The 57671-nt window shown below is 49.2% G+C and carries 37 protein-coding genes (2 of these 37 cut by a window edge); 21 read left to right on the forward strand and 16 right to left on the reverse strand.

Going from position 1 to position 57671, the window contains the following annotated elements; genetic code table 11:
* On the forward strand, positions 1–6538 hold the 3' portion of the coding sequence (locus ACX93W_RS18015) for a cadherin-like beta sandwich domain-containing protein (RefSeq protein ID WP_459393763.1). 1619 nt of this gene lie to the left of the window's left edge; only the last 6538 of its 8157 coding nucleotides appear in the window; the start codon falls outside the window, past its left edge; it ends in the stop codon at positions 6536–6538.
* A gap of 242 nt (positions 6539–6780) precedes the next feature.
* Here the strand turns inward: ACX93W_RS18015 and ACX93W_RS18020 are convergent, their stop codons facing one another.
* Positions 6781–7545, reverse strand: coding sequence for a helix-turn-helix transcriptional regulator (locus tag ACX93W_RS18020; RefSeq protein ID WP_459393764.1), 765 nt, complete (start codon positions 7543–7545; stop codon positions 6781–6783).
* Between the two features lie 141 nt (positions 7546–7686).
* On the opposite strand from ACX93W_RS18020, the gene ACX93W_RS18025 reads away from it, so the two are divergent.
* Positions 7687–9996, forward strand: a complete 2310-nt coding sequence (locus ACX93W_RS18025) for a beta-L-arabinofuranosidase domain-containing protein (RefSeq protein WP_459393765.1) — start codon at positions 7687–7689, stop codon at positions 9994–9996.
* Positions 9997–10216: 220 nt separating this feature from the next.
* Positions 10217–11122, forward strand: a complete 906-nt coding sequence (locus ACX93W_RS18030) for an AraC family transcriptional regulator (protein ID WP_459393766.1) — start codon at positions 10217–10219, stop codon at positions 11120–11122.
* Positions 11123–12268: 1146 nt separating this feature from the next.
* Here the strand turns inward: ACX93W_RS18030 and ACX93W_RS18035 are convergent.
* On the reverse strand, positions 12269–13021 hold the full coding sequence (locus ACX93W_RS18035; protein ID WP_459393767.1) for a helix-turn-helix domain-containing protein: 753 nt from the start codon (positions 13019–13021) through the stop codon (positions 12269–12271).
* A gap of 238 nt (positions 13022–13259) precedes the next feature.
* Between ACX93W_RS18035 and ACX93W_RS18040 the strand changes: the two genes are divergently transcribed.
* From ACX93W_RS18040 to ACX93W_RS18065, 6 genes are all read left to right on the forward strand, one after another.
* Positions 13260–14381: a BMP family ABC transporter substrate-binding protein gene (locus ACX93W_RS18040; RefSeq protein WP_459393768.1), complete on the forward strand. Its 1122-nt coding sequence runs from the start codon at positions 13260–13262 to the stop codon at positions 14379–14381.
* A gap of 120 nt (positions 14382–14501) precedes the next feature.
* The gene (locus ACX93W_RS18045) at positions 14502–16055 is read left to right on the forward strand and encodes an ABC transporter ATP-binding protein (RefSeq protein ID WP_459393769.1); all 1554 of its coding nucleotides are present in this window, start codon (positions 14502–14504) and stop codon (positions 16053–16055) included.
* Entirely contained in the window at positions 16052–17098 is a 1047-nt protein-coding gene (locus ACX93W_RS18050; protein WP_459393770.1) for an ABC transporter permease, read from the forward strand. Before ACX93W_RS18045 ends, ACX93W_RS18050 begins: the two co-directional genes overlap by 4 nt.
* Positions 17091–18023, forward strand: coding sequence for an ABC transporter permease (locus ACX93W_RS18055; protein WP_459393771.1), 933 nt, complete (start codon positions 17091–17093; stop codon positions 18021–18023). The genes ACX93W_RS18050 and ACX93W_RS18055 overlap by 8 nt, the downstream gene beginning before the upstream one ends.
* Positions 18024–18032: 9 nt before the next feature.
* Entirely contained in the window at positions 18033–18989 is a 957-nt protein-coding gene (locus tag ACX93W_RS18060; protein ID WP_459393772.1) for a nucleoside hydrolase, read from the forward strand.
* Positions 18990–18991: 2 nt separating this feature from the next.
* On the forward strand, positions 18992–20383 hold the full coding sequence (locus tag ACX93W_RS18065) for an ADP-ribosylglycohydrolase family protein (RefSeq protein ID WP_459393773.1): 1392 nt from the start codon (positions 18992–18994) through the stop codon (positions 20381–20383).
* A gap of 647 nt (positions 20384–21030) precedes the next feature.
* Here the strand turns inward: ACX93W_RS18065 and ACX93W_RS18070 are convergent.
* On the reverse strand, positions 21031–22182 hold the full coding sequence (locus ACX93W_RS18070; RefSeq protein ID WP_459393774.1) for an IS4 family transposase: 1152 nt from the start codon (positions 22180–22182) through the stop codon (positions 21031–21033).
* Positions 22183–22488: 306 nt separating this feature from the next.
* Here ACX93W_RS18070 and ACX93W_RS18075 point away from each other — a divergent pair, with 306 nt between their 5' ends.
* Together ACX93W_RS18075 and ACX93W_RS18080 are read left to right on the forward strand one after the other, a co-directional pair.
* Positions 22489–23655 carry an IS110 family RNA-guided transposase gene (locus ACX93W_RS18075; protein WP_459393775.1) on the forward strand — a complete coding sequence of 389 codons (1167 nt, stop codon included), beginning with the start codon at positions 22489–22491 and terminating at the stop codon, positions 23653–23655.
* 287 nt (positions 23656–23942) lie between these two features.
* On the forward strand, positions 23943–26444 hold the full coding sequence (locus tag ACX93W_RS18080; protein WP_459393776.1) for an SIR2 family protein: 2502 nt from the start codon (positions 23943–23945) through the stop codon (positions 26442–26444).
* Between the two features lie 256 nt (positions 26445–26700).
* Here ACX93W_RS18080 and ACX93W_RS18085 read toward each other — a convergent pair whose 3' ends face one another.
* On the reverse strand, positions 26701–27078 hold the full coding sequence (locus ACX93W_RS18085) for a MerR family transcriptional regulator (RefSeq protein WP_459393777.1): 378 nt from the start codon (positions 27076–27078) through the stop codon (positions 26701–26703).
* Positions 27079–27221: 143 nt separating this feature from the next.
* Between ACX93W_RS18085 and ACX93W_RS18090 the strand changes: the two genes are divergently transcribed.
* Positions 27222–28193, forward strand: coding sequence for an aldo/keto reductase family protein (locus ACX93W_RS18090; protein WP_459393778.1), 972 nt, complete (start codon positions 27222–27224; stop codon positions 28191–28193).
* Between the two features lie 75 nt (positions 28194–28268).
* Here the strand turns inward: ACX93W_RS18090 and ACX93W_RS18095 are convergent, their stop codons facing one another.
* The 5 genes from ACX93W_RS18095 to ACX93W_RS18115 form a co-directional block, all read right to left on the reverse strand.
* Positions 28269–28820 (reverse strand): glutathione peroxidase, encoded by a 552-nt coding sequence (locus ACX93W_RS18095; protein ID WP_459393779.1) that lies wholly within the window; start codon positions 28818–28820, stop codon positions 28269–28271.
* Positions 28821–28927: 107 nt separating this feature from the next.
* Positions 28928–30238 carry a GHKL domain-containing protein gene (locus ACX93W_RS18100; protein ID WP_459393780.1) on the reverse strand — a complete coding sequence of 437 codons (1311 nt, stop codon included), beginning with the start codon at positions 30236–30238 and terminating at the stop codon, positions 28928–28930.
* A gap of 226 nt (positions 30239–30464) precedes the next feature.
* The gene (locus tag ACX93W_RS18105; RefSeq protein WP_459393781.1) at positions 30465–31256 is read right to left on the reverse strand and encodes a DUF4097 family beta strand repeat-containing protein; all 792 of its coding nucleotides are present in this window, start codon (positions 31254–31256) and stop codon (positions 30465–30467) included.
* A 27-nt stretch (positions 31257–31283) separates the two neighbouring features.
* The gene (locus ACX93W_RS18110) at positions 31284–31964 is read right to left on the reverse strand and encodes a TetR/AcrR family transcriptional regulator (protein WP_459393782.1); all 681 of its coding nucleotides are present in this window, start codon (positions 31962–31964) and stop codon (positions 31284–31286) included.
* 218 nt (positions 31965–32182) lie between these two features.
* Entirely contained in the window at positions 32183–34852 is a 2670-nt protein-coding gene (locus ACX93W_RS18115; protein ID WP_459393783.1) for an SLC13 family permease, read from the reverse strand.
* A 205-nt stretch (positions 34853–35057) separates the two neighbouring features.
* On the opposite strand from ACX93W_RS18115, the gene ACX93W_RS18120 reads away from it, so the two are divergent.
* Positions 35058–37433: a GH36-type glycosyl hydrolase domain-containing protein gene (locus ACX93W_RS18120; protein ID WP_459393784.1), complete on the forward strand. Its 2376-nt coding sequence runs from the start codon at positions 35058–35060 to the stop codon at positions 37431–37433.
* Positions 37434–37699: 266 nt separating this feature from the next.
* Positions 37700–38572, forward strand: a complete 873-nt coding sequence (locus ACX93W_RS18125; protein ID WP_459393785.1) for a PucR family transcriptional regulator — start codon at positions 37700–37702, stop codon at positions 38570–38572.
* 34 nt (positions 38573–38606) lie between these two features.
* Here the strand turns inward: ACX93W_RS18125 and ACX93W_RS18130 are convergent, their stop codons facing one another.
* Positions 38607–40187 (reverse strand): histidine kinase N-terminal 7TM domain-containing diguanylate cyclase, encoded by a 1581-nt coding sequence (locus ACX93W_RS18130; RefSeq protein ID WP_459393786.1) that lies wholly within the window; start codon positions 40185–40187, stop codon positions 38607–38609.
* 222 nt (positions 40188–40409) lie between these two features.
* Between ACX93W_RS18130 and ACX93W_RS18135 the strand changes: the two genes are divergently transcribed.
* From ACX93W_RS18135 to ACX93W_RS18145, 3 genes are all read left to right on the forward strand, one after another.
* Positions 40410–42527 carry a methyl-accepting chemotaxis protein gene (locus ACX93W_RS18135; RefSeq protein ID WP_459393787.1) on the forward strand — a complete coding sequence of 706 codons (2118 nt, stop codon included), beginning with the start codon at positions 40410–40412 and terminating at the stop codon, positions 42525–42527.
* Between the two features lie 180 nt (positions 42528–42707).
* Entirely contained in the window at positions 42708–44588 is a 1881-nt protein-coding gene (gene htpG / locus ACX93W_RS18140) for a molecular chaperone HtpG (protein ID WP_459393788.1), read from the forward strand.
* Between the two features lie 605 nt (positions 44589–45193).
* Entirely contained in the window at positions 45194–45688 is a 495-nt protein-coding gene (locus tag ACX93W_RS18145) for a hypothetical protein (protein ID WP_459393789.1), read from the forward strand.
* 92 nt (positions 45689–45780) lie between these two features.
* Here ACX93W_RS18145 and ACX93W_RS18150 read toward each other — a convergent pair whose 3' ends face one another.
* The 3 genes from ACX93W_RS18150 to clpP all read right to left on the reverse strand — a co-directional run bounded on the left by ACX93W_RS18150 (position 45781) and on the right by clpP (position 48008).
* Entirely contained in the window at positions 45781–46275 is a 495-nt protein-coding gene (locus tag ACX93W_RS18150; RefSeq protein ID WP_459393790.1) for a hypothetical protein, read from the reverse strand.
* A gap of 90 nt (positions 46276–46365) precedes the next feature.
* Positions 46366–47403 (reverse strand): NAD-dependent epimerase/dehydratase family protein, encoded by a 1038-nt coding sequence (locus ACX93W_RS18155; protein WP_459393791.1) that lies wholly within the window; start codon positions 47401–47403, stop codon positions 46366–46368.
* A gap of 20 nt (positions 47404–47423) precedes the next feature.
* On the reverse strand, positions 47424–48008 hold the full coding sequence (gene clpP, locus ACX93W_RS18160; RefSeq protein ID WP_459393792.1) for an ATP-dependent Clp endopeptidase proteolytic subunit ClpP: 585 nt from the start codon (positions 48006–48008) through the stop codon (positions 47424–47426).
* Between the two features lie 341 nt (positions 48009–48349).
* On the opposite strand from clpP, the gene ACX93W_RS18165 reads away from it, so the two are divergent.
* Positions 48350–49144, forward strand: coding sequence for an RNA polymerase sigma factor (locus ACX93W_RS18165; RefSeq protein ID WP_459393793.1), 795 nt, complete (start codon positions 48350–48352; stop codon positions 49142–49144).
* Positions 49145–49179: 35 nt separating this feature from the next.
* The gene (locus ACX93W_RS18170) at positions 49180–49914 is read left to right on the forward strand and encodes an HAD family hydrolase (protein ID WP_459393794.1); all 735 of its coding nucleotides are present in this window, start codon (positions 49180–49182) and stop codon (positions 49912–49914) included.
* A 171-nt stretch (positions 49915–50085) separates the two neighbouring features.
* On the opposite strand, the gene ACX93W_RS18175 is transcribed toward ACX93W_RS18170, so the two are convergent.
* Positions 50086–53553 carry a DEAD/DEAH box helicase gene (locus ACX93W_RS18175; protein ID WP_459393795.1) on the reverse strand — a complete coding sequence of 1156 codons (3468 nt, stop codon included), beginning with the start codon at positions 53551–53553 and terminating at the stop codon, positions 50086–50088.
* 126 nt (positions 53554–53679) lie between these two features.
* Here ACX93W_RS18175 and ACX93W_RS18180 point away from each other — a divergent pair, with 126 nt between their 5' ends.
* The gene (locus tag ACX93W_RS18180; protein ID WP_459393796.1) at positions 53680–54714 is read left to right on the forward strand and encodes an LLM class flavin-dependent oxidoreductase; all 1035 of its coding nucleotides are present in this window, start codon (positions 53680–53682) and stop codon (positions 54712–54714) included.
* A 41-nt stretch (positions 54715–54755) separates the two neighbouring features.
* Here ACX93W_RS18180 and ACX93W_RS18185 read toward each other — a convergent pair whose 3' ends face one another.
* Positions 54756–55406 carry a M15 family metallopeptidase gene (locus ACX93W_RS18185; RefSeq protein ID WP_459393797.1) on the reverse strand — a complete coding sequence of 217 codons (651 nt, stop codon included), beginning with the start codon at positions 55404–55406 and terminating at the stop codon, positions 54756–54758.
* A gap of 138 nt (positions 55407–55544) precedes the next feature.
* On the opposite strand from ACX93W_RS18185, the gene ACX93W_RS18190 reads away from it, so the two are divergent.
* Complete coding sequence (locus ACX93W_RS18190; RefSeq protein ID WP_459393798.1) at positions 55545–56534, forward strand: ring-cleaving dioxygenase; 990 nt, start codon at positions 55545–55547, stop codon at positions 56532–56534.
* Between the two features lie 89 nt (positions 56535–56623).
* Here the strand turns inward: ACX93W_RS18190 and ACX93W_RS18195 are convergent, their stop codons facing one another.
* Positions 56624–57671, reverse strand: partial view of an Rpn family recombination-promoting nuclease/putative transposase gene (locus ACX93W_RS18195; protein ID WP_459393799.1) — the 3' portion only. The gene runs 8 nt beyond the window's last position; 1048 of the gene's 1056 nt are visible here — the last part of the coding sequence; the start codon falls outside the window, past its right edge — the gene reads right to left on this strand; the stop codon is at positions 56624–56626.

A 57671-nucleotide genomic window follows, 5' to 3' on the forward strand; every position in this document is an offset into this window, starting at 1 on the left:
CCTTTTGTTCAAAGGCAGCAGCCTTGTTGTGGACAAAAGCAGCGGAGACGGCAAAACCGTCATCAACGGCAACGGACGTCTGTACCTGAACGGGTCAGTGCAGGATGCAACGATGTCCTATACGCTGCTGGATGGACCATTTACGTTTAGCTCGGATCAATTCTCCTTGGCATTGACGGGAGGAGCGCCGGCGGATTATTTGAAACTGAATTTGCCTATTCAAGCAACCTCCATGAAACTTGCGCAAGGCGGACTTGTGCTGGCGGGGAATATGGAGCTAGGCTTTACGGCAGGCAGTCAGAAGGTTTCGGGCACGATTCCGATTGATTCGCTCAGTTATCGCAATAATCGTTTTGATCTGGTCGGAACCTATACGCTTAATAAAACCTTTAAGCTGGGGCCAATCGATGCCAGCAATACGAAGTTTGTTATCGACAGCCGTTACAATTATGTCAGCGTAAACGGCAAAGGTCTTCTTCCAGGCACAAATGTCAGCTTTGATTTGTACATGGATCTGAAGCAAGGGCGTCTTGACGCCATTGATTTTGGCGTGTACAACAAAGTCGATTTTGCCTCCACCGGCTTAAAAATCAATTATTTGTACGGCGATGCGGACAATTTGGCAGGAAAGACGCAAATTCCGCAGCGTTTAAGCGCATATGGCTCAGTAACCGATATTTTGGTTCCTCAGCTTAAGCATCCGCAAGCTACCCATAAATTCAACCTGCTTGGAACGGACCGGATTAATGTCGACCTGACACCGTACGGCTTCGATGCAAGCGGCATTGAATATTATTACTGGCTGGCGGTCAACCAAATGAATATGCAGGCAGTCGTCAACCCGTCGCTTGCCGCAATCAAGGGATTTTCCCAACAAGGCTTCCGGGTATCGGGCGACATCAATGCCTATCAAGTAATCAAGGGTACAATCGGAGCGGTTTCCTTTAACAAAAAGGATTACAGCGGCGTCGTTAAAGCGACCGTTTATGTGCCTAAAGGCATTCCGCGCATTGGCGGCGCAACCGTCCGCGATGTGGTGCTTAGCGTAAATGAAAAGCAAATAATCGGCATGCTTCAGCACAACGGCATTAAAGCAAGAGTATCGTATACCTTCAGCAATAATACGATTTTGTTCGAAGTAGAGGCAGAGCCGCCTAAAAAATCATGGTGGGAAAAGGGACTTGAATTTTTCAAAGGCATCAATGATTTCTTTGACAAAATCGAGCCGCTGGGCAGCCTCCTGGAAGAGATCTTCCTTTCTTATGGACTTAAGGAGCTTCCGATCAGCGTTGCTTCGGTTGATGGCGAACTTCGGATAACCGGCATCAAGTCATCCATGGCGTTGTCCGCAGTTGCGGCAAACGGAAAAATGCAGCGTATTTACGAAATGACCCCAATCGGTCTGGTGGCCCAACCGGAAATTGCTTCAAATTCCGATTCCACCGCCAAAATTGTTGACGGACAGCTAACAGCCGTTGACCGGTCGCTTGCCATTTCAGCGGAGCCAGCGGGTTCAAGCGGGCAAAGCATTTTCAGCTTTAAGACGGATACTGCGTTTGATGCATTGCTTGTTTTGTCGGGCGATCAACGGAACGCCGTCCTGAAATTCGCCTCGGCAGACAAGCCGAACGACGAAAAAACGGAATCTGTTAATGCCGTCTATCTGTCCGATGAAAATAAGACATTTATACGAGTGAAGCTTGGCGCAGGAAGCTGGAAGCTGGAAGCGCAAAGCGACAGCAAAATCTCCATTAACGAAATCCTGTTCGGCAATCCATCGCTTGAAGCCGGGCAACTGGCCCAAACTTGGGCAAGCGCGCCTGAACGGCCGGTCGCTGCCTTTGTTGTTAGGGAAAGCGGCTCCTACGCTTTGACGGTTGAAGCAGGAGAGGGCGATGCAATCATCTATAAGCCGGACGGACGCCCCTATTACCTGCAATCGGAGCCAAGCCAGCCGAACTGGAATGCCTTCCGTACGTTCGACGGCAGACAGCATGCTCTGTTAAGCGCGGCGGGTGCAGGTACCTGGCTGATTGTCGCTGAGGAAAGCCCGGCGATTGAGGTTGGCATCGTAGAACCAAAAACAAATATGAATGACCTCAAGCAATGGGTTCAGGGCAATACTTATCCAACGGTCTTTAACGTGGAACGGACTGTAAACGGACAGGCTATTGTCGAAATCTATGGCGCAGATGAGGATACTCTTCTGTATATGCCGAACGGACAGCCTTATGCGCTTCAGCCCGATGCCACAAAAGACGGGATGAATGTCATCTATGACCAATCGCAGAAGAAGATGACAGTTTGGCTGGACGGCCTTGAGAAAGCGGGACAATGGAAGGCGGCAGGGAACGGCTTTGTCAGCGTTGTGGTCAATCAATTGAATCGCAAGTTCAAATCGATCAAACCGCTGCTGGATGAAGGACGCTACTCTCAAGCTGTCTTCGTTACTGAAAATGGAGATTACATGTTGTCGATCAGCGGCGGAGATAGAGATACCGTCGTTCTGGATCCAAACGGCAAAGCATATACGCTTGATTTTACCGCTCCGGACGGCAATGCTTATTTGCAGCCTGCAGCAGACCGTTTGCCGGAACAAACGGCGGGCGGCGATCCTGTGAACGAAACGGAGATCGACACGCCAAACCCTGCGCATGACGGCAAGGATATGTTGTATGTTACGCTGCAGAATGCGACAGCGGGCAAATGGCTTGTTCAAAACAAAACAAGAGTGGGCCTGGAGATTCAAAAATTGATTCCGACTCCTTCTGTCAGCGCAACTGCGTCAGTGGATGCGGGAGCAAATAACCGGGTTCGTGTTGTATGGTCTACAGACAATGCAGCAGGAGATACGGCGGTAACGGTTATGTTGACCGACAGCAAGGATGCCTACATCGGTGATGTTGTGGCAGCTGAGCTTCCGGCTTCGGGCAATAAGGTTATTACTATTCCGGCCGGCGTTATTCCCGGCACTTACTATGTAACAGTAATGGCGACAAGTCAGAATGAAGTTCCTGTTTACGCAGTTGCCGAAGGCACGATAGAGGTTACGGCGCCTTACAATCTTGAAGCGCCGGTTAAACCAACGGTTCTGTCTACAGGCAATGAAGAAATTACTCTGCAGTTCCCTTCGGTATCCGGCCAGGTAGAGCGCTACCGGGTATGGATTGGCGAAGGAGCAAACGGCGAGGCGGTAACGCCATATGTGGACATCGAGCCGCAGCAGGGCAATGTTCAGGAAGTGACGATTTCAGGCCTTGCCGTTAACGCCGACTATGTAGCGGCTGTTTCGGCAATCGGTCAACAGGACGGGCGGCTTGTCATCAGCCCGCTGTCCGAAAGTGTTTCGCTGACATTGCCGGCTGCCAATCCGGCTGCGCTTGGGGTCTCCGCAGATGCGGGAGCGGAATCTGTTGCCAGCCGTCCGTTTACGGCTTACGATGGCAGTCATGAAACGCTATTGATTACAAGAGCAGGTCAAGTGAAGCTTGAAGTAACGTCCGATCAGGCAGCAACGCTTGATTTGATTGTTGATGGTCAACGTTTGGACAGCGTGCAAGCAGCTGCAAACAGCAGCCATATCTTTGATCTGAATGAGTTGTTGTCCGTAAACGAGCTTGATGAAAGAGAATACAAGCTGGCGATCGAGACGGTGAACGAGCGCGGCGACCGCGGCTTGGAAAGCCGCAGGCTGGTTATTGACCGGACGCTGCCGCTTCTGATTGCCTCCGGCGGAGACGACGCAAACGGCGCGCCGATCCCGCTTAACGGAACGGTTGACAGCACCGGCAAAATACGGATCATGGGACAAACGGAAATCGGAGCAAAGCTTGATATCAACGGCGTAATCTTACCGCTTGACGACCAAGGCCGCTTCGCTTATTACGCGCCGCTTGCTTGGGAAAGCAACCAGGATCTGAAGCAAGTTGTGATCCAGGCATCCGATGCTGCCGGCAATACAACGGCCTACAGCTTCCAGGTTATTAAGGATAGCAGCGGAAATCTGACAGCTTACCCGACAGACCTTGCTGCGCTGACTACAACCGGCGCGGTGCTGAATCAGTCTTATCAATTCGGTGTTGCGGCTTATCAGGCTGTGGCAAGCTCCGACAAAATAAGAATCCATGCTGTTCCGATGGTTGATTCTTCTGCTGTGACGATTGACGGGCAGCAGCTGACTGAGGGCGGATATGTAGAGGTTGCTGTGCCTAATTCCACTCGAAGTGTGCAAATCAGAGTTCAGTCCGCCGGAAATGAACCGGCAAATAGCTACAGTCTGGAAATCGTCAATGGCTCCAATGTGGCGCTGATCAGCGATTTGACGCTGAAAAATAAAGACGGTGAAACCATTGCCGCTCCAGCTTTTACAGGGGTGGAGGAAAGCTACGAAGTTTATGTGGGCAACGATACGGATGAAGTGACTCTGACGTTGTCTGCAGTGATGGCGGGTTCCGTCGTTACAGTTAACGGACAAAACGTGCAGAGCGGTCAAGCTTCATTGCCGATTGCTCTGCAAGCTGATAACAATTCCATTCCGGTTACAGTTGTTTCGCCGGACCAATCGGTAACAAAAACGTATGATGTGGTCGTTTGGCGCGAGCCAAGCGGAGATGCAGATCTGCGGCAATTGGGTATCACTACTCCGGGCGCGGTGCTGCAGTCTGGCTTCAGCTCCGACGTAACGGAATACAAGGTGTCTGTGCCTGAAGGAACTTCCGCATTCTCCTTGCAGCCAATCGCGGAGCAGGCCGATGCTGTCATTACTGTAAACGGACAAGCCGTTTCCGGCAGCCCGGTACAGCTCGGCATGAGCGGCGACAGCCTGCGGGTTGCCGTTGAGGTTAAAGCGCAAGACGATACGACGCGTCAATACACGCTGAATGTGCTGCGCCAAAAGGCCGCTCCAGCAGCTCCGCCATTGCTTTCCGAGCTGAAAGCGGATGTGTCTCTGGACCGCACGTTTGCTCCTTACATCTATAACTATGGTTTGACAAGCACTTGGGATAGCGGAATCTTAAACGTAACCGCAGTGTCCAGCGATCCTCAAGCCATTGTCACCGTTATGGACAAATCTCTCCAGGGCGGCGGCAAGTTTACGCCTGCACTTGAAGTCGGCGTAAATAAGGTTTTGATAACTGTTGAATCGGCGGATTTGACCGCTTCACAATCCTATTGGATCGAAGTAACGCGTGTGCAAAACAGTTCATCAAAAGGCGAAGTTCGTCAAACTACGATTACCGGCAATGCAGGCGAATGGAGCCATTCCATTCCGATTGTTCGTACTGTCGGAACGGGAGGCGTTTTGATCGACACGCTGAGCCTGGATGCTTCGACGGCAAGAACTATTTTGTCCAAAGCGGAACAAAACAAAGTCAAAACCGTTCGCATTCATGTGACTGATTTGCCGCAAGATCCAGCAGACGAGCGTATGGTAAACTTGAGCTCCGTCGCCTTGTCGCTGCTTGCGGAGGCTGGTCTATCGCTGCAAATTACAACGCCTGAAACGGTTATCGATTTGCAAAACGCGACACTGAAGGAGCTCGGCGCGAGAGTTCAGGATGCTTACTTCCGCGTTGTTCCGGTTGTATCGGACAATGAACGGACAGAAGTAGCCTCTCGCGTCCTGAATGCCGAGTTGGTGAAGCAAGTGGCCGAAGACGGCAAAGCCAAGTTACTTGGCAGCCCGGTCCAAATTGAAACCAACTATTCGGGATACAAGACGGAGCTGTTGTTCCCGCTGACAGGCCTGACCTGGACAGCAGCGAGCAATCCGTCCTCGAAGCTGGCTGTTTACATTGAACATAGCGACGGCGAAAAGGTTTTGGCTAAAGGCGATGTTCGCTACGATAGTAATGGCAAAGTATCTGGACTTGCCGTTAATGTAAACAAATTCAGCACCTTCACCGTTGTGCAGTTAAGCGGTGAACAAGACGCTGCAACATTGGCGCCTTATTTGACCGGCTATCCGGACGGCACGTTCCGTCCGTCGAAAACCATCAAGCGCGCTGAATTTGCAGCCATACTGCACCGCCTTGGTTTGGGAGCTGACGGACAAGCTGCGGGCTTTGGCGATGTTGCTGACCAGTATTGGGCAGCGGAAGCCATTGCTTCCGTCCGGAATTCCGGGCTGATGCTTGGCGATAACAAGGGGCTTTTCCGTCCCGAAGCCAACGTAACTCGCGCAGAGATGGCAAGCATTGTCGCAAGGCTTCTGCCGGAGACTGCCGCAACCGCAGAGAAGCGTAATGTTCCTGGCGATGCGCAAGGACATTGGGCGTCTGAAGCCATCGGCAAAACGATGCAGGCGGGCATACTGGCGGGTTATCCCGACGGCACCTTCCGCCCTGAGCAAGCTTTGACCCGCGCGGAAGCGGTTCGCGTGCTGAATCTTCTGCTCAAGCGGCCGACGGCTGAAGTTGCGGTATCCAGCTGGCCGGATGTTCCAACAAGCCATTGGGCAATCCGCGATATTGAGTCGGCTTCCGGCACTGTAACTGTGCAGGAGGACGGCAGCGTATCCGTGAAAGCTCAGAAATAGATCTAAAGCAAGGGCTCCGAATGGGGCCCTTGCTTTTTTGTCCCGGTATAACGGAAAACAGATCTTCGTCTGAAACGCCGCTTTGGCGAAGGGCTGTTAATCGAAAGCAGTCCAGGCAACGGGGCTTCCGTTTCGTTTATCGTTCATGCAGGAAATAAGCAGACAGAGGGTCACAATCCGTATTGGAATAAAATCTGATTCTATGGCAAAGTCTTGGATTCAAATGTAAGACACCTGAGGCTTCAGTTATTCAGCGGGGTGGAGTACAGCCGGTTGCGGTATTGGGAAGGCGTTACGCCTTCGTATTGCCTGAAGCGGCGCAGAAATAGCTTGTAGTCCGCAAAGCCGCATTCCACGGCGATTTCCTTGACACTTTTGTGCGTAGTCAGCAGCAGTTGTCTGGCACGGTCCATCCGGCCGTTTAAAATGTAGGTTTTGAGGCCAACGCCTTTTTCGCGCTTGACCATTTTGGAGATATATTCCTTGTTGAAGTTGAATTCTTCAGCGACCCTCCGCACATTGATGTCCTGATTGAGGTGGATATCAATCCATCGGCATATTTGATCCACCGTTGCGCTGTGGGGCCGATAGGCTCCTCCAGCTTGCCGCGTCAGCTCCGACAACAGCAGCAGCAATGCCGCATCCGCCTCTTCTCCGGTAAAGGAGGAGACATGCAGCAGCTGCTTGAACAGCTGATTGACGCTGGATGGAATTTTCAGGGAGGCATGGGAAGGCAAGCTCATGAAAGGTTCTGTCTCCATATGAAAATGAACCCAATAAAAGCTGACGGGCCCTTCGCTTTTTTCATATCCAAAATGTGTGCGTCCCGCCCGCAGCAACAGCATATCGTTGGCTTTTACAAGGTAGCGATCGTCGTTCTCCGCAATATGCATTTCCCCTTCCAGCATAACGATGATTTCGTATGGCATGCCGCTGCGCCTCATGTGGCTCCAGTTGCCCTCAGATATAAATTTGCCGCACAGATAATGCTGTAGCTGTTTTTTCATATAGACCGATTTGTCCACCTTTTCTAAGATTAAACGTCTGATTATTTTCCATCTTATCTGATAGGATGAAGGTAGACAAGGGCGGGGTTGCAATAACAGCCGACTTCCGTCAAAACGGTTCATAGTGAAGGAGAGCAAAGGATGACAAAGAAGCTTAAACGTTTTGTGCCGCTCAGCGATGTGAGCTTAACAACGGGGATATTCAAGGATTCTCAAGTGACGGGAGAGCAATATTTGCTGTCCCTTGATATCGATCGATTTCTTGCGCCATGTTGGGAGGCTCATGGATTAAAGGGGAAAAAGGCGCGTTACGAAGGCTGGGAAGCCAGAAGCATCAGCGGCCATTCCCTGGGCCATTACCTTTCGGCGCTGTCTGCGGCTTATGCGGCATCCGGCAATGAAACACTGAAAAAAGCACTTCAATATGCGGTTGGCGAGCTGGCGGAGATTCAACGTGAAACCGAAAGCGGATATATCGGCGGCTTGAAAGAGGAAGCGTTCACAAAAGCGTTTGCCGGGGAAGCGGGCATCGGCGGTTTCAATATGGGCGACTATTGGGTGCCATGGTACAGCGTGCATAAAATCTATAAAGGGCTGATCGATGCCTACAGGCTGACGGATAATCGGGAGGCGCTGGAAACGGTGGACCGTTTTGCCGCCTGGGCTGTTGCAGGGCTGGATTCTATGAGCGACGATTCGCTTCAGGGAATGCTGCAATGCGAGCATGGAGGCATGAACGAGGTTTTTGCGCAGCTTTATACGATGACGGGCAAAGCCGAATATTTGAAAGCGGCGGTCCGATTTACGCACAAGCTTATTCTCGATCCGCTTGAGCAGGAGCGGGACGCGCTGCAGGGCCTCCACGCCAACACGCAGATTCCCAAGGTGACCGGCGCGGCGGAAATTTATAACGCGGACCCGGCAAGAAGCGGATACCGGACGGCGGCGCGGTATTTCTGGGATACGATCGTGGATCGGCGTTCCTATGCGTTTGGCGGGAGCAGCATCTCGGAGCATTTCGAAGCGCCGGGCATGGAAAGCCTTGGCATCAAAACAGCGGAGGCCTGCTTTACCTACAATATGCTGGATTTGACGCAAAAGCTGTTTCTGTGGGAGCAGGACAGCCGGTATATGGACTATTTTGAAAATGCGCTCTACAATCATATTTTGGGCACGCAAGATCCTTGCACGGGCCATAAAACGTATTTTACTTCTACGCTGCAAGGCCATTACCGGATTTACGGCACGCATGACACCGCTTGGTGGTGCTGTACGGGAACGGGAATGGAAAACCCGGCAAAATACGGCGAGGGCATTTATATGGAGGACGACAGTAGCCTTTATGTGAATTTGTATATGCCTTCGCAGGTGGAATGGAAGTCGCAGGGGTTGACGCTGAAGCAGGAAACCAACTTTCCGTATTCCTCTCTATCGACATTAACCGTTGTCAGCGGAGGGAGCAAAGCGGCGCTTAAGCTGCGGGTTCCGTCCTGGCTTGCGGGAGAAATGACGGTGGAGGTCAGCGATGGCAGCCGATATGCGGCATCGGAACCCGGCTATTTGACTATCGAGCGGGAATGGAAGGCTGGCGACCGGCTTGACGTAACGCTGCCAATGAAGCTGCACAAATATACAGCGCGGGATAACGCTAGCACCATCGCCTTTTTCTATGGCCCGATTTTGCTGGCCGGCAGGTTTGGAAATGAAGGCTTGCCGCAGGACACAATTATCGACGAAACGGCGCTAAATCCGGCAACGGCGGACGTACCGATACTGCGGACGGAGAACGAGGATATCGATAGCTGGATTTCCGTCAAGGACGAAGCAACGCTTGCGTTTGAAATATCCAGGGAAGTGGCCTCGCATGGAAAACCGGTAGAGCTGGTTCCGTTTTATGCCATTCACCACGAATTTTATAATGTCTATTGGAAGCTGAACGATGAAGGAGATCCCTTCCTCAAGCTGCTGAACGATATGACGATTGACAGCGTGGAGCCGGATGGCCAGCAGGACGAAATCGGACACGGACTTCAAGGCAACTGCCTGGAAAGCAGCTTCAGCGGATCGTTCGCCGACAGCAGCAATCGGATGGTGATGTGGCGGGAAGCTTTTGGCGTGGATGATGCGTATTTCAGCTACCGGATGTCGGTGAACAAAACGGGGAACAGCTATCTGTGCGTCGCTTATTGGGGCGGGGATCATTCCGGGTTCTGGCATGACCATAAGCATTACAACCGCAGGTTTGGCATCACGGTAGACGATGTGGAGATTGCGGAGCAAACGATCCATTTTAACAAAAGCGGCGGGGTCTTCTACGTTGCTTATGATATTCCGAATGAACTGACGGAAGGTAAGGAAAAAGTGGCGATTGCTTTCCATGCCAAAGGCGAACGTGGTTGCGCAGGCCGGGTTGCGGGCATACGCGTGACAAGCGCGTTGCCGGAGCTTTAAGAAAAAAATCTTTGTGCTGTAAACAAAAGCGGGTGCTGTTGAAGCGCTCGTTTTTCATTTTATTGCCAAAGTCGATAGTGATTGATTCGAGCTCAATCGTTGAAGTTATTAAAAATATCACTGTTAACAAAATGGAAAAATAGTAGAATTTGAGCAATGTTTAAAATGCGCAATGCAGGACAGGTAAAAAACTCCCGCCGGGATTAATATGAGAGGTGTTATGAGAACCCATACACGACTGGATTGGCATCGCAAGGTCGAGGAGGCTGTCGTCCGCATGTTGAATGCTTTGGATGAGCCGCTGCATTTTCGGCAAATTTCTGCCGAAGTGTATTCGTCTCCGTACCATTTTCACCGAAAGTTTCGCCAGCTTACCGGAGAAAATGTGCATGAATGCCTGAGGAGGCTTCGTCTGGAAAAAGCGATGCATATGCTTCGCCATTCCGACGCCGAAGTGATGACGGTAGCGCTGGAGGCGGGATACGAGACGCCGGAAGCATTCACGAAAGCTTTCAAGCGAATCTACGGACTTACGCCAAGAGATGCAAAAAGGCTTTCCGATTGGAGAGGGGGCATCTACTCCTCTGTTGGTCTGCATTACAGCGAGCGGTCCCGGTGTAATTGGTTCTATCTTAATCCCGAAGGAGAGAATGCAATGGAGACAAAGATTATTGCTTTTGAACCCAAAGTAATGGTAGGCGTAAAAAATGTTGGAGATTATTGGGGCCTGCCTCGCGCCTGGGAGGAGTTTCAAGGGATCCTGGGCAAATACGGGCTTCATTCGCAGGCCAAGGAGTGGATGTCCGTGTTCCCTGACCACGCGCCTGAAATACCGATGAAGGACAAAATTTCGTACGCCGGTATTGTTGTGAATCCCGAGTTCGAAAATCGGTATGGACTGCAGGAATACGTGATTCCTGGAGGCTTGTATGCGGTCACCGTGCATTTTGGCTCCGGTGATGAAATTGGTCCCAGTTGGGATCGCTGGATTAATGAATGGCTTCCGGAAAGCGGGTGGGAGGCCGACGCTTCAAGACCTAACTACGAATGGTATCAGAATCAATGTATGCCGCCCGAATTGACATTGACCTTTTTGTGCACTGCTGTCAAAAAAATAATAGAATAGTTAGCCCATTAATAAATTTACCAATAACCAATAACCAATAACCAATAACCAATAACCAATAACCAATAACCAATAACCAATAACCAATAACCAATAACCAATAACCAATAACCAATAACCAATAACCAATAACCAATAACCAATTAACCGATTAACCATTAACCATTAACCAATAACCAATTAACCGATTAACCGATTAACCATTAATACATTGGATGACTTCCGAACTCTCGGGGTCATCTTTTTGTTGCTGCGATGAAGCGAGTCGAACTTCTAGTGCAGGTTAAACCTGTGCTGGAAAATCGCTGCCTTCGTCGGGGCTTGGATATTCAAGCCTAGCGAGAGAAAATGGAGCTTGAAGCGTATTCGAGTTTAGAATTACTCAACTCAGACGCTGGGATAGACGATACGTTGTTTCAGCCAGCTAACGGTCATTTTTGTCCATTAGAAAGGGATTTTGGAGATTTTTGATAGCTAACGGTCAAATGTGTCCATTAGCGCTTCCATAATGGGGAAAAATCAAGGATTTGAGGCTCTAATGGACAGATTTGTCCATTAGGATAAAAAAATCTTGATTTTTGGCTTGTAAGGGACAGATTTGACCGTTAGCGTGTTTGACGAAGACGAGAGCACACGAAAGCTACGAAATAAAACCAGCACCAGCCCCTCGCGAGGACTGTTTTTATGTTTCGAAGATGAGATTACCTGGTCTTTCAAAATCAAACGTACAATTTAAGCACCATTTACAACTCATGCATCATTTACAGTCCATGCCGCTCATCTAGTCGATCCAGTCCGATCCGTCCATGCAGTCCATAACGTCGATCTAGTCCATGCCGCCCATCTAATCGATCCAGTCCGATCCGTCCATGCCGCCCATCTAGTCGATCCAGTCCATCCAGTCCGAGCCGTCCATGAAGTCCATAACGTCGATCTAGTCCAAACAGTCATGAAGTCCATGTCGTCCATGAAGTCCATAACGTCGATCCAGTCCGATCCAGTCCATCCAGTCCGAGCCGTCCATGAAGTCCATAACGTCGATCTAGTCCAAACAGTCGTGAAGTCCACGTCGTCCAGGATGTCTATGCAGTCCATACCTTCGAACCAGTCATGCCGTCGATCCACACCATCCAACCCACCCGCTACTTACAGTCGTGTTCCTTTCCGGTATGCTCTGGGCGTGCAGCCGATCTCGCGTTTGAAGATGCTGCAGAACTGGGCATCGGTTGCAAAGCCGGAGCTGCCCGCGATTTCGGAGATATGCATTTGCGTGTTTGCTAGCAGTAATTTTGCATATTTTAACCTTTTTAGCAAAATATACTGGAGAGGCGCGATCGAGTAACGCTCTTTGAATAAGTGGCGGAAACGGTCGTAGCTGTACCCGGACATGCCGGCCAACATCTCCACCGTCAGCTTCTGCCTGTAGTGGTCATCCATATATTGACGAACGTAGCTGATGCGATCTTCTGAAGGATGAGGCGTCTTGCGCCTTCCAATCAGCTCCTGAAGAGGAGGGAACAGATCTCCAAGCATGGAGTCCAGCATGGAAGGTTCGTTAGTACGGCGCAGATAGAAATGCTCCTTAATCCGCTGCAGCAGCTTTAGGAGCGTACCTTCTTCATCGTCGTCGTATACGCCCCCCAGACCGTTCAGAGAAACCTCGTGGGTCAAAAAGCCGATAAACAACACTTCGCTTTCGACCTGATGAATCTCGCTATGAATATGTCTGGAAGGAACCAGAGCGAAGGTTCGTTCGCGAAAAAGGTATTTGCGGCCGGCAATTACGGTCGACCCGCCGCCCCGGACATAATAAACCAGCTCATAACACTCATGCTGATGAGGTGGAATGTTCGTGTTTATCTCATGTACGTCATTTGCCAGATACAATAACCGGTTCACGGTAACCCTCCTTAGCCGAATCATATAAAAAAATGACCGAATTGAGATAATTATTTGATAGTTAATTTGATATGATCGTATCATCTCATGCAGCGATATGGGAAGTGCCTCTGGTCAGTATACCCGATATTCCATCAAATAGGACAATCAGGACATTGGATACGGGGACGCTGTCCATCAACGCTGCGGCAACGGGAGCACAAGCAAAAAAACAACAAACGAGCGGGGGATTTGAACAATGAAAAAAAGCATTTTGGCTGTCCTTATGGCGGCAATGCTGCTGGTGCTGGCAGCTTGCGGAAGCAACTCGGGCACAGGAACAAACAACGGAACTTCGGGCGGTAACGCGGGCGGCGAGGACAAGCTGAAGGTTGTTCTTTTGATCGCAGGCACGCTTGGCGACAAATCCTTTTTTGATGCCGCAAACAATGGCTTGAACCTGGTGAAAACGGAGTTGAACGCAGAAACAAAAGTAATCGAGATGGGCACCGACAAAACCAAATGGGAGCCAACCTACCAGGATATCGCGGCTCAGGATTGGGACATCATTATTTCCGGCGGTTCGGAAATCACGGAAATTTTTAATGCGACGGCCGAAATGCACCCCGACAAAAAATTCATCAACTACGACACGGACATTGAGGAAACGCCTGCCAACGTATATGCGATGACTTATTCCACAAACGAGGTTTCCTTCCTGGCTGGCGCTGTAGCGGCTTTGGCAACCAAATCCGATCTGCCTAACGCAAATCCGGAAAACGTAATCGGCTTTGTTGGCGGCATGGACATTCCGGGCATTAATGCCTTCCTTGTCGGCTATATCCAAGGCGCGCAATATGTTAATCCCGACATTAAAGTAGCTGTTTCGTATGCAGGCGACTTTGTTAACCCCGCCAAAGGCAAGGAGTTGTCCCTGATTCAATACAACTCCGGCGTTGACGTTATTTTTAACGTAGCGGGCGCAACTGGTCTTGGTATCTTTGAAGCGGCGAAAGACAAAACGCGTTATGCCATCGGCGTTGACTCCGACCAAGGCGCTCTTATTCAGGAAACAGATAAAGACAAAGCCAACTTGATTATTACTTCCGCCATCAAAAAGATCGACACCGCCATTCTGGGCGCTGTTACCAAAACGCAAGAAGGCACGCTTGAATTCGGCACTCGCCAAGTGATGAGCTTCGATCAAGACGGCGTGGGCATTGCTGAAAATGATATCTACAAATCGACTTTCTCCGAAGATATGCAGAAGCAAGTTGAAGATATCAAGCAAAAGCTGGCCAAAAAAGAAATTAAAGTAGACAACGCTATGGGCATGGAGACTTCGCAGATCGAAGCCATCCGCAACGCGGTTAAACCCTAAGCTTCCATAAAATACGATTCACTTTTACAGTTGGCTCTTTCTTCCGGATTCCGGTGAGATTGCCAACTGTCTCTTTGTAGAGGTTTTTGCAGGCGATAAAAGGTAAGGAGCTGGAATGAGATGACCCATCAGCTGCTCGAAATGAAAAATATTACGAAGGTTTATCCCAATGGGGTTGTTGCCAATCAGAAGGTGCAATTTTCGCTGGCTCAAGGCGAAATTCATGCCATCGTTGGGGAGAATGGAGCCGGTAAATCCACGCTGATGAAAATGATGTTTGGCATGGAGGCACCAAGCGAAGGCGAAATTTTTCTTCGGGGCGAACCTTTGAAGCTGACCTCTCCGCAGGATGCCATCGACAATGGCATCGGTATGGTCCATCAGCACTTTATGCTGGTGCCTTCTTTTACGGTTGCCGAAAATATGGTGCTTGGCATGGAGCCTAAAAAAGGCGTGGGCATCAATTACAGCGAAGCTGTGCGAATGACGGAGGAAATGAGCAAAAAATATAATCTGCATGTCAATCCAAAAGCCAAGGTCGAGGATCTGAGCGTCGGAATGAAGCAGAAAATCGAAATTTTGAAGGCACTGCTTCGCGGAGCCAAAATTTTGATTTTGGACGAGCCCACCGCCGTGCTGACGCCGCAAGAAACAGAGGAGCTGTTCCGCGAGCTGCAGCAGTTGAAGGAGCAGGGCCATACCATCGTATTTATTTCCCATAAGCTGAAGGAAGTCAAAGCGATTTGCGACCGGATCACCATCATGCGGGCAGGTAAAAGTGAAGGCGTCTTCTGGACCAAGGATGTAACGGAGCAGGAAATTTCCAAGCTGATGGTGGGACGCGATGTCGTGCTCAAATACGACAAAGTGAACAAGCCATATGGTGCTCCTATTTTGGCGGTAAACGACTTTTCGCTGTCGGACGAGACGGGCAAAGCGCTGCTGGATAAAGTGGCCTTCAACGTGCGGAGCGGCGAAATTGTCGGAATCGCAGGTGTAGAGGGGAACGGACAAACCCAGCTTGTTGAAGCTTTGACGGGTAGGCTGTCCGTGCACAAAGGAAACGTTGCGGTTAAAGGAATCGATATTCAAGGCTACGATATCGGAAAGATTCGTTCGCTTGGCGTCTCATATATACCGGAGGATCGGATGCGCCAGGGCGCTGCCAAGGAGGCCAGCATTTCCGATAACCTGATCTCGACGCAATATCGAACAAAGGAAATGAACAGCGGTCCCTTTCTCAAGGGCAAACGAATCGCTCAAATGGCGGCATCGCTTATCGAGGATTTCCGCGTTCGCTGTTCCGGGCCGAGCCAGCCAATTGGCATGTTGTCAGGTGGTAATATGCAAAAGGTCGTTGTCGCCAGGGAGTGCTCGACATCCCCGGAACTGCTCATCGCGGAGCAGCCTACACGCGGCGTTGATATCGGCGCCGCCCAATTCATTCACGAAAAGCTTATTGAACTGCGTGACGGCGGAAGCGGTGTTTTGCTGATTTCGGCGGATTTGAACGAGATATTGGAGCTGAGCGACAGCTTGCTTGTTATGTATGAGGGGCAAATCGTTGCCTATCTGGAGGAACCTTCAAAGGTTAGCGAGGAAGAACTCGGCCTGTATATGCTGGGCATTCAGCGTCAGGACGAGGGGCAGATCAGGAGGGCTGTGAAGTCATGAAGGTAAAATATTTTGAAGTGGTGCGAACGGCAGCGGTCATTCTGATTGCCCTGTTTCTAGCCTTTATTATTATTTCCTTGGTCAGCGAGCAGCCGCTTGAGAGCATTCGCATTTTTCTATGGGAGCCGCTCAACACGAAAGGCCATATCGGCAATGTAATCGAAATGGCGATACCGCTCATGTTCACGGGACTTGCGGTTTCCCTTTTGTTCAAAGCCAATTTATTTAATCTCGGAGCGGAAGGGCTGTTCTACTTCTCCGGCGTAGTCGCGGCGACGCTGGCGATTCATCTGACGCTGAACAGCTTTATGCATCCCTTTGTGGCGATCCTTGCCGGCTCGCTCGTCGGGGCTTTGCTGTCCGCTATTCCCGGCATTCTGAAAGCAAAATGGAATGTAAACGAGCTAGTCAGCTCGCTGATGTTCAACAATATTTTGTTCGGCATCGGCCTGTACATTCTCAATTACAAGCTGCGCGACGCGCAGGCGTTTGCGGCGGTTTCCTTTAAGTTCGAGCAGACGGCGATGCTGACCAAGCTGCTTCCCGGCACCCGTATTCATACGGGGTTGATTATCGTGCTGGTCCTTATTGTTGCCGCCCACTTTTTCCTATACAGGACAAAATGGGGCTATGAAATCCGGATGACGGGGGCCAATCGCGAATTTGCCCAATATTCCGGCATGAAGACGGCCAAGGTCATTATCCTTGTCCATTTGATCGCCGGATTTATCGCGGGCATGGGCGGCTCGGTGGAAGTACTCGGCATGTACAGCCGCTTCCAGTGGTCGTCGCTTCCAGGCTACGGCCTGGATGGCGCATTAGTGGCGATGCTGGCGAAAAACAATCCCATCTCCGTTATCGGAGCCGCGTTGTTCCTGGCTTATATCCGTATCGGCGCCGACCAGATGGCTCGTTTCTCCGATGTGCCTGCGGAAATGATTTCGATCGTTCAGGCCATCATCATTTTGCTCATCTCGGCGGAGCAGTTCCTGAAGTTCTGGAAAAACCGGATGCTGCTGAAGGAGGCACAGCGCAATGTCTAGCTTGTTCGATGTTATTTTTACAACGGAGTTTGCCTTTTCGGTGCTGCGGGTTACGACTCCCATTCTGTTTGCCGCATTGGGCGCGCTGATCTCCAACCGGGCGGGCATTATCAATATCGGCCTGGAGGGCATCATGCTGGTAGCCGCGCTTACGGGCGTTATTGCCAGCGCCTATACAGGCAGCGCGTGGCTCGGATTGACGGGGGCTGTTATGGCGGGCACGTTAATCTCCGGCGTCCTTGCTTTTTTTACTCTCAAGTTCAAAACTCATATCATTCTCGGCGGTGTGGCCATTAATATGTTTGCCTCCGGCGGAACGGTATTTATCCTTTATTTGCTGTCGGGCGACAAGGGGTCTTCCACTTCGCTTCCCAGCAAGGTTTTGCCGAGCATCGATATCCCGCTGCTAAAGGACATTCCGGTGTTGGGCCCGATCCTTTCCGGACACAACGTATTGACGTATATGTCCATCCTGGCCGTGTTTGTCGTTTATTATCTGTTAAAAAGAACGCCGCTTGGCTTGCGCATTCGCTCTGTCGGTGAAAATCCGCAGGCTGCCCAATCCGTTGGCGTCAGCGTGGTGAAGGTGCAATATACAGCGCTGTTGCTTAGCGGATTTTTCGCCGGGCTTGGCGGCGCTTATATGTCGATGGGTTACCTGTCGCTCTTTACGCGCGACATGATCGCGGGACGGGGCTGGATCGCGATTGCCGCTGAATCCATGGGACGCAGCACAACGGTGGGAACGACGCTTACCTCGCTGCTGTTCGGAGCGGCGGATGCGTTGGCCAACGCGCTGCAAGTGCTTAAAATTCCGGCAGAGCTGATTGGCACCTTGCCGTACGTTACGACCGTGATCGGCCTTGTCATTTACGCGGTAAGCGAATCCCGCATGCGTAGTAAGAAGCTCAAAGAGAAAGGTTGATACACCTCTATGACTAAACCAATCATTATTGACTGTGACCCTGGGCATGATGATGCCATTGCTATTTTGCTGGCGCTGGCTAATCCGCAGTATTTGGATGTAAAAGCCATCACGACGGTAGGCGGCAACCAGGTGCTGAACAAAATTACGGATAATGCGTTAAAGCTGCTCAGCTTTATCGACGCCGATATTCCGGTAGCCAAAGGCGCCGCCGGTCCGCTGCTGGGACAACTTGTTACGGGGGAAGAGGCGCATGGCGATTCCGGCATGGATGGCCCCGACCTTCCTCCTTCCCGTTTTAAACCGGTGGATAAACACGCCATTGAATTGATGGCTGACATCATTTCCGGCTCAAAGCAGAAAATTACGCTTGTGCCGATTGGTCCTTTGACCAATATTGCGCTGCTGCTTAAAGGCTTTCCCCATCTGATCGGCAATATTGAAGAAATATCGCTGATGGGCGGCGGCATCGCTTATGGCAATGTAACATCGACCGCGGAATTCAACATCTATGTGGATCCCGAAGCTGCCCGCATCGTCTTTGAATCCGGCATTCCGATTACAATGAGCGGACTGGACGTAACGGATAAAGCGCCCATTTTCCAGGATGAAATCAAAGCGCTTAAGGAACGCGGCGAGGTTTCGCATATGGTGGGAGAGCTGCTGGACTTCTATTCCATCTACAGCCGCAAGCTGGGTTACGAAGGAAGCTCCCTGCATGATCCTTGCGCCATCGCTTGGCTGCTGCGTCCGGATTTGTTCACCGGCGAGGACTATCATGTGGAGATCGAAACGATCGGGAAGGTAACAAGAGGCATGACCGTGGCGGACCGCCGCAAAAAAACAGATGGGGCCAACAATGTAAAGGTGCTGACGGACGTTGATCGGGACGCTTTTATGGAGCTGATCTTCGACGCTCTCGATGTACATGACCGCAACGCGGAAGCCCGGAAAGCGAAGGTCTGACGATGGCCGGTTGGGATAAGTTATCCGAAATCATCCGCTTTGAAATCATTCAGCGAGGCGAAGAGGGCTGCACTATCGAAGGGTTCTCTGAAAAGCTGGCGGCTGCGGGAGAAAATAAATCCGCGTTGATGGAAATTTACGCCGAATTGTCTAAGCTGGAGGTCAGTGCCGACTTTCCTTATCGGGAGCCTTCCGATCTGGAGGGAATTCGGAAGCTGCGTCCGGAGGGACCAAGAACGTTGACTGCGGATTGGACCGACGAGCAGTGGAAGGACAAGTTTTACGGAGCTTGGCTTGGACGTTCTGTGGGCTGCGCGCTGGGCAAGCCCCTGGAGTTCCAGCCTTATCTGTACGGTCAGGACGGACGTCCCGGCTGGGAAAATATCGAGCTTTGGTTTCGCGGCGCGGACGCATGGCCGATCAAGGGATATACACCAGGCGAGTCCACTGCAAGAGAGCAATATGGACTTGGACTAAACGACTGGTCTCCCATGAGCACCAGCGAAACGATTCAATACATGGAAAGCGACGACGATATCCGCTACACAGTATTGGGGACGCTGCTCTTGGAGCAGAAAGGGCTTGACTTCGATTCCTGGGATATCGGCAAGCTGTGGCACAAACATTTAACCTACAGCCAGGTTTGTACGGCGGAAACGCAATCGTATCTGAATTTTGCTCATGAAACCTCCCATCTGAACGGAGAAAAGCCGGCTGACTGGGCTGCCCGCCAGGAACGGGTGCGCATGCATATGAATCCGTACAGGGAATGGATCGGCGCACAAATTCGTGCGGACGGATTGGCGTACGGCGTTGCCGGGCGTCCCGAGCTTGCTGCCGAGCTGGGTTGGCGCGACGCCTCCTTCTCCCATGTCAAAAACGGCATTTATGGAGAAATGTTTGTAGCGGCTATGATCGCAGCTGCCTTCGTTGAAACCGACAACCGAAAAATCGTGGAAATCGGGCTGAGTGAAATCCCGTCCACCAGCCGTCTTGCGGATGATGTGCGCAGAGCAGTTGAAGTTGCGGAAAAGGCCGGAAGCCAGCGCGAGCTGGTAAGCGCCATTTGGGACATGTTCAAGCATTACGATGCCGTGCATACCAATAACAACGCGGCTTTGGTTGCGGCCTCGCTTATTTACGGCGGCGACGATTTTGAAAAAGCGGTTGTCACATCTGTATACGGCGGCATGGACACCGACTGCAACGGCGCAACGGTAGGCTCCATCATGGGCGCAAAGCTGGGCGCTGCCGCGTTGCCCAAATCATGGACAGACCCGTTGAACGACACGCTATATGCTGAGGTGCACGGCTTCCATCCCCTCGCTATATCCGAGGCATCACGCCGCAGCTACGAGGTATTCCGCAAAATTGAGCGTGAGCTGAAGAAGTAACGGACAAATCAATTAGCAAGATAGTGTCAGGTAATAAAGAAGTAATAGTTGTTACTCATCTTGTTGTAAATAGTTCGTATAACTATTGTCGCAAGTTTTTAAAAAAGGCTAATATTACTGATCATTTTTAGCAGTGATATTTTTAAGATTATTATGGAAAATCACAATTTTCGGAAGGCGACTGTCCCTTCTCCGCATTATTCAAATAATAACACCTTTAAGTAAATGTAGCCATGTCATAAGATATGGAGCCAGTCTTGAAGGTGTTTTTTGTTTGCATCAAGAGATGATTTATTATATTGAAAGTGTATTTGAATCCAGCATACTTTTTACACATATTATAACACCAATTTAAATATTTTTATCATCTGTTTCGTTTATAAATCAAAGTAAGTTCTAAACCTACTTTAGAAGGAAAGGGGGCTCAAACTTTCCAATCGTTAGATTACTCAGTGTTAGTCCAATTTCAAACTACATATAATAAGTCATTAGCGTTGCATAAAAGTTCGCCGTTTTAGAAAAAAGAATATTCAGAAAACGAGTTTGCGTGGTGAAATGAAAACGGTCGGACAGCTCTCAAAGGTAGCACGTCCATTGGGTTGAATTATGCAATTCTGTTCACTTTTACACAATGTCTTCTGCAGGCGTCAATCTTCCGCTCGTTTTCGTTGCCGCCCTCGCGATGTTCGACTGGGTTTTGCCTTAAGCCGCATGATCCACTGACTGAACGGTTTCCATAATAACGTTGTGAGCCAGCGAGTGAGCTGCAGTAAGCTGTGTTCGACTTTCGTTTCCAGCTTGACAAGGGCGAGCAAGCAAAACGCAATAAGGGCGATCCAGACCTGATTATAAACAGCTGATTCGCTCGTGCCGTAGAGATGCTTAATCTGCAAATGTTGCTTCATCCACTTGAAGAAGGTCTCGATTGCCCAGCGGCTACGGTACATTTCACTGATTTCATCACAAGTGAGGTCAAAGCGATTAGTCATCAGAAAGAGCAGATTCCCCTCTGAATCTTGCGTCTGCACCATTCGCAGGACGTGCTTCATTTTCTTCTGCTGGCAGCCTATTCGGACACGCCAATCGGCCGAAACTGCGCTGCCCTCGGGAACGGTTTGCTCCTCCAGCGGCTCGATATGCGTATTGCTCTTCAGCCGTGTGACGAATAAGATGCCGTCCGAACAGTAGCGATCAAAGGCCGAGTAGTCGATGTAGCCACGATCAAAGACATATGTGACGCCTGGCTCATGAACACGTTCATTCATCTGGGTGCGGTCATTTTTCTTTGCTACCGTCACCGTTGCCTTCTCCGGAATAACGTCTTGCTCGTCCATAAAGGCCAGTCGCATATGGATTTTGATGCCCGCTTTCGTCTTGCGGAACTCCGCCCATTTAAACTTTTGCAGACACAACTTGACCGTGGTCGAGTCGATGATTTTAATGTTGTGGCGATGAGATCGCATACCTTGGCGTGACAGCACGAGCCGCGCCAAAGACTCGAACACCTGCTGCAATAGCTCGGGATCGACTTGCTTATGCTTGCGACTGAGTTGCGAAGCTGAAATGGAAGTCAGGCCCAGCTCATCCTGCAAGTCTTCGCACAGCACATCGTCGGCGATGTGACGCAAGCCTTCACGGCACTGCAACTGTGCGAGCAAGAACAACTTGAGGTAAGCGGTGGTGGTCAGCTTTTTTGTATATTTATCTTGCTGACATTCGGCCACCGCAGTTGTGAATGTTTTTGTACAAATCGGCGCAAGCCATTTACCAAATGAAGAAAATAGCGTATGATTGTCCATGCTGAGATCCTTTTCAGTGGATTTATGGACAGGTCTACCTCTCCAATCCATTGTAAAGGATTTTTCGTATTATTAGGTCAACCAGTATATTCTGGTTGGCCTTTTTTAATGGTCGTTATACGATGGTGGTAACCGGGAGAACGTAAGGATTTTAGGGACTCAGAACCCGTCATAAAAACTGTTCTCTCACTACCTCCAATGACCATGTTTGAGCTGGTTGGGGCGATGACCTCGTATCACAAGCGAAGCTATGGGATTGGAACTATCGTGAGAATGCCGGCTAAGTTTACATCAGGAGGAGATGACATGAGAGCGGTTATTGGATTGGATGTTGCAAAAGGAAATAGTGTATTTCAAGCGTTTAGGAAACGTGGTGAGATCTACGGAAAGTCAGAGACGATTCCGCACACCGAAGATGGGTTTATTAGACTCTACGATGTCATTCGTCAATTAGAAGAGGAGACAGGAGTTCGACCGATTGTAGTTATGGAAGCTACCGGACATTACCACCGAGTCGTTGTCGCCCACTTGGAGTGGATGAATATCGAGCATTTTATCATTAATCCATTGTTATCCAAACGATCTAAAGGTGCGCAGTTGCGTAAGGTAAAAACAGATGCGGCGGACGCATGGCATTTGGCCGAGATGTACTATCGAGGCGATATACAACCGCACCGCAAGTGGGCAGATCAAATAACGGATATCCAACACTTGACGAGACAGCATGAATTCATCACTTCACAATTCGTACAGTCAAAATTGAACACGAGGGCGCTGCTCGATCAAGTTTGCCCTGCATATGAAGGCGTGTTTCGTGATCTGTTTTCAAAGACTTCATTACAAGTCTTGTTGCATATGCTTCAAGGGGCTGTTATTACCGAGGAGGTGATCAGCGAAACCGCTGGTACCTCGCACGGGAAAGCGTGGATTCGGTCGAAGGTGGAACGTGTTCAAGCCTTGCAGATGCCACAGAAACAAAGCAGGGCCCAAAGGACAGCGCTATTGTGTATGGTAGAGATCTTACTTGCCCAACAGGAGCAATTAAATCGACTGGAAGAGAAGATTCAAGAAGAAGCGAGAGAAATTCCGGAAGTGGAGTTGCTAAAAACGATTCCAGGAATCGGGAATAAACTTGCCGCCACGTTAATTGCGGAGATCGGGGATGCCAGTCAATTTGAGGACCCTAAACAGCTCGTGGCTTATGCGGGACTAGATCCAAGTGTACACAGCTCTGGTCGATTCACTGCGTCCAGCACTCGTATCACCAAGCGTGGCTCTAAACGGCTTCGAAGAGCGCTTTATCTAGCCGTACAATGTGGAATTAGGAGAAGCACGAATGTGCGGTTAAGCGCGTACTACGATAAGAAAAGACAAGAGGGCAAACCCTACAAGGTGACGGTGATTGCCTGCGCCAACAAGCTATTGCACCACATCTACGCCATCTTGAAGAAGGGTATGCCCTACACAACATAAACCATATTTAACCAGCTATCTCCGCTGCAACGGAGGTTATTTGGCATGTGTATAAAATTATATCAAGATTTTTCACAAAGACCAAGAGGCCAAAGCTTGACAAAAATTAGCTGGTTTTTATGGGCAAAACCAAAATGAACGCAATCTTTTGAAGATTCTGAGAACATTAATGCAACGCTAGTGATAATAAGTAGTGATGAAACAAAGTATTTAATAGAAACTATTGTAAAACAGAAAATGTCGTTATATTCTATATAATAACACGACAAAAAAGGAGATTATACCCAATGCGAATTTTAAATATTAACGATTCGTCTCTTCATGATGAGTTGCTGATGTATATTAAAAAAAGATCTCTAATTCCAGTGCTTGGTTCTGGATTCTCTAGAGGATCCGCAGCAAAGAACGGTGTAGTTCCAAATGGGAGTCAAATGATAAATCATATGAAAAATGAGTTGGAAGGTGTTTTAAATCCAAGCGACTTTAATATAATTAAGTCGTTCACCTTTAGCAGTCTATCTGAGACATATTTTGAGAATATTGAACCAAGTAGTATATACAAATACTTAAGTGCAAACTTTACAGAAGTTAAACTAGCAGATGTTCAGAAGAAATTTTTGAATATAATGTGGCCACACATATACACTTTAAATATTGATGACAGCATTGAAAATAATCTTTCTGATATAGAAGTTATTCTTCCCTTTAAAAGTATCAATACCTTTTATAACGATATATTAGAAGAGAAAACACATTTATTCAAATTACATGGAGATGCGAAAGAATATATTAAACATAACCACAAATGTGTTTTGTCCACATCTTCGTATTTGCAAAGCTTTCAAGAAAACCGTGAATTACTTAGTAGGATTGGAAGTGATATCAAATCGAACTGCGTATTTTATCTAGGATGTAGTCTTGACGATGAACTGGATCTGTTATATCAATTAAATATCGTAGAAGGTGGAAATTACTTTCCAGATCTAAAAAATACGTATTACATTACAAGCGAAGATATAGAGAATTCTAAAATTAAAACGCAAAAATTAAAAAAATTCGGTGTAGATACTATTATAAAAGTAAATGACTATAATGATTTTTATAATATAATTATTAGGATAGCTAGTGAAGCTTCTAAACTATCAAGTGAAGACACTTCTTTCTTTGAAAATCCTAAATTTGAAAGAGAGCATATGGGGTACAACAATAGAGATGCAAATATTGAGTATTTCTACAATTCAAATTACTATTTCAACCATTTAGAATCAAATTCCTTGATTAAGTTACCATATTATGTTATTGATAGGGATCTTTTTAATGTTGGGAAGTGGTATGAAGAAAATTTTATAAGTAAAAATTTAGTGATAATTCAAGGGCACAGATTTTCAGGGAAAACAACAAGCTTACTCAGATTAGCCGAGAAACAAAGTAATCAGGATATTTTTGTAATTCCTTCAGGAAATTCGATTAATTCAAAATTTTTATTAACATTATTGAAAAAGAGGAATATAACAATATTTCTTGATACTGGAGTAATAGATAGTGAAGGGTGGAGTATTATCAAAAAATCTATACATATTCTTCAAGATAATAATGTAAAATTTGTTATTGCAATTGACTCATCTGATGAATATTTATACCAAATAGAACTACTTTTATCAGATGATGCATTTTCATCGAAAATTAGTATCAACACTCTGAAAAACACACTTTCGCCTGATGAAACTTCTAGATTGAATAAAAAATTGAGTGAATGTGTTATTCCTGAATTTAAAACTCATAAAACCAAGAATAACCAACATAAAACAAATAAATACTCACCTACTATACTGGATAATGTTTATGAAATATTAAACTTACTGCATCAATCCTATCAAATGGTGAAAATTGAAAATTTAGATGTTACAGAACAGCGTTTGATACTACTAATTTTACTGGCATCTAGATACAGATTAACATCTACTGAGTTAGAAAAATATCGTCTTGATAATGTAGTGGTCGATTTTATAAAACAAATCACCCCTGTTGCACATTTCTATAAGACAATAAGTATCGAAAAATCAACCGAGGATAATTCGGGTATTAAACTTATTTGTAATTCACGATCTTGGATACTACACAACCTTGGTCAATTCTCTTTACATAAAACTAATCAAGAGTTAATAGCAAGCGCTTATAAAACAATAGTTAGGTTAATAATGTTTCATTATCAACAAAATCCTCGTAAGGCACGTGAGGAAGTTGGAAAGTTTATAAAGTTTGATGATATAAATGATATCTTTCCACGAATTAATAAGGGATCGCTACAATTAATACAAAAAATCTATAATAATTTAGAGGATATCCTTTCAGAAAATTATCACTTTCCGCACCAGCGAGCAAAAAGTCTTTCTTGGCTTGACAATATTGACGATTTAGTAAAAGCGGCGGATTACGCAACGCAAGCACTTAGAAACATCGAAATAACACATCAAGTCAGCTATGAAAGTAACTTTTCATACATGCATGTATGGTACACGCTTTCGACTATTAGAACAAAAATCGCACTAGTGCAAAACTATTCTTCCAGCACATCAAATATTTCAGCATTGGAGACTATTTATAAAGCTCTTTCATATAAGGATAATTTAAATTACTTAACTAGCAATATTAGATCTAATGCTTCAAAAAACATAAAAGATTTTATTCAAAATTTATCCTTCAAACAACATTTGGGCTCAAATGACAAACAGAAATTATCCGAATTGACCAAAATCATTATAAAAACCAACACTATAACAAAAGTTTAAAACTAATATTGGAATTGAAGAATAAAAGTATTAATTAGCCGGATTAAGTAGTCTATTAAGACTGCTTTCCGGCTTTTCTAGTTCCTCTATTTAAAAAAATATCTTTAACTGTAATATGAAAATCAGTTTCGTTAATCTGGAATTCGTGCTCCGAAAAATAATGAATCGTTGCAATAGAATTCTACAAGCTTTTCACAGCCATACTCAAATATGATTTTCATTTTTTAAAAAATAGGTTTATTTAAATACGACAAACTCATGGTGCATCAATATGGAAGATGCCAATCTCATTGTAATGCTCCAGCTTGTAATTGATGGTGCCAAGACTGCAATTCAGCACCTCCATCTGCTGTAGTATGCTTTTGCGATGCTGCTCCAGCATGTCTCTTCGTTGTTCACTGGTTGAGGATCCTTCCAGGCATAACAGCATAAAGGCTCTTATATCGTCCAGCGACATGCCGCTGTCCTTAAGGCAGCAAACCAGCTCCAGCCAGCAAATGTCCATTTCCGAATATTTGCGGGTGCCGTATTCCGTCTTCTTCAGGAGAGGCATTAACCCGGCCTTGTCATAAAAGCGCAAGGTGGAAGGCGGCAAATTAGTCCGTTCCGCAACTTGTTTGATCGAATAGTCCATCGTGAACTTCCTTTCTATTTTGAAAACGCTGATTTAAAATAATTGGCACAAAAGCTTGACTTAAACTTAACTTTAACTATTATGCTTAAATTGATCAATAGAGCGTTTCCACTTTTTGAACCACCACTAAAGGAGTGAATCAATTGAAATACAGAAAATTAGGAAGAAGCGGACTAAAGGTAAGTGAAATCGGGTTAGGCAGCTGGTTGACCTACGGCTCTGCAACATCCGAGGAAGACGCGCGGGCATGCATTCGCAAGGCTTATGATTTAGGTATTAATTTTTTTGACACGTCCAACTCCTATCCCGGCGCCGAAGAAGTAATGGGCAGCACGCTAAAAGAGTACCAGCGCAGCAGCTACGTGCTTGCGACAAAGCTGTTTTTCCCGCAAGGACCGGGTCCCAATGACCGCGGCTTGTCGCGCAAGCACATTATGGAGCAATGCGAAGCGAGCTTGAAGCGGCTGGGCACGGATTATATTGACCTGTATCAATGTCACCGGTTTGATGGCGATACGCCAATCGATGAAACGTTGCGGGCTTTGGATGATCTTCAGGCGCAAGGCAAAATTCTGTATGCGGGCGTCAGCGAATGGTCTGCGGCGCAGATCGCGGAAGCATCGGGAATCAGCCAACGTTTGAACCTGCGTCCGCTTATCTCCAATCAGCCCATCTATAATATGTTCGAGCGTTACATCGAAAAAGAAGGCGTTATCGGACAATGTCAACAGGAAGGACTTGGGCTGGTTGTATTTTCGCCGCTGGCTCAAGGTGTATTGACCGGAAAATATAAGCCGGGCCAAGGTATTCCGGAAGGCACGAGGGCGGCTAATGACCAAACGAATTGGGTCATTAACAGCTATTTGCGCGAAGATGTATTAAGTTGCACAGCAGAACTGTCGGAGCTTGCTGCGGAGCTTGGAACAACCTTGTCCCAGTTCGCTTTGGCTTGGATTCTGCGTCAGCCCGTCGTAAGCTCAGCGATTATCGGCTCCAGCCGGCCTGCTCAAATTGAAGAAAATATCAAAGCTATCGATTTGAACTTGACGCCTGAGGTCCTGGAGCGGACGGAAGCGATTCTCTCCCAAGTCAGCCACTTTGCCCCAATGAGATAAAAAACAGCAGCCGTGTTCCCGATATGATGTCGGAGCACGGCTTTTGTTTTGCAGGTTTTTTGGATGTGGTGACTTCTATTGCAGAAGTTTTTCGATTCCGGACTGGATTTCGTCAATTGATGCGACTGGTTCAAAACGCTGGACTACATTGCCTTCGGCATCAATGAGAAATTTTGTGAAGTTCCATTTGATCGAATCTCCGTGCAGCCATTCCGGCGTATTGTCGGAAATCATCAGCTTCAGCAGCTTGGCCTGTACATCCGATTCATCAAACCCGGCAAAGGGGCCGGACTGTTTCAGAAAATCAAACAATGGATGAGCGGTATTTCCGTTTACATCTAGTTTGGCAAACATCGGGAATTTGACGCCGTAATTGATCTGGCAAAAAGCTGCGGCTTCCTCGCTGCTTCCAGGCTCCTGCTTGGCAAATTGATTGCAAGGAAAGCCGATAACTTGCAATCCTTGCTCCTTGTACCGGTCATACAGCTTTTGCAGATCGTCAAACTGGTGTGTATATTTGCATTTGCTTGCCGTGTTTACAATCAAGACGGGTTTTCCTTCGTATTGATAGAGAGGGAAACGTTCTCCGCTTGGTTTGGTTACTGAAAAATCATAAATGGTTGCCATAAGTATGAAGCACCTCGCATGTTGTAAGTAGGTTGAGCAGGTCCAAAGCTGTGTTCTATGGTAATTTATTATATACGAAATGAAGTAAGGTTGTCTTGCTTGCGACACTACAGCGTAATCTGTACGGATACCTTTTCGTCGTCGTAGTTAAAATGGATGTCGCCCCGGTATTTTTCGACCGTTCGGGTTACGATCGTTAATCCGTTTCCGCGCAGCGCATGTTTGTTTTCCTTGGTCGTATATCCTTGCTGGAAAATGCTTTTTTGGTCTTTCGTTGATAATACGGCTGGATTTTCGACAGCAAGTTTGTATTTGGAGCCTATCTTTTTGCACACCACATAAATTTCTTTGGGATGATCGCCCATATAGTGCTCGGTTGCTTCAATGGCGTTATCCAGCAAATTGGAGAAAATTTTGACCAGATCCATCGTTTCGATGCGGTTATAATCATCCGGTTCCGTATCGAATAGGACCTCGACATTTTTGGATTGGGCCAGCTGCCACTTGCTGTTGAAGAGAATGAGCAAAACCGGGTTGCCTACGCGCAAGGAAAGATCCAGCGTTTTGGCGTCGTATTTTAATTGGGACATGTAGTCGGCAGCTTTATCGTACATTTTTAAGCTGATTAATCCGTTGACGACCTGAAAATGGTTCATCAGATCATGCCGGCCCGACTTTATGGCGGAGATCACCTTTTCCAATTCGGAAATATACATCGTTTCGGATTCCTTCAAATCGCGCTTCAGGCTTGTTTTGTACCATCTATGCAGCATGAAGGTAATGAGCAGAAGAAGGATAATAAAGATGACGTCCAGGAAAAAAATCTCCTTGTTGCCCTTTACGACTTGCTTGGAGATGTTGTCCAGTTCACTGACGTCGATATCGATGCCCAAAACGCCCATTGGCTGTCCGTTGCTATCGTAAAAAGGCACGCCTACCGACATATAGATGCCATGCGTCTCATCGATCAGCACTTCCGTATAATAGGTACCGCCTTTTTTGGCCTGATTCACCTGCTTGCCGGGTACCGTGCAGGGGTAACCAAAGGGCAGGTCGGCTATGCCGGGAGGGATGGCGGCAATTGTTGTTTTGGCCACATCGGTTTCATCCAATTCCAATGTATAAACATACAGAGCATTTATGGAATGGCGATAGGTTTCCAGATATTGCTTGATTTGTTCGCGATTTTGGCCAGCTGCCGGATCCTGCATAAAGAGACCATATGCGTCCTTGTCCAATTCATTGGCGATATTATCCGCGATGGCGATATATTGTTTGGCAATCGTAAGTTGCGTCGCTTGCTGAGTAGAGATCAACGTCAGGAACAGCTTGATAAACGTAAGCGCAAAAAGCGCCAAACAAGCAACAATTAAAAATAATGCAATTTTTCTTTTATAGCGATCATGATGTAATTTCATTGTGCATGTCCCTTTTCATAGGTTACTGATCTATAGTATATCAGTATCGTTACAGCATTTCATAACGTAATTTAGTTAAAGTTGTTCTATACAACATTATCATTGGATTTATTACATATGATACATGCAAATATGTAGAATGAATAGTTTTCGTTTGTTGATCAAATTGAAAAAGTCTCTCCCTATGTTTTAGGAGGAGAGACAGGATTTTTGGATCATGATCGTTTTAGACCAAGCTTTTCAGATGCACACTGCCTCCGCGAATTCCAATATGGATCGGGCTGCCCCCATTGCGGTAAATAAGCTGTTTTGTGTCCTCTTTGATTCCTCCAGGAGCAAAAGCATGAATAAATCTTCCCGATTTGGCATCGACTCGCGCCTCAAAACCTTCTTCACGGGGAAGCGAAATTACCGTTTTGGCGGCGGTAGAAATCGTATGAATGCCTTCCGGCATCGTCAAACATTCCAATTGAAGACTTCTCCCCGTTATACCGGCATCAATATGACGGAAATGGCCGGCAAAGGTTGACTTGGTCGAAACGGAGCGAAAGTAGAGCTTTTCTGCCTTTAGATGGCTGCCTCGAACAGTGGAGCCTGTTGCGTTGAACTCAAGCTCACCGACCTCGCCCGACAGCTCAGCGGTGCCCGCCGTTATTGCGCATTGGCAGTGATGGACGCTTAAATTCTCCGCAAGCAGCTTGCCCCCTACGGAAGTAATCGTCATTGAACGAAGCTGCCTGGCGGGAAGCACAACTTCCAATCCAGTGCGGCCTAAATTAAAGCCAAGCGGAAAACTCTTTTTTCTGCCGTCCGCAATGGACAAGCTTTTTCCTATAATAATTAATTTCATAAGTTTCTGTTCTCCAAAAATAGGATCCGCCCATTGCCGCACGTAGACGTTTTCATCCTCCCCCGGCAACAATGCGACATTGCCCGTCAGCCAGTTCAGGTTCAAATCGGTCACAGGCTCCTTCACAACGATTTCCTTAAAAAGGCCGCTTCTGGCTGCCTTCATCATTCCGTCCATCTCCCATCTTCGTATACTCTATAAGCTTGATAGTTGGTCGACGTTGGTGTAACCTTCGGCTTGCGCGTGCCGCTCAGCAATGCTTTGGATGAGCTGGTCGCTAACAATGTCCGCCCCTAGCCCCCTCATCAACTGCTGTAAAAAATGCAGCCGACTGACTGTCTGCTCCTGGTTTCGTTCAAAAAGCAAGGGGTTAATCCAAATGTTGGTCAGCAGGAGAAAAACCTCGGCGCATTCAAGAGGTTGTTCGACATCAATCGAACCGTCTTGTTTTCCTTGCAGCATAAGGTCGGCAATAATCAAGGCGTCCTTTTGCACGCCTTTCCTCATCCCCGCGAGCAAAAACTGCGGGTTTTTAATTTGCGCGCTCAGTATTTGATCCAAGGATTCAAGCTGCCGGCCGGGATCAAGAATCATCTGCTCCAGAATCCGGATCAGCTTTTCTCTGGCATTTGGGGCTTCCGTTTCGGCAATTAGTCTGGCAAGCAAGCTTTCCGTACGGCCAAGCTCCTTGTCCATCACGGATTTTAAGATGTCTTCTTTTGATTTGAAATGATGGTAGACGGCGCCTTTGGACATTCCTAATGCATCGATAATGTCCTGAATGCTCGTTTTTTCATATCCTTTTTCAGTAAAAATGCGGGTTGAAACCTGCAGGATTTGCTCCAGCGTTTGCTCGGGATATTTATTTCTGGCCATTTGAAAACCTCCGTTATTGCCTCATAAAAGTAAGTGCTCGATTAAAACGAGATGGATCGCCATCAATTGGATACCAACGGTTGGTATGTAAATTGTAGTGCAATCTTGGCCGTTATGTCAATCTTTACCGTTTGCGGGTGTCGAGGCAGCTTAAAGAAACAGGCGCCTGCCCGGCTTCACCAAGTGATGAAGACAAATAAGCGCCGCTTAATCATTGTTTATGCGATGAGTCCAAGCCACTGCCAATAAGGCACGCAGGCGGCTGTCAATAGAAGAACGGCAATTCCGTAGCCCAACGCCGTCAGCTGTCCCTGCCGATGCGTAAAGGATTTGCCTTCGGTGCTGTAATAAGCGGTCAGGTAGGTCGGCGATTGATACGCGAAAAAAAACGGATCAGTAGATAACAGGATGACAAATACCAGCACCCAGGGGTGAATGCCCGCGTTTGCCGCCAGTTGAACAGTGGAAACAACCAGCAAAATCAAGGCGGCGTCGTCACGCACAACCAAAGTCACCACAAAAGAAAGCAGAACGATGGAGAGCAGAAACAGGACGGGCGAACCGGTAAACACGGCCAGCCGATCCCCCAGAAAGGCGGTTAAGCCATCCACAATGCCGACCTGCTGGGCGACTTCGCCAAAGCTGAAGGCAATGCCGATAAAGAGCAAAAAGGGCCAATCGATGCCGGTTTTCAGCGTGTGCTCGTCCAAAACGCCGGAGATTGCAAGCACGACAAAACCAAGCAGCATAATCCATACGTAATCAATGCCATGAAACGGCTCCAGCATCATCAGGAGAATGGAACCCGCCGCCGCTGCAGCTGTTATTTTTTCAACTCTGGAAAAACCGCCAAGCAGCTTCAGCTGCTCCTCCAGCACTTCGGCGCGGATCGGCTTGCCTGCTTCCTTGCGCCTGAACGTCCAGCCCAAAAAGACAGCCATGCCGATACTGAATATAACAAATGCAGGCAGCGCGTACAGAAACCATTGAAACCAGGAGATGCCGGACGACGCTCCCGTCAGGCCAAGCGCCAGCACGTTGCTGTAGGAACCCGTCAGCACAAAGGGGGCCGTAAAGCCATAAAACACCATGGCTGTTAACGAAAGCCCCGCCATAGCGCGGGAACGGTCGCCGTATCCCATTGCTTCCGACAAGGTCCGGGCGACGGGAACGCCAAGCCCCACCTTCGCCGAAGAGGAGGGCAGCAGCGGATTCAGCAATACTCCGCTTGCGATCAACCGCCAGAACTGTCCCCGGTAGCTGGAGGGAAACAGCTTAAGCGCCAGCAGGGAAAACCGGTACAGCAGGCCGGATTTGGCAATGGCGGCGCCAAGCGCCAGCACAAACAGCATATACAGCCAGCTTGGAGAGGCAAAACCCGACAAAGCTTCCGCAGGCTCCGCAACCCCGGTCGCCACCCACAGCAAAGCCATAAGCAAGGCGACTACATAGTCGGGCACAATCCGCACGATCCACATCAGAACTGCGGCGATGCCAATACCCGCAAAATCCATGCCCTGACGGGAAAAACCCGCAATCGGCGGCGCAAAATGAAAATAGAGCAGGCTGAACAGAGCCAACAGGACGGCGGTAATAATCTGGATGGTTCGTCCGCCGGGCAACGCGCCGGCTTTAAGCGCCAGCCGCCGGTTTTTGCCGCTTCGCCAGCGGCTTCCGGCAATCGCAAGGCTTCCCGCCGGCACTGCGTTTTCTGGCGGCGACTCCGCCAAGGCAGCGTATTCCTGCGCCTTCTGAGGCCTCCCGGCACGGCGGCACCACTCTGCCGCCCATTCGTACAAAGCAATGATCTGTTCTCTGGTAAAGCTGGTTTGATCGTGCTCCAGCATGGATTGCAGCCGGAGGAAGCCTTCTTCTCTTTGCTCCTTCAGACAATCGCCCAAATAGGCAAGCAGCAGCTCTGGGCGTTGACGCAAATGTTCATCCGGACAATTAATCAGCAGTTCTGCAAGCGGTGGGAGGGGAGGCGGAGTGCCGCGACCTCGCCGCCTTTTCCCATTGCCGCCGCTGGCAATGGGAGCGGTTTTTTCCCGCTGGGGCAAGGCGGAGTGGCGATCCAGCGCAAGCAGAAGCTTTTCCCAGCCTTGCCCGTCTCCGGCAGCCAGCACAGCAGCGGCGGCTCGCAAATCGCCAGTCTCCACATAATAGTGACTCGCTTCCTCTATCCAGGACGCCTTAGCGGCCAAGCCGTGTTTTTCCGAAAAGCCTTTACTCAATTCCTGCCGGGCGCCCGCCAAAACGGTAAAGCGCTCAGAATAGTTGCGATCGGATTCTATGTAGGCGGATGCTGTAGCATGGGTCGAAAGGATAGCTGCCAATCCTTTCGTGCTCAGTCTGCGCTCCAACAGGGAGTAGTCGGCAAACGGCAGAACCGCAGCAGCAGCCAGTGCTTCTCTGATGGCTTCCGGCCAGTGCATTTCCGCTTGCCGAAGCCGGGCCGCTTCAGACTCCAGGGACATAGCCAGGCGGGAATTGGTGCTGGTCAGCCTGCCGGACAACAAAGCAATGAAGTACGAGGACATGGAGGGATGTTGTCCGATCAATTGGTGGAAGGTTTCGCCATTCATCTCGTAAAGCTCCGTTATGTCCGTGGCGAGCGCGGTGGCGCTGCGAGGTTCTCCCGTAAGCAGCGCCATCTCCCCAAGCGTGGCCCCGGCGTCAAGGCTTGTCAGCGCCCGCTGCGTCCCGTCGGGATTTTGGACATAAAGGGCGATTCCGCCGCTCAGCACGATGTACATATTGTCGCCTGGATCGCCGTAGCGAAACAGCACCTCGTCACGCTGAAGCGTCTTTCGTTCCAGCTTGCCCAGCGCTTTGGCGAGGTCTACGCTCGACAGTCCGCGAAAAAGAGCGATATCGCCTATATTCATTTTGGCCTCCCATTCTGAAGAACATTTCCCCATGATGTTTTCTTTCAGTATAAGGGGAAACCGGAGAGAACAAAATAACCCGTTTTACATATATAATCCCTACATAACGTAACATTTTCGCGCTACAACGCTGAAGGAAAACTAGGTTATACTGGAAGTATGACATTAAATGCATGTTTATAAGTGATGAAAGCGAGGAGTAACGATGATTAGACCCAGCGAGGATAATCAGTACTATGAGCTTCACAGTCCAACCGCATTGCCCAAGGCATCGGGGTTTCTTTGGAATGAAAAAATGATGATCCACATGAACTGCAGAGGGTACGCGGTTGCCCAGTTCATGCAGCCGGAGCCATCCAAATACAGTCACGCCCCCAATTTGGAGGCCAAAACGTTTATGCAGCCGGAGCAGCCCTATTACGCCCACCATCCGGGACGTTTTCTCTATGTCAAGGACGAGGAAACCGGAGGGTTATTTTCCGCGCCGTATGAGCCGGTTCGCGTCTTGCCGGAGCATTATACGTTTTTTGTGGGCAAGCATGAGGTCAAATGGCAGGTTCAAAACGACGGAATCGCCGTTGAAATGAAGCTTGGCCTGCCCAAAAACGATCCGCTGGAGCTGTGGACGGTCAAGGTGTCCAATCAGAGGCAGAAAAAGCGGAAGCTAAGTGTTTATCCCTATTTTACGGTGGGATACATGTCCTGGATGAATCAATCCGGCCAATACCATCAGGAACTGCAAAGTATAGTTTGCTCCTCCGTAACGCCTTATCAGAAATATAAGGATTATGACAAAATCAAGGAATTAAACGATAAAACCTTCCTGCTTGCCGATACGGCGCCGATAGCTTGGGAAGCCAACCAGGAGGTATTTGAGGGGGAGGGAGGAATAGGTTCCCCGACCGCCTTGCAGGGAGATGTGTTAAGCGGCAGCGACGCCCGGTACGAGATGCCTGCATGCGTGATGCAGTACAAGCTGGAGCTAGAGGCTGGCGAGGAAACCGAGCTTCGTTTTATTTTTGGACCTGCTCGGACGGAGGAGGACATCGCCGTCATTCGCCGCAGCTACTTCCAGCCAAAGGCCGGGGGAAGCGACGGATTTGCCGAGGCGGAAGCGGAATATGCCGCTTATGTGGAGGAGGGCGCGGGATGCCTGGAAATTGATACGCCGGACAAGGCGTTGGACAATTTTGTGAATCATTGGCTGCCAAGGCAGATGTATTATCACGGCAGAACCAACCGGCTGACCACCGATCCTCAGACGCGCAATTATTTGCAGGACAACATGGGGATGAGCTACGTGGCGCCCCAGCTTGCCAGGCAAGCATTCCTGACGGCGCTGAGCCAGCAAAATACCAGCGGAGCTATGCCGGACGGCATTATTTTGCATAAGGACGCGGAGCTTAAATATATTAACCAGGTGCCGCACACCGACCACTGCGTATGGCTGCCGATTTGTCTCAGCACCTATCTGGACGAAACGGACGACTATTCGCTATTGGAGGAAGAGGTGGCTTTTGCCGATAGCACAGAAACCGCCACCGTCTCCCGCCATATTGATCTGGCCATGGATTGGCTGCTGAAAACAAGGGACGAGCGCGGGCTGAACTATATCGAGCAAGGGGATTGGTGCGACCCCATGAATATGGTTGGATACAAGGGGAAGGGCGTTTCGGGCTGGCTGACGATGGCGTCGGGGTATGCGTTCCGGGTATGGGGAGACATCTGCCGGAACTACGGCCGGACTGGGGAAGCCGAAGCTTATCGTCAAAAGGCGGAGGAAACCAATGAGGTAGTCAACCGTTATTTGTGGGACGGCGACTGGTATGCGCGGGGCATCACCGACGACAACGTGCCTTTTGGCATTAGCGCCGATAAGGAAGGAAAGGTCTTTATTAACCCGCAGGGCTGGTCGCTCATGTGCGGCGCGGCGGACGAAGAGAAAAAAGCAAAGCTGATGCGTGCGGTAACGGAGCATTTGGAATCGCCATACGGCGTTGAAAAGCTGGGACCGTCTTATACGGCGATGCGCGAGGACGTTGGACGAGTAACGCAGAAGCATCCCGGAACCGCGGAAAACGGCGCGGTCTATAATCATGCCGCCGCCTTCTACATTTATGCATTGTATCAAGCCGATGAGCGGGACCATGCCTTTGATCTGCTCAGAAGAATGATCCCCGGCCCAGATCAGGCTGATTTGGAGAGAAGGGGACAGCTGCCGGTGTTTATCCCTAACTATTATCGCGGAGCTTATCGCCAAATTCCGCGAACGGCGGGCCGCTCCAGCCATTTGTTCAATACGGGCACGGTGCCTTGGGTATACCGTATTCTGGTAGATGGGTTATTTGGTCTGAAGGGGGAGCGCAATGGGCTTCGCGTCGCGCCGCAGCTGCCTTCGGACTGGAATGAAGTCTCTGTGAGACGAAGCTTCAGGGGAGCGGAGCTTCATGTGTCCGTCAAACGGGAGAAGGGACTTTCGGCACAAGAAGTTTACGTGGATGGAGAACGGGTGGAGAACGGTTTGTTGAGTGATTTGAATCCCGGTGAGCATTATAACGTTTTGGTGAAAATCCCTGGCTAATCTCTGACTAATTAATGAGGGGAAAGCCCGGGTAAGGATGCAACTGTGAAGGTGAAGAAATCTCGGCTAGAGCAGGCGAGTTCAGCTATTGGACTGTTAGTGGACCTGTTTGCGAATCGAGTGTTTCCGATAGCCTTCACAGTTTTTTTGTTGTTTTCCTCCAAATAACCCCTTCCTTTCGTGATGAGCATCCAAATATTTACCTTTACACCGAACTTAAATGATGTTAGATTTTATAACATGGGATGAGAAGGGTACGCTTTAGAATGACGGAGGTGAATCGGCTGATGGAGAAGGAAAGAGAATTTCGCTACAGAAACGATTACTTTTCGGAACTAATTGAAGGTTATTCGGGAACGGAAGAAGAGGCGCTGCAGCGTGGCGCTCAATATGGCTTGGCTCCAGACAAGCAAGCGTTGTTGATTGTAGCAAGACAGGACGCGAAGCGTCATTCCGGGAAAGCCGCGATACATGAGGTTTTGCCGGATTATCAGGCAGGGATTGAGCGGGATCGCCATTATGGAATATTGGAGCAAGCATTAGCACGGACCGGATACGATTGCGTCATGTTTGCCAAACATGGCGGGTTCGGCATTTTGCTGTTTTGTGATGACACGGCTTTTAACGAAGCCGCGCTGCTGGAGCAATTAGAGGGTATCGCCGCATTGCTGTATCGGGAGCAGCGGCTCAGCTATTCTTTTGGTCTGGGCAATCCATTTACGGGTGCGCTGAATTTGGGGACGTCCTATCGCGAAGCGCTGTATGCCTTGCAGGACGGCGAAAGAATGGACCGTAAAAGATTTGCGATGCTCTACCGCAGCATGGACGTTGGCAGGCTGTTTCGGTTGCTGCCTCACGAAGAAGCGGAGCGTTATTATCGAGAGGCGCTGAAGGAGCTGCTTGGTCCTGGCGAGCAGGAGCATGGAGAAATGCTGCGTACGCTGAAGGCGTATTATGAAAATCATTGCAATTTGATTGAAACGGCCAAAGCTCTTCACGTGCACCGCAACACGGTCGTTTACCGGATCGAAAAGGCGGAGAAGCTGCTGGGACGCAAGCTGAAGGATGCTCACACCGCCTTTGGTTTTCGTGTTGCCTTTGCCATGGAAGAGCTGCTGGGAAACGGAGTCTTGCGCTAATAAGTCAATGAGTAAGCCCGTATGGGGCCTGTCATCAAGCTCCCAGAAGAGGTTTGTCCGACACCTGATGCAAGGTGACCCGATTCCGTCCGTCATGTTTGGAGCAATAAAGAGCCGTGTCCGCATGGCGAAGCAATTCCTCAAGCGTCAGATATGCATTTCCGTTGTTTGCCACGGCAACGCCAAAGCTCGCCGTGATGCGCAAGTCGCCATTATCTCCTCTATAAGGCGCGCCAGAAATCGCCAGCCTTAGTTCTTCCGCCAAAGCGACAGCCCCTGCTTCATCATTTACCGGAGCCGCAACTACAAACTCTTCCCCTCCATACCGGGCGAACAATGCGCCTTCAGGCATTATTTCCTTGCATATATTGACGGTGTGAATCAACACCGTATCGCCGACTTCATGACCGTATTCATCATTAAAATGTTTGAAGTGGTCGATGTCGAACAAAATAACCGCACTTGCCGCGCCTACTTGGACCGATTTTTCCAGCAGCACCTTTCCCCGCTGTATAAACTGGGTTCGGTTAAACACTCCCGTCAATCCATCATAATACGCCATTTGCTTCAATTGAGTCTGCAGTCTGCTCTGCTCTGTTATATCGATTAAAATCAGCAAATACCCGATACGCTCGCCATATCTGTCATTAACCGTGGAAATCCGCACCTGATAGATAGCGGATTCATTTTTGACCTGAACGCGAATTTCCTGCTGGCCTGGACTTTCCGCAGTTGTATTTGGAAATTCGGCGCCTGTCAGCTCAAGCCAGGCTTCGTCCAGCCGCCTGCCGAGCGGAAGATGCCGCAAACCCGGAAGCATACGGCGCACGGAGGTGTTGTAGTCAATGAGTCGCCGCTTCAAGTCCAATACAATAACGCCTTCATGCATGCTCTCGAATAGAGCTTCTTTGGCGATGGGCACAATCATGAGCATCCGCGTCGACATAAACGCCCACAAATACATGGCGGATGTAAGGCAAAGCACAAACGGAACAGGGTCTATCCCCCATGGAGTAAGACCAAGCAAATAAACGAAGGCGGAAACCATTGGAAGGAATTGTCCGCATATCAGGGTAAAGAGCGGACGCTTGTACGCTTTTTTTGTTTGGTTCCACTTCCGGAGCAGCAATACGGCGCCTGCCAGCAGACAGCCGAAGGTAAACGAGCCGTGCACAATATACCAGTAGCCGACTTCGATATCAGCGGTAGGTGAAGGAACGTCCGGGCGCAAATAGATGGATTTATAGAAATAATGATGCCAATCGTTGGTGGCGACTAAGAGGAGGGTGATGGTTGGGATGACATATAACGCTTGAATGGCGCGGCGGGAAAGCTTTTTGCCAATGTAGTCCAGACACAGCTTCAGTCCAATCACAGGCGCAAAAGCAATGCCGATATATTCGATAACGGTCCAGAACTTAATCTCCGCAAGCGTGCTGCTTGACAGTTCAAAAGCGTTTGCAAATATATAAATGCTTTGAAGCAAGGTTAGCGTAACAAGTGATTGAAAACCTCTTATTTCTCTTCTCCTCATGAAGGAATAAATAAATAAAAAGACTGTTAATACGCCTGACGTTGATACCAGAGTAATATACATGGTCAGATGGGAAGTCATTACTATCCGCCCTTATTATCAAATGGTGGTGACGTGGTTTTGTTGCGGACAATCCGTGTTACTATCCCTATCGTATCACAGGCAGGGCGACAGACAAAAGCATTATTGCAATGCTGCGTTGCAGCTATCAAATTTGCTGATAAATAAATCTAAAAATGTGATCGATTTTATTGATTTTTATCGTTATTATTATAGAAATACATAAAAAAAGGTGGGGTTACAATGAATTTTTTCCTTCTAAGACCTTTTACAGCGATCATGTCCCGTCTGAAATACGCGCAAAAGTTTATTTTGCTCAGTTTGTTGCTTGTGGTGCCCTTGGCGGCCCTGTTGAGCATCTGGCTGACGGAGCTGGAGAAAAATATTCATTTTGCGGAAAGAGAAGAAGCCGGCGTTCGCTATATTGAATCTCTTTTTCCCGTTGTTTTGCAAGTTCAGAAGCATCGCGGCTTGGCAAACGGTTTCCTGAATGGCGGCTCGGGATCTGCCGGCGATCTTGAGGCTGCCGGAAAGCAGCTGGATGATCTGCTGGCCAAAATTTCGGCAGAGGAAGCCGGCGCCGCCGCAAAGTTTGACAGCGAAGCAAGCTGGAGCCAAATTACGGAGGAATGGCAAGAGCTAAAGTCCGGCGTGACGGCTTTGGAGCCTACTGAAAGCTTTCGTCTCCATTCCGAGCTGATCGAAAAAGTGCTTGAACATATTTTGCATGCCGCGGATCAATCCGGACTTACGCTGGACCCGGAAATCGATTCCTATTACGTGATGGATCTCATGGTGAATCGCCTTCCTTCCTTGATTGAGATCTCCGGGCAGGTGCGGGGCTTAGGCAACGGCATCTTAACGAGCAAGCAGCTGTCTGAAGATGAAAAGATCAATTTGGAAATTTTAAGGAAGCAAATGCAAACAACTCTGCTGAGCATGCAGAAGGCGCTTGTGAAGATTGAAGATATCAATGCCGTATCGTCAGGGAACATCGGGGAAGCGGGCCCGGCCGCCATTCAAGAGATTCAGCAGTTCTCCGGTTTATTGCAGGATCGGATATTAAAAGATTCCGGGTTATCCATGAATCCGGCGGAATTTTTTGCCGAAGGAACCAAAACCATCGAGGCCTCTGCCGAGTTGTTTAATATAACTTCTCTTGAAATGGAACGGCTGCTGTTGGAGCGTTTGGACGAGTTTAAATCCAACCGGCTGGTCATGCTTGTTATTGTTGCCGCGGCCGTGCTGCTCGTAGCTTTGTTTTACCTCGGATTTTACGGCAATGTCCGTGCAACCATCCAATCGCTGCGCGATGGCGCGAATCAAATGGCGAGGGGAGATTTGTCCAAGCGATTTGAGTTAAATACGAGGGACGAGCTTCGGTATGTCGGCGAATCCTTCAATGACATGGCGGATTCTTTGAACAAACTGCTGCTGCGAAACCAGGAAATATCGGAACAGGTGGCGGCAACATCGGAGGAGCTGTCCGCTCTTTCGGTGGAGTGTGCTTCCGTAACCGGGCAAATTGCCAATGCTGTAGGAGCGATTTCCGACGGAGCCGATTCGCAGCAGAAAATAGCGGAGGAAAACGCGCTTGCGATGAGCGAGGTTGCGGCAGCTATTAACCGGATAGCGGAGACGGCCTCCGACGTATCGGAGTCGGCTTCGGATATTACGCATGGCGCCCGCTTGGGCCAGAAGAAGCTGGAGGATACCTTCCAACAGATGAGCAGCATTCAGACGGCTGTTCATCAATCCAGCGACCTCGCCCTCCAGCTTAATCAGCGTTCGGAAGAGATTGATTCCATTGTTTCCGTCATTATGGAGATTTCCTCGCAAACCCAATTGCTTGCGCTTAACGCCAACATCGAAGCCGCTCGCGCAGGCGAGCATGGCCGGGGCTTTGCGGTGGTTGCTGGCGAGGTGAAGAAGCTGGCGGAGCAAGCTTCGCATTCGGCGCAATCCATTACGGCTCTTATCGGAGATGTTCGGGTTCTGCTGGGACAGGTGACGCTTTCGATGAAGGAATCCACAATTGTAACCGAGCAGGGAATGGCAGCCAATCATGAGGCCGTTGACGCAATCGGAAAAATACTGCATTCGATTGGCCAAGTCGCCCAGCATATTCAGGAGGTTTCCGCAGCCACGGAGGAAGTATCGGCCAGCTCGCAGCAAGTAACGGCATCCATTGGCGAAATGGCGGGCGTCGCAAGAGGCACGGCGGAAGAAACGCGCAATGTCGCCGCCGCAACCCAGCAGCAGTTATCCTCCATGGAAGAGGTGCAGGCATCCTCTGAAGTTCTTAGCTCAAGCGCAACGCAGTTGCAGGATGAACTGAACAAATTTGTGTTGAAGAAATGAGTCCGGATTTCGGCGCATGTTGAATAAAGAAAACTTGCATCTTGCCTATGCCTTGCATAAGAGGTGCGGCGGTTGACATTAAAATTGGTAATATGGTATATAAAAGGTAGGATTAGCACTCGGGTGGATGGAGTGCTAACGGAATGATTCATGAGGCAGTGAAAGGAAGGGGAACAATAAATGGCTAAGAAGCAATTTAAGGCGGAATCCAAACGTTTGCTGGAGATGATGATCAACTCCATTTACACCCAAAAGGAAATTTTTCTGAGGGAGCTGGTGTCCAACGCCAGCGATGCAATCGACAAAATTTATTACAAAGCGCTGACGGACGACAGCCTTGTTTTCAATAAAGAGGATTTCTACATCAAGCTTTCCGTCGACAAGAACAACCGTACGTTAACGCTTACTGATACGGGCATCGGTATGACGCAGGAGGAACTGGAAAATAACCTTGGCGTCATTGCAAAAAGCGGCTCGCTGGCGTTTAAGCAAGAGAATGAAGCCAAAGAAGGCCATAACATTATCGGCCAGTTTGGCGTAGGGTTCTATTCCGCGTTTATGGTAGCGGACGAAGTTACAGTAACGACCAGAGCGCTGGGCAGCGATCAAGCTTATGTTTGGGTTTCCAAGGGCGCAGACGGTTATTCGGTTTCCCCTGGAGAGAAGGAATCGGTTGGTACGGAAATTGTGCTGAAGATTAAGGAAAATACGGAAGACGAGCAATACGACGAATATCTTGAGCAATACCGCTTGCGGGCCATTGTCAAGAAATATTCGGACTTTATCCGTTACCCGATCAAAATGGACATGACAAGCCAGCGTCCTGTTGAAGGCAGCGAGGACGAGCTGGAGGAAGTGGTTGAGGAACAAACCATCAACAGCATGATACCCATCTGGCGCCGCAACAAAAGCGAGCTGACGGATGAAGATTACGCGGCTTTTTATGCAGAAAAGCGTTATGGCTTCGACCAGCCATTGAAACATCTGCACATCAGCGCGGACGGCGCGGTTGTTTACAATGCAATCCTGTACATTCCCGAAAATACGCCGTTTGACTATTACACCAAAGAATACGCCAAAGGCTTGGAGCTGTACTCCAACGGCGTGTTGATCATGGATAAATGCGCCGATCTGGTGCCGGATTATTTCAGCTTCGTCAAAGGCATGGTGGATTCCGAGGATTTGTCGCTGAACATTTCCCGGGAATTGCTGCAGCATGACCGCCAGCTGAAGCTGATTGCCAAAAACATTAAAAACAAAATCAAAGGTCTGCTGCAGGGACTGCTGAAGGACGAACGCGAGAAATACGAAACCTTCTACAAGGCGTTTGGCCGCCAATTGAAATTTGGCGTTTACAACGACTACGGCATGAACAAAGCCGATCTTCAGGATCTTCTGTTGTTCCATTCCTCCAAGGAGGACAAGCTGGCAAGCTTGGACGAATACGTATCCCGCATGCCGGAAGATCAGAAATATATCTATTATGCAGCAGGCGATTCCGTGGCGCGTATCAAAAAGCTGCCGCAAATCGAGATGGTTCAGGACAAGGGTTATGAAATTTTGTTCCTGACGGATGATATTGATGAATTCGCCGTTAAGATGATTCAGAACTACAAGGAAAAAGAGTTCAGAAACGTATCCAGCGGCGATCTTGGCTTTGAGCCTGACGAAAAAGACAAGCCGACGGAAGAGGAAGAAAACGACAACAAAACGTTGTTTGAGGCCATGGGAGAGCTGCTTGCCGGCAAGGTTAAATCGGTTAAAGCATCCAAACGCCTCAGAAGCCATCCGGTATGTCTCTCCGCCGAAGGCGATCTGTCGATCGAAATGGAAAAAATCCTTCAGGCAATGCCGGACAGCGGCGACGTTAAAGCGGACAAGGTGCTTGAAATCAACGTCAACCATGACGTGTTCAAGTCTCTGAAATCCGCTCATGGTACCGACAATGAGAAGTTTGGTCTTTATACAGCGCTTCTTTACAATCAGGCGCTGCTTATCGAAGGCCTTCCGATCCAGGACCCTGTCGAGTTCACAAACGATATTTGCAAAGTGATGGTGTAAGGGCACGCCAAACGGAACGGGGCATAACAGCCCCAGTTGACACATCATCTTATGAGCCGGGAGGAGTAGACTCCGTGCCGCATCCTTGAGCATGAGCGGACTCCATAACCGCAACGAAAGCTGGCTTCGATTAAATCGGAGCCGGCTTTTTTCTGTTAACAGCCTCCGACCCGAAGTTATTGCTGCAGAGAGGTTTTGACCTTGGATTTCAATAGATTGTACAGTCCTGCAACCAAAATGCTATAAGCCGCCATTTGAATCGCTAGATTAGCCACACCAAAACCTGCGACTACTTCTCCAAACGACAACCCCATGAGGCGATTTCGGCTGCTTTCAGTATACGAGATAATAAGGGTAGCTAGATAAGAGCTGAAAAAAGTCTGGAAAATTTCAAGTGCAATCTGGATAAGAAAGAAGTATAGGCCTGCTTTGAAACGGAATTTTAGACTGAGAACAAGCCCAGCCAACAATCAGACGAAAAATAAAACAAGGATTAAAATGCTAGACGCATTTAAGAGTATCGACATTTCAATGAGCAGCTCCTTTCATAAATGTACCAAACGCTTCCAGTTTATTTTATAATAACACAAGAAGGGGGATGACGAATGCGAGTTTTTTTCCTGATTGTGTTATTGTCTGTTGCAGGCTTGAGCTGCTATAACAGTTCCGAAGTGGAAGAAGCGGGAGCTGGTTTGTGGCTGGAAGAAAGCAAAAGCATGGCAACCCTTGTTGAAGTCCATTCATTAAATGAACTTTTGCTAAGCGTGGAATTTCTTTTGCATAATGATAGCAACGAGTCAACCGGTTCTATGTTTACGGAAGTCCGCATTCATGATTCGGAATTAGCCCATTGGCTCCATGCCGAACCTTCGTCCGGCGGGTTAGTGGATGTGTTTTCTATGGATGCGGGGAGCAGCAGAGGAGGCGGCCATACCTTAATGATGAATCCTGATAAGCTGCCGTCTTTAGACAAGCTCAAGGAGTCTGTTGTGGATAATAAGGGGATCGAAATTGTCCTTATAGCTGCCGATTCGGAAGAAGTGTTGGCTAGCAGTTGGGTTGGAAAGGTAGCCCAGATGAAGGAGAATCCATCTAATTGATTCCCATGCAAAACGAATAGAACAGCCTTGCCCTCCATGCCGCTGATGCGGCTGGAAGCCAAGGCTGTTCTGCTTACCGAATGATCAACGGCTTATTTGTGACCGAATACAGCTACGTCGATAATATCGCCGCGGCGACGGCGGCAGCCGCCTCTGCGTCTAGCTTCGCGGGCAATGGCAACGATGTTGAGGATCTCGCCCGGTACACGGTATGAGCGTGAAAATGATTCACCCGGAGCCAGTCTTACCCGGTCCAGAATAAATTGATGGGAATGATGATCGCGTCTGCGGTCTCTGCCGTCTCTGTCGTCGCGCTCACGGCCCGATACAAGCAATACAAGGCTGACTACAGAAGAAGAGGCGCTCCGGTTAGTTGCTACAACGCGAATCGTTTCAAATTCGGCGATTGAAATGCCGCGGTTGTCATGATGTCCATGGTGATGGCGGTCGTGATGATCACGGTCGTGATGATGGTGATGCCCGTGATGATGACCGTGATGATTCCTGCCGGTGAGCCATTCCCTGGTGCCTTGGCGCAAAAACACGCCTCCTGGGGGAGTACTGAACAATAATCTGTTTTTTGCCATGCTATTTCACCTTCCTCGTTCAAAGTACTATATGCTATGAGCGAGCTCTAGCAATTGCTTGTACTTTTGACCGGAGGTGAAATATCACGATTACGGCGTTAATCGGCTCTCCCAATGCTTGAGCAGCTCCAGTTCGCGTTCCTCCTTCAGGCTGTTCAATACTTTGGGCCCTGCTTCGATCAGCCAGTGCATCGTGTCCCGCACCGTCTCGTGAAGCGGTCGAAAACTCAGTCCCTTTTCCACGGCTCGTTTGATCGATAAGGAAAAAATACCGCCAAGATCTCCCGTAGTTCCCGGCTCCCTCTCGGGAAGCCAAAACGGCAATTCGGTCCAAGGCTGTATTTTCTGCTCCTGAAGGAAGTCATCGCTCACCCAAGTGAATTCCGCTTCAGTGCCACAAATATCACGGCAAGTTTGAAGCAATTCTCCCATTGTCAGCAGGCTTTTTGGTCCGGCCGCATTAAAAGTGCCGGTTGCCGACGCCGTGCAAAGAGCTAGCACCCACTCCGCCAAGTCGCGGCCGTCGATAAGTTGAATGGGTCGATTACTGCTGCCCGGCGCAAGCACATTGCCTCCGCGCATCAAGCGCCTGACCCAGTAGGCAAAACGATCGCTGACATCATATGGGCCTACAATCAAACCGGGCCGCACTATAAGAGAGCGGGCTGGCATATCCTGCTGCAGCACTTCTTCACAATGGTATTTTAATGCGCCGTAATGTTCTAATTGAAGGGATCTGTCAGCATGCGATACATCAAGCTTAGACAGCTGTTCCGGCTCCAGCGTCAATACGTCGTCCGTTTCGGAGATATTGCGCGCTGTGAAGTCACGGTAGACGCTGCAAGTGGAGATGAAGGTGTAATGCCTGATATTGTCCGACAGAATCAAGGCGGCGGAGCGCACCTGCGACGGCCAATAGCCTGATGTGTCGACGACGCAATCCCACTGTCTGCCGAGGAGAATATTCAAGTCTGTGTTGCGGTCGCCATGCAAGGTCTCCACATTTGGTTCAGGTCGCCCCCCGGATATCCCCCGATTAAAAAGAGTAACTTCAAAATTGCGTGCAAGCGCCGCTTCAACGAGATGTTTTCCGAGAAAACGGCTGCCTCCCAAAATAAGAAGTTTCATGATGACGCCTCCTTAGCATCTTATTGAGTGGTGATGACTTTATCGACAATTCCGTAAGCCAGTGCTTCCTCCGCCGTCATAAAATAGTCGCGGTCCATATCCCGTTCGATTCGCTCCAGCGGCTGTCCGGTTCGCTCGGCTGTAATCCGGTTAAGCTTTTCCCGCATGCTTAATATTTGTTTAGCGCTGATGGCGATATCGCTGGCTTGCCCTCTAGCGCCCCCATGCGGCTGATGAATCATAATATCACTGTTCGGCAAGGCAAAGCGTTTTCCCTTTTCTCCGGCGAGCAGCAAAATAGCGGCGAACGAAGCGGCAAAGCCGGTGCAGATCGTCTGTACCTGCGGCTTGATGTATTGCATTGTGTCATAGATGGCAAAACCGGCCGTAACGGAGCCGCCGGGACTATTGATATACAAATGGATGTCCTTATCGGGATCCTCGGCAGTCAGGAACAGAAGTTGGGCGATTACGGTATTGGCAAGCGCGTCATTAATTTCGGAGCCAATAAAAACGATGCGATCCTTCAGCAGCCTGGAGTAAATATCGTAGGTCCTTTCGCCGCGGCTCGTTTGCTCCAGCACATAAGGGATAGGTATGCTCATTTTGGTATGACCTCCATATCGGGTTTAGGTTTCATTATGCAAACGGCCAACTGCCGCGAAAAGATACGGAAACATCGTTATGTGGTAAAATAGTCGGAGAGCGTATCTTTTTGAGTCCTTTATTCGTTTTCCTCCAGGGGATGTTTTCAAACTCCGCAGGGAGCAGATGTTGCCGAATCTTCATTCCTTGCAAGGCGCTTTTTCGAAGGCTTACCGGGTGTAAGTCATGGAGAAGCAACGCAGCAGGGGAGAAAAGGCGGTGACAGATGCCCTTGAGTGAGCTTGAAGACACGCCCCAAGCAGGCGCAAGTCGCAATTGATGTTGAGGAGGTAAATTACTGATGGAAAAAGCTGACTTTGAAAAGAGTAAAGAGCAAATCGAGCCGGATTGGACCGGATTGCATCTGACGTTGTTCCGTTATTGCCTCTCGATTGCCGGCATAAGGGATCAAGCCGAGGATTTGGCGCAAAGCGCTTGGCTCAAAGCCATCCCCCTCCTGAAGGAGAAGGGCCATGCCAATCCCCAGGCGTTCCTGCTCCGCATCGCCAAAAATAATTGGATTGATCAATGCCGCAGACAACGTTTGATGTCGGAAAAAAACGCGGAACTTGCCCATGAAGCATCAGCGGAAGGGAATGCGGCGGTGGAAATTGAACCATTGCTGCAAGCGTTGAGCGACAAAATGTCTCCTGTGCAGTTGGCCGTATTTTTGCTGCGCGAAGTGTTGGCTTATTCCATATGCGATACTGCGTTTCTTCTTGGAACGACGGATGGTGCGGTGAAATCCGCACATTTTCGGTCCCGAAATGCGGTTAAGGACATTCGGGAAGAGATGCTTCGTGAAGAAAGGGAAACAGGCGCGCAAAGGAATCGCTCACAGGGCGGAAATGCGCAAAAGCAGGCTTTGCCGGAAAAAAGGGACGATTTCGGAAAGAGCCATTTCCCGGACATGGAATACAATCAATGGCTCAATCAACTGGCCTGGGCTTGTTTGGAAGGCGATGGTCCTGCGTTGGTTTATCTTATTGTTGGCCGCAGCGCGCATACCTCCGTTGGGATTGGAAGCTTTCAGACCGCAACAGTTGCGAAGCCGTCGCCTTATGCCATTGGTGGCATAACGATGATGGCCGCTTAATCATAGCCAGTCAGGAAAGGAACAGGAAGGATTTCATGAAAAAGGCCGTTTTTTTAGATGTGGACGATACATTATATGATCATTTATTGCCTTTTCGCAAAGCGGTTGGCAAGTGGCTGCCGGATAGCGAAAACTTTCCCTATGCAGAGGCGTATTACCATTTCCGTTATTTCAGCGACAAGTTGTCCCATGAACTGGGCGGAGCAGGAGCGATGGGTGACGGCGAGGTGGTGGAAAGTATGCGCAGTCGCCGTTTTGTGCTGACACTGGCCGAATACGGCATAACGCTGACTGACAGCGAAGGGGCTGAAGCGCAGCGTCTTTACATGGGCTGTCAATACGATATCGAAATGTTTCCCGGCGCAAGGGAGCTATTGCTTGAATTGCGGAACGCGGGTTATGTGACCGGTTTGATTACCAATGGCGAAGGAAGCCACCAGCGCAAAAAAATCACGGCAATGGAGCTGGAAGGTTTGGTAGAACCGGATTATATCTTTATCTCGGGCGAGCAGGGTTGGGATAAGCCGGACACCAGACTTTTTCAGTATGTCAACGATCAGACGGGTACTTCTCCTGAAAATTGCGTGTACATTGGCGATTCCTGGCGGAATGATGTTGTAGGCGCTCTTGATGCGGGATGGAGGGCCATATGGTTTAATCACAGGATGGCAAAGCCGGAGTCGGAGCATCAGCCGCATTGCGAGATTACCGATTTTTCCGATTTAAAATCGGCGATTGCCTCCCAGATTGGCGGAGTTGCCGCGTTGTAATGGAAAGGGCAGCCTGTGGAGTGGCTGCCCTTTGTTATGATTTCTTTTTATGTTATCTGCCTTCCAACTACCTATGACTTTGTGCTGGTCACGACGGACTATGCAGCAGAATAGAAAACATCTACCTGGTTGAACCTGGAAGAACCTGACTGAGCCTGACTGCGTGATAGCTTACAAAGCCAGCAATTCGCGGAGCTCCTGCTCCGTTAGCGAGGACAAGGCTTCATTTCCGGGTTCGATGACCTCGTCGATCAAATTCCGTTTACGCTCCTGAAGCTCCACCATTTTATCCTCGACCGTGCCTTCCGCAACCATTCTAATGATTTGCACAACCTTGCGCTGACCAATTCGGTGAGCGCGGTCGGCTGCTTGCTGTTCCACGGCAGGATTCCACCATAGATCATACAAAATGACCGTATCGGCTCCCGTTAGATTAAGGCCGGTTCCGCCAGCCTTCAGCGATAACAGGAACAAATCATTTTCTCCGTCGTTAAAACGGCTGCATAGCTCAACCCGTTCCGCCGGAGGCGTTCCGCCATCCAAATAGAAATAGGGCTGGTTTTGGTAAGCCAGCTCCTTGCCGATCAGCTTCAGCATGGAGGTAAACTGGGAAAAGATCAACACTCTTTTGCCCGCGCTTCGGCATTCGGCGAGCAACTCTAACAGCTGACGGAATTTTGCGGAATCGCCTTGATAACCCTCTACAAACAACGAGGGATGGCAGCAAATCTGGCGTAGACGGGTAATGCCGGCGAGCAGCCGAATCCTCAGCTTTCCGAAATCGTCGCTGTCCAGATGCTTTAACGTATCTTGACGGAGTTTGGCCAAATATGCGGCATAAATCTTTTTTTGCTCCGGCAGGAGCTGCGAGGTTTGCACACTTTCGATTTTTTCAGGCAGTTCCCGCAGCACGTCGCTTTTAAGGCGGCGCAGCAAAAAGGGACGGCTTCGTTTGGCGATGGCAGCGCGAGTTAATTCTCCGAATTGTTCCTTGTCCGGGAATAAACCCGGAAATACGGCGCGGAAAATGGACCAAAGCTCGTCCAGTCTGTTTTCGATCGGCGTTCCCGTTAACGCAAAAGCATGTTGTGCAGTTAATCCTCTTACGGCTTTTGCCGTTTGCGTATAGTCGTTTTTAAACATTTGGGCTTCATCCAGAATGAGCGTATGAAAGCTTTGGCCAGCATACTTCAAGCCGTCTCTGCGGAGCAGCGGATATGAGGTAATGATGACATCAACCGGTTCCAACGCAGCTTCATTTTTAACCTCTGCAAGTTTGCTGAGATAATCGGCCCGTTCTTTGCTTGTGCCGTCAGCAAGCGTTACCCGCAAGCCGGGAGCGAATTTAGACAGCTCGTTCCGCCAGTTGTAGATCAGCGATGAAGGAGCAACGATTAGGGCCGGCTCCCCCTTTTCGCGGATTTCCGGCAGTACGGACAAGAGAAATGCGATGCTTTGCACCGTTTTGCCCAAACCCATTTCATCCGCAAGAATACCGCCGAACCCGTAAAAAGCTAATGTTTTCATCCATTGGTAACCGTATTTCTGATAACTGCGCAAATCGGTCTGCAGCCCTTCCGGCAAGGGGAAATCCAAATGATCGGGATGGCGCAAATTGTCCAGCAGCTCGCGCAGCTGTTTGTTCATCGACACTGCCCCGCTGTTTCCGTCCGCCTCCATCAGTCCCAAAGCCTTGGAAATGGGCAGCTTGATGCCATGCGTGAAGCCTTCCTGAAACAGCGCGGGCTGATGCAAGCCAACGCCATTCATAACTCGGAGCAGCGCTTGAAAAGCTTCGGTTTCCAATGGCAATAGCGCACCGCCGGGAAGCTTGTAATACCGCCTTTTCTCGGCAACCGCTTCAATGACGTCGCGTATTTCATCGTTGGAAATGCCGTCAAGCTTAAAGGAGAAGTGCAGCCAGTCGGTTTTTTCCTCCCAAGCTAGCTGTACCTTAGGCATGATAGTTTCGGGCGCAATACGAAGTTTGACGGCGCTTGTAGCAAAAAGCTCAAGCTCTTGCTCAAGCCGAGGGACAATGCTGTACAGGAAATCGTATTCGGCATCGTCTCCTTCGATAATAAAGCCGCCTTCCGTCCGTCCGAAGCTGTCCTGCTCCATTAATTTTAGAATACGCCCTTCTTTTTCATTGTCGCGCATGATGATCAAATCGCTGCCACGCTGTGCGCCGCCTTCCTGAAGCGGGTTAATAACAATGCCGCCGTATTGGAACTCCAGGCCTGCAAGGAGTTTGCCTCTTACCCGGTCCAAATACATGCGGGCTTTGAGCGGCTGATACCATAACCTGGAGGATACCTCCTCGCCAATTTCAACCTTTCCAAGCGATGCAAGACCGGGAACAACCTTTTGCATAAAATCGTTGCCCTGCTCTGGGGAAATGCTGACGGTCTGTTTGACGTCGCCACTAAAATCCGCGGCTTCCATCAGCAATTTCAATTTGTAGAGCTGCTCCAGACGGCTTCGGGATAGCCGATAAAAAACTCCGCCGCAAAGGGCTGTTCCATAGGCATCCAGCACAAATGCTTCGCGAAGCCCCTCCGCCTGCAATTCATATTCTCCATTATTATCGTCAGAGCGATCAAGGCGGAAAACCAGCGGCAATCGTTTAAGCTCGCTGTATGCCGGATTGCCGAATCGCTGCGGTTCCTCGCGTTTTCCGCCGGTTGCGGCGAAAGCCTCCAGAAGAAGGCGGCCCGTGTTTTGCAGAAGCGGCAGGAGCTCATCCCATGCATAAGGAGGGACAAGCATCGCGCGTTCCTGTTCTGAAGCAAGGCCGGATTGTTCGCGGTTATCCAATAAAATGGCCCGATAACTCTGCTCTGCGGCAAATATCGCATTCAGCTTGCGCAGCAAAACGTCGTCAGACGGAGCAAATCGATGGAGCTCGGGATCGTAGCAAAACCGTTCCGTAAATGAGTAGCTGTGTCCGGTCGTTACCGCAGCAAGAAACGGCAAAAGCTGGTGAACGATATAGGTGCGCTTTGCGGACACCTTCAGTTCTAACCGTATACAATGGCGTCCCGGACCATGCGGAACAAGCTGAAGCAGGGGGGTTATGTGCAGAAGCTCCCGGTCATCCCGTACAATGCCGCTCCTTTCCTCTGGCATAAGCTCGTCCGCCCCTGACGGTTTTCCGGTGAAAATCCCAAGCATATCGTCAACGGCTTGACGATCATTGCCCCCGCGCAAATAGCTTTTCCCTCGATTGGAATAAATGGATTTGGATCTATTGGATTCCGATTGATCGGGCTCAAATTTATCCTGTGGGGATTTATGAACCGGACCTCCTTTTTCAAAGGAATGGTCCTCCAATCCGTCGCGATGTTCTTCCCCCGAAAAGTCCGCAAGCAGAAGTAGAGCGGCGGCGATATGTTTGCAATAAGGAGGACCGCCCGCCGATGCAAGACAGGAGCATTCCGGTTCGAAAGCGCCATTCGTCAATCGTGTAATAGAAACTCGGTATTTTCGACCGCCGCCAATCTCTACGCGATATTGTTCCGGCACCAGGCTGCGTCCCGTTAGTATGGCTTTTCCTTCCGCCACGTACGAAAGACCGCGCCAATAACCGTCTTCCCCGCATAAGGCCCGAACATCTCTGACCGACCATGATTGCTGCATAAAAGTCTCCTTTCTCATCAATGGATGCCGTTTGACATTACAAACTGTATATAATAATATTACAGTATATTGGAGCAATGAGTACTGCTGTACAAGAAAATAGACGAAAGATGGCAGGTGAGCAAATTGGCAATTACTTATCCTAAAAAGGGGCAGGACAAATCCCATGCTTCTTATCATATTCCATTTTCCGTGCTGGATGTAGCGCCAATCGTAAAAGGCGGCAATGTATCGCAGTCGCTGCGCAATTCATTGGAATTGGCGCAGCATGCCGAGCGGCTGGGCTATAATCGCTACTGGCTTGCAGAGCATCACAATGCGCCAAGCATCGCCAGCTCTGCAACTTCTGTTGTTATCGGTCATGTTGCTGCCGGAACAACAACGATGCGAGTGGGAGCGGGAGGGATTATGCTGCCCAACCATGCTCCGCTTGTTATTGCCGAACAATTCGGAACGCTGGACGCGCTTTTCCCTGGCAGAATCGATCTTGGTTTGGGACGTGCGCCAGGCACGGACCAGCTAACGGCATCGGCGCTTCGCGGCGTCAGAGGCGCCAACGGCGGCAATTTCCCGGAGCAGTTGGAACAACTTCGCGCTTATCTTGATCCCGAGGGAGCGGAGGTTGCAATGCGGGTTCGAGCCATTCCGGGCGAAGGAGCGGCCGTTCCGATCTGGCTGTTGGGCTCCAGCGACTTCAGCGCGAGGTTAGCAGGCGAGCTGGGATTGCCGTTTGCTTTTGCAGGCCATTTTTCGCCTACCTTTACCGTACCGGCCATGCAGCTTTATCGCAACAGCTTTAAACCATCGAACGTGCTGGACGAGCCTTATGGGATGGTTGCCGTCAATGTAGTTGCAGCGGATACGGACGAGGAGGCTGCTTACCTGGCCACTAGCATGCAGCAGCTGTTTTTGAGCTTTATCCGCAACTCGCCGGGGCCATTGCCTCCGCCGGTTCATAATATGGATGACCTCTGGACGGAAACGGAAAAAGTCGCTCTTCAAAACCAACTGGGCTCGTCTATCGCCGGAAGTCCGGATACGGTAAGGGCAAAGCTGTCGGCCTATATTGAAGCGACGGGAGCCAATGAGATTATGGTTGCCGCACATATCTACGATCATCAGGCAAGAATGCGTTCCTATGAAATTATTGCCGGTCTTTAAAAATATCTATTGAATCTCCATGTAAAGCCAACCGGAGCGGATTATTCCCCTCCGGCTGCTGGCTTGGCGTCGCTCCCTGGCCGAAATCCTCGCCTGAGCTCATCTATGCTGTAGCCAAAATCCATTTGCAAATGCGGATAGTCTCTAAATTCCTTCCAATCTCCACCCCACGAAAATCCCAAGTTTTTGGCCAGCTCCACAACCTCGTGCCAATCTGATCGTCCATTTCGGTTGCCGTCATACTCTAAATCCCATAACGCTTTTCCTTTTGGATTAAGCAGGGCAAAATCAATAGCAAGGCCATAATTGTGGTAGGATTCTCCGCCTCGGGCGTAGGTAACGATAGCGCCTTGCGAGGAACGCCCTTTTTCATAAAGCGCATTTTGCTCTTCTTCGCTGCGGAAGTCTTGAGTGATGAGAACGGAAATTCCAATCGCCGCGGCTTCTTCTACAAGCTTTTCAGCATGCTGAAGCACAACGGGATGCAGTTCTGTTACTGGAGGCGCCTCCTTCGTGACAAAGGGCAGAAACCTCCCCGCTTCATCGCGGGTAATAAAGATAACGGCGGCAGTCAGCGCCATGGCCAGAAGCAGAAAAATCGTTCCGCCCCTTTTTTTGTTTTTACGTCCGGCACGGGGAAAAGGGACATTAGCTCCCGGCTGCGGCTGAAAAACGGGATCATGCTGCGGCATTGCAATCGCTCCCTGTTATTTTGTTTCCTTGATACTTCTCTAACACTTTTATATTAAAATAGTAAAGGACTAGGACATAGATTACAATGCGCGGGACGTATCGCAGCGCGGGCGATATATTTTGGGAGGACAAAAACGATGGAAACGAAGGGTTACCACTTAAAAGGGATTCATCATGTGTCTGCCATTACGGGTGATGCCGCCGCCAACTTTGAGTTTTACACCCGGGTTCTGGGGCTGCGGCTTGTCAAAAAAACAGTCAATCAGGACGATACGTCGGTTTATCATCTGTTCTACGGAGATGAACGCGGAAATCCTGGAACGGATTTGACCTTTTTTGAAATTCGGTCAGCAGCCCAAAATCGCGAGGGAGTAGGCGGTATTTCCGCAGTATCTTTACGGGTAGCAAACAATAAAGCGCTTTATTATTGGAGGAATCGATTTGCCGAATTGGGAATCGATCATGATGATATCATTAAAAGAGGCGATAGAGAGACGCTTGCGTTCCGCGATGGCGAGGGGCAACGCCTGATCCTGGTTTCGGATGAAGGGGAAAGCGGCGTTGCATGCGGCAAGCCGTGGGAGCGAGGCCCCATTCCTATACAATATGCCATAACCGGACTTGGCCCCGTACAGCTGGCTCTGCAAAATTGCGAGCCGACCGCGTTGGTGCTGACGGGAATTTTGGGTTTTCGCTATAAGGGCAAATATGCTTCGCCGATCCCTGGGCAACCCGATATTTTGATGTTTGAAACAGGGGAAGGCGGCAGCGGAGCCGAGGTGCATCTGGAGCAAAGAAGCGACCTGCCGCGCGAACGGCAGGGCAAAGGCGGTATTCATCATGTGGCGTTCCGCGTCGACAATGATGAGGAGCTGCGGGAATGGGCTGCGGACATCACCCGCCTTCGCGTCCCGAATTCCGGCTTTGTAGACCGTTATTATTTTCGTTCGCTTTATTTCAGGGAACCAAACGGAATTATGTTCGAGCTTGCTACAGACGGGCCGGGTTTTGATACAGACGAAAACATTTTGCATCTGGGCGAACAATTGGCGCTTCCTCCGTTTTTGGAACCGCATAGAGACCGAATTGAAGCCGGCTTAATACCAATCTGCACCAAAATGCAATAACGCTTCCATCATTAAAATAGAAATAGCCCGCCAAGCAACTGCAGTTTCTTGGCGGGCTGTTGTATTAATTAATTGGCATTGTTTTTAGTTTAAGCCAAATCATCAGGCGAAAGCCCCGTAATCCGGCTTGCTTCTTCAATCGAAAAGCCGCTATCAAGCAGCTTTTTGCCAGTGCCCACTAATTGCTGCTTCATCAGGTCCTTTTCAAGCGTTAACGACTCCGTCTGAGACTTGAGCGACTCTGTCTGGGATTTTAGCGACTCTGTCTGGGATTTTAGCGACTCCGTCTCGGACTTAAGAGACTCGCGTTCCGATTCCAGGCGGTCTTTTTCTTCACGAAGCATTTCCATCTCCGCTTTGTAGGCTGCATCGTCCATCATGGCTTTATGCCACATTTCGTATTGTCCCCATACTTTGGGATCGCGGCTCATCGACTCCCAACGTTCCAGCGCTTCCTGCAGGTCTGAATCGTTTTTCAATGCAATCGCCTCCAGTTTATTTAATAATTGGGGTTGCATTTCACCGCCCTGCACCGCCGCAAGCATGAGCAGCCAGCGGATCTCCGCATCGGTCCAGGGATCGGCTTGTCCGGCTTTAGCCGCCTTCAGCAGCTTTTGCAGTTCGATCACATGAATTTCCAGTTTATCTGTCAGCAAAAAATGCTGTTTGCTTTCATGCAGGCCGAAGCGGCTATGATAATGCACGGTTTGAGGCAGTAAATCGGCGTTGCTTATCAAAATCGAAATAGTGCGCTTTAAGTCGGCATACGGTCGGCCTTTTTCCAGCTGCTTGGAATAAATGCGGCTCCAATAATAAAGCTGGCGGCTGGCGAGATGGGGAACGCCGATAAGCTGAAGCTCAATGTGAATCAGCGTACCGTCATCTGTCCGGGCAAGCAGGTCCAGCACTGCTTTTTTGTCGGCGCGGTGTTCGCGCTCTATTTCATTATTCAAAATATCAACAGAAGCAATTTTGGCGTATCCTTTATTTTCGAAATCAAGCAGTGCATTCAGAAAAGCCAGCAAAATACTACGGCTTTCCTCTTGGCCAAACATCTGCTTAAAAGCAAAATCGGCCTTTAAATCGACATAGGACTCTGTTCCATACGTTCCGCTTTCTTCCTTAAGTATAGCCAAT

The organism is Paenibacillus sp. CAU 1782 (assembly GCF_054551715.1).

Coding starts and splice junctions, on each gene's coding strand:
- ACX93W_RS18065 (WP_459393773.1), top strand. CDS start 18,992: ATGGCCGGTTGGGATAAGTTATCCGAAATCATCCGCTTTGAAATCATT.
- ACX93W_RS18095 (WP_459393779.1), bottom strand. CDS start 28,820: ATGGCAACCATTTATGATTTTTCAGTAACCAAACCAAGCGGAGAACGT.
- ACX93W_RS18185 (WP_459393797.1), bottom strand. CDS start 55,406: ATGCCGCAGCATGATCCCGTTTTTCAGCCGCAGCCGGGAGCTAATGTC.
- ACX93W_RS18110 (WP_459393782.1), bottom strand. CDS start 31,964: ATGGCCAGAAATAAATATCCCGAGCAAACGCTGGAGCAAATCCTGCAG.
- ACX93W_RS18030 (WP_459393766.1), top strand. CDS start 10,217: ATGAGAACCCATACACGACTGGATTGGCATCGCAAGGTCGAGGAGGCT.
- ACX93W_RS18075 (WP_459393775.1), top strand. CDS start 22,489: ATGAGAGCGGTTATTGGATTGGATGTTGCAAAAGGAAATAGTGTATTT.
- ACX93W_RS18170 (WP_459393794.1), top strand. CDS start 49,180: ATGAAAAAGGCCGTTTTTTTAGATGTGGACGATACATTATATGATCAT.
- ACX93W_RS18125 (WP_459393785.1), top strand. CDS start 37,700: ATGACGGAGGTGAATCGGCTGATGGAGAAGGAAAGAGAATTTCGCTAC.
- ACX93W_RS18150 (WP_459393790.1), bottom strand. CDS start 46,275: ATGGCAAAAAACAGATTATTGTTCAGTACTCCCCCAGGAGGCGTGTTT.
- ACX93W_RS18135 (WP_459393787.1), top strand. CDS start 40,410: ATGAATTTTTTCCTTCTAAGACCTTTTACAGCGATCATGTCCCGTCTG.
- ACX93W_RS18085 (WP_459393777.1), bottom strand. CDS start 27,078: ATGGACTATTCGATCAAACAAGTTGCGGAACGGACTAATTTGCCGCCT.
- ACX93W_RS18190 (WP_459393798.1), top strand. CDS start 55,545: ATGGAAACGAAGGGTTACCACTTAAAAGGGATTCATCATGTGTCTGCC.
- ACX93W_RS18120 (WP_459393784.1), top strand. CDS start 35,058: ATGATTAGACCCAGCGAGGATAATCAGTACTATGAGCTTCACAGTCCA.
- ACX93W_RS18080 (WP_459393776.1), top strand. CDS start 23,943: ATGCGAATTTTAAATATTAACGATTCGTCTCTTCATGATGAGTTGCTG.
- ACX93W_RS18060 (WP_459393772.1), top strand. CDS start 18,033: ATGACTAAACCAATCATTATTGACTGTGACCCTGGGCATGATGATGCC.
- ACX93W_RS18020 (WP_459393764.1), bottom strand. CDS start 7,545: ATGAAAAAACAGCTACAGCATTATCTGTGCGGCAAATTTATATCTGAG.
- ACX93W_RS18130 (WP_459393786.1), bottom strand. CDS start 40,187: ATGACTTCCCATCTGACCATGTATATTACTCTGGTATCAACGTCAGGC.
- ACX93W_RS18155 (WP_459393791.1), bottom strand. CDS start 47,403: ATGAAACTTCTTATTTTGGGAGGCAGCCGTTTTCTCGGAAAACATCTC.
- ACX93W_RS18105 (WP_459393781.1), bottom strand. CDS start 31,256: ATGATGAAGGCAGCCAGAAGCGGCCTTTTTAAGGAAATCGTTGTGAAG.
- ACX93W_RS18145 (WP_459393789.1), top strand. CDS start 45,194: ATGCGAGTTTTTTTCCTGATTGTGTTATTGTCTGTTGCAGGCTTGAGC.
- ACX93W_RS18070 (WP_459393774.1), bottom strand. CDS start 22,182: ATGGACAATCATACGCTATTTTCTTCATTTGGTAAATGGCTTGCGCCG.
- clpP (WP_459393792.1), bottom strand. CDS start 48,008: ATGAGCATACCTATCCCTTATGTGCTGGAGCAAACGAGCCGCGGCGAA.
- ACX93W_RS18115 (WP_459393783.1), bottom strand. CDS start 34,852: ATGAATATAGGCGATATCGCTCTTTTTCGCGGACTGTCGAGCGTAGAC.
- ACX93W_RS18175 (WP_459393795.1), bottom strand. CDS start 53,553: ATGCAGCAATCATGGTCGGTCAGAGATGTTCGGGCCTTATGCGGGGAA.
- ACX93W_RS18100 (WP_459393780.1), bottom strand. CDS start 30,238: ATGAAATTACATCATGATCGCTATAAAAGAAAAATTGCATTATTTTTA.
- ACX93W_RS18045 (WP_459393769.1), top strand. CDS start 14,502: ATGACCCATCAGCTGCTCGAAATGAAAAATATTACGAAGGTTTATCCC.
- ACX93W_RS18165 (WP_459393793.1), top strand. CDS start 48,350: ATGGAAAAAGCTGACTTTGAAAAGAGTAAAGAGCAAATCGAGCCGGAT.
- ACX93W_RS18025 (WP_459393765.1), top strand. CDS start 7,687: ATGACAAAGAAGCTTAAACGTTTTGTGCCGCTCAGCGATGTGAGCTTA.
- ACX93W_RS18055 (WP_459393771.1), top strand. CDS start 17,091: ATGTCTAGCTTGTTCGATGTTATTTTTACAACGGAGTTTGCCTTTTCG.
- htpG (WP_459393788.1), top strand. CDS start 42,708: ATGGCTAAGAAGCAATTTAAGGCGGAATCCAAACGTTTGCTGGAGATG.
- ACX93W_RS18050 (WP_459393770.1), top strand. CDS start 16,052: ATGAAGGTAAAATATTTTGAAGTGGTGCGAACGGCAGCGGTCATTCTG.
- ACX93W_RS18040 (WP_459393768.1), top strand. CDS start 13,260: ATGAAAAAAAGCATTTTGGCTGTCCTTATGGCGGCAATGCTGCTGGTG.